Here is a 56,871-nt window from a genome sequence, read left to right as displayed (position 1 = left end):
GACCAGTTCGCGCGATTTCCACTGAGGCCGCCATGCACGCCCTGTCCACGCTGACCGACGATCTGTTCGCACCCGGCATGGTGCCGCTGGTGGACGACGCCGAAGGGGGCATCCGCTACTGGCCCGGCGTGATCGATCCCGTCACGGCCAAACGCTGGTTCGATGTCCTGCACACGCAGGCCGCGTGGACGCATCTTCAGCGCCCGATGTACGACCGTATCGTCGATGTGCCGCGGCTGCTGGCGAATTATCCCGTGGACGCGTTGCCCGACGACCTGCCGCTGGCGGCGCTGCTGGCCTGCGTGCAGGCCAAGGCGCCGGCACCGTATTCGCGCATCGGCATGAACCTCTACCGCAACGGCGACGACAGCGTGGCCATGCACGGCGACAAGCTGCACACCGTGGCGGCCGGCCATCCGATCACCCTGGTCTCGCTGGGTGCGCCGCGGCGCATGCTGATCCGCGCGCGCGAAGGCAGGCGCGAGACGCTGGCGGTGGACCTCGCGCCGGGTAGCGTGCTGTCGATGAGCCATGCGTCGCAGCAAACGCATGAGCACGGCATCCCGAAGACCCGGCGCGTGCAGGGGCCACGGATCAGTGTGGTGTTCCGGGTGAGGCCGGCGAGTTCCCCACTCCCTGCGCAGCGGGGAGAGGGTGCCGAAGGCGGGTGAGGGGCGAACGGAGAAGTGAAGGTGGAGCGTCCGATGGCTTACAGCGCTCGGCCCCTCATCCGCCCTCCGGGCACCTTCTCCCCGCAGGCGGGGAGAAGGGCACCTACAAAAAAAAATCGCCGCGAGGGTTCGCGGCGGGAGGGCAAGGACTGCTTGAAAGGGGGAGGGCGCCGTCGTCAGCCCATCAGCTTGAACAGCGACAGCGACTGCATCTGCATGAAGACCGTCTGTGCGGCCTGCAGGGCGGTGTTTTCCATCTGGTAGCGGCCGATGGCCTCGGCCCAGTCCAGATCGCGCAGGGTGGACAGCGTGCCCTGCAGGGTGACGTTGTTGGCCTCGCGCAGCGCCGCCGCGTCGTCGATGGCGGACAGCTGCGCGCCGCCACTGGCGCGCGCATCGATCATCTTCCCCTGCGCGGTGGCGACGTCGCGCATCGCGGCCTGCAGGTTGTTCTGCATGGCGGCGCGTTGCGCGTCGGTGGTGGGGTTGCTTTCCAGCGTGGTGATCAGGCCCTGCACCGTGGCGAAAATGTCGCGCGCGCCGGCAGGCCCCAGGGTGAAGCTGTCGCCGTTGGCCGGTTGCCCGTCGATCTTCATCTGCACGCCGGCGAACGCGATGCTCTCGCCCTTGGCGTAGGTGCCGGAGGCGACCGGATTGCCGCCGCTGTCCAGTACCTGGTACGTGTCGTTGGCACCGAAGCTGAGCGTGTAGGTGCCGCCGTCCCATGCCGTGGAATCGGTGACGCTGAAGCCCATCAACAGGCCGGTGCCGGTATTGCCCATGGCGGCCTGGCCGTCGATGCGCCCGTCGCCGGTGCGCAGGCGCAGGAACACCTCGCTGCCCGGCAGCGCGTCGGCGACGAACATGTCCGGCGCCACTTCCACCTGCCGCTGGGTCTGGTCGCCGCTGTAGATCACGCCACCGCCGGAGATCGCGAACGGTGCACTGCCGTCGCTGGTACCGCCGAACAGGTAGCGCCCGGCGCCGTCGGTGCTGTTGGCCAGGTCGAGCAGGCCGGCGTAGATCGCCTTCAGTTCCGTGCTGATCGCCTTGCGACTGTCTTCGCCCATCGCCGCGTTGTTGGCCTGGATGACGAGCTCGTTGACGCGCGCCATCGCATCACCGACCTGGGTCAACGCGTTCTCCTGCAGGCCGAGGCGGTTCTGCACCGCATTCGCGTTCATGCCGAAGCGTTCGAGTTCGGCCACGGCGCGGTCCAGGCCGACCGCCGTGCCGGCGGCGACGGGATCGTCCTTCGCGGTGACCAGGCGCTGGCCGCTGGCCAACTGCTGCTGGGTGTGCGCCAGCTTCGCCTGCTTGGCAAGCATCGTCGTGATCGACTGCTGGTACATCATGCCGGTGGAGATGCGGTAGTTCATCGGCGGGTCGCGGCCAGGAGGGATTGGAAGAGCGTGTCGGCGGTGGCGATGATCTGCGACGCCGCCTGGTAGGCCTGCTGCAGGCGCATCAGGTCGGCGGCTTCCTCGTCCAGGTTGACGCCGGAAACCGCATCGCGCGCGGCCTGCGCCTGGTCGTGGATGACCTGCTGCGCCTGTGCGGAATAGTCCGCCTGGCGCGCCGCCGAACCGACCTGCGTGGTCAGCCCGCCGATCGCGCCATTGAGCGTCAGCGTGCCGCCGTTGAGTACGCGTGCATCGTCGAGATTGGACAGCAGCTTGGCGTTGCCGTTGTCGCTGGAATTGGCGCCGGTGGGGCCCACGTTGAAGGTGTCGCCGGCGGCGGGCGCGCCGTCCAGGACCACGCTCCAGCCGTTGTAGGCGATGGTCTGGCCCGGCGTGTAGGCGAACGGACCGGTGCCATTGATCGTGTATTGCGTGGCGTCGATGAACTCGATGTCGACGGGCGTCAGCAGGCCCGCGTTGGCGGCATCGGTGACCTTCAGGCCGCTGAGCTTGCCGCTGCCGGTGTTGGCCAGGTCGGTGGTCGCCTTCACCGGCGTCGCCGCGGCGATGCGGCTGGGGTCGGTGATCGCCACGCTCAGGGCGCCGGCCGCACCGGCGGTGGGCTGCAGCAGGAAGCGGTCGTTCGTCGCCGGCGTGCCGGAGGCGAGGACGACTTCGATGCCGTTGACCACCAGCGGATCGGCGGCGGTACCGGTGCCCGTCATCGGGATGCTGGCGCCCGTGTCCGGATGTGTCGCGACCCAGCCCGTGCCGTCGAAGCGCAGCAGCACGTTTTGCGCATTGAGGCCCGCGGTGCGGCCGACCGAGGTGGTCAGATTGGCGTTGCCGGTGTTGTTGGCGTTGGAAGAGATGCGCGGTGCGGGCAGGGTAAAGAAGTCCGCGCCCATCTGGCCGTACTGGTCCATGCCCGCGCGGTGGCCTTCGTTGAAGGTCTGCGCGAGCGAGGTGGCGATGCGGCCGAGTTCGGCCATCGCCGGATCCAGCACGGTGGTGCGGAATTCGACCAGGCCGCCGATCTGGCCGCCGAGCGCGCGCTTGTCGAGCGTCACGCGCTGGCCGTTGGTTTCCAGCGCGACCTGCAGCCGTTCCGGCCGGTACGGATCGGCGACGGTCACCAGCGTGCTGGCCGAGGTGCCCACCACCAGCGGCTGGCCGCCGGCGCTGAATACGTTGACGAGGCCGCCGTCCTGGGTGATCGCATTGCCGCCGGTGAAGGCGACGAGTTCGCTGATCAGCTGGTCGCGGCGGTCGAGCAGGTCGCCCGACGGGCTGCTGCTGCCGCCGATCTGGCCGTTGAGCTGGGCGATTTCCTTGGCCAGCCGGTTGACTTCGCCGGTGGCGGCGGTGAGGCCGGCGTTGACCTCGGTATCCAGGCCGTCCAGGTGCTGGTCGATCTGGCGGAAACGGGTGACCAGCGCATTGGCCTGCGCGAGCACGCTTTCGCGGTCGGCCGAACCGGCGGCGTTGGACGACAGGGCGTTGACCGAATCGAAGAAGCTCGACCACGGCGCGCTGATGCCGGTGGCTTTCTCCGAGAACAGCTGGTCCAGGCGCGTCGACATCACGGACAACTGCTGCAGGCGCGAGAGTTCGCCGCCGCTGTCGAGCAGGCGCGAGGTCGCCAGCGAATCGGCCATCCGGCGCACGTCGACGATCTGCACGCCGTTGCCCTGGTAGCCGTAGCCGAAGTAGGTGCCATCGCGCGCTTCGAATTCGGTGCGCTGGCGCGAATAGCCCGGCGTGTTGATGTTGGCGACGTTGTGGCCGACGGTGGACAGCGCCCGCTGGAAGGCGATCAGAGCACTGCTGCCGGTGGCGAGTAGGTTCGACATGCGTTATCCCCTGGTCAGCGCCGCAGCGCGTTGCCGATGGCGTTGCCCACGACGTTGCCGACCGGGCCACCCACCGTGGTACCGATCGCCGACAGCACCTTGCCGAGCGTGGGGCCATTGGCGATGGAGGCGATCTTGTTGGCGTAGGTCGGATCGGTGGCGTAGCCGGCGCGCTGCAGGCCACGGGCGAAGCCCACGATGTCCTTGCCGGCCGACAGCGCCTGCTGGTAACGCGGGTTGTTCTTCAGCATCCGCACGTAGTCGGCGAAGCTTTCGGCGGGCGAAGCGTAGGCGCGGAAGTCCGCGGTCTCCGAATGCTTCACGCCGTTGGTGTACTCATGCGTGGCGCTGCGCGCGCGTTCGCCCTTCCAGCCCGTGGCCTTGATGCCGAACAGGTTGTGCGCGCTGCCGCCTTCGCCGGTCTTGATCTGGCGCTTGCCCCAGCCGGTCTCCAGCGCCGCCTGTGCGACCAGCGCGCGCGGATCCACACCCAGTTCCTTGGCGGCCTTCTGCGCGTGGCCCCAGATCTCGGCGACGAAACGCTCCGGCGTGTTGCGGGCGTACTGGGACGGGTCGGCCGAGGCGACCTGTTCGACCTCATCGCACGCCGCATCCGGGCGCACGGTGATGGTGTCGAGGGTGATCGTGTCCGGCATCGACGCGCCGCCCTGCGTATCGCGGCTGCCGATGCCGCGGCCGGCGATCGCGTCGAGCATGGAATCGGCATCGGTGCCCGGCAGCAGACGCTTGTACGCCGACAGCGCGGTTGTGGCGGGTACGGCGGGCGTGGCCGCGTCGGTGGCGCCCAGCTGGCGCGCGATCATCGGGGCCAGGCCCAGGCCGCGGCCCTGCGACATCGCGGTGGCGATCTGCTGGTCGTACATGTCGCGGAAGACCTGATTCTCGCCCGGAAACAGCGAATCGCCGAAGCCCGCCTCGCGCATGCACTTGATCATCATCTGTGCGAACTGGCCCTCGAGCTTGCGCGCGACCTCGTGGATGCGCGCGTTGTCGGCCTTCGCGCCGGCGTCGGCTAGCGGCAGCGAGGGATTGAGGGCGCTGAGCGGAGCACTGGCCATGTCAGATCACCTCGAGCTCCGCGCGCAAGGCGCCGGCCTGCTTCAGGGCTTCCAGGATCGCGATCAGGTCGCCGGGCGCGGCGCCGACTTCGTTCACCGCGCGGACGATCTCGTCCAGCGACGTGCCGCCCTCGAACTTGAACATGCGGTTGCCTTCCTGGCTGACCGAGACGCTGGACTGCGGGGTCACCACGGTGGTGCCGCCGCGGGAGAATTCGTTCGGCTGGCTGACGTTCGCCGATTCGGTGATCGTCACCGTCAACGAACCGTGCGTCACCGCCGCCGGCATCACCTGCACCTGCGCGCCGATCACCACGGTGCCCGTGCGGGCGTTGACGATGACTTTCGCCGGCGCGCTGCCGGGGGTGAGTTCCAGGTTCTCGATCTGGGCGAGGAAATTCACCCGGCGCGAGATGTCCGCCGGTGCGCGCACGGCGACGGTAACGGCATCCAGCGCGTAGGCATTGCCGGCGCCGAAATTCTGTTCCAGCGCCGCGACCATGCGCGACACCGTGGTGAAGTCGGCGCGATGCAGGTTCAGCGTGATGGTGCCTTCGCCGCTATCCAGCGCATTGGGGATCGCGCGCTCGACGGTGGCGCCGTTCGGGATGCGGCCGACGCTGGGCACGTTGACCGACACGCGCGAGCCGTCTTTGCCCTGCGCGCCGAAGCCGCCGACCACCAGGTTGCCCTGGGCGATCGCATAGACCTCGCCATCGGCACCGCGCAGCGGCGCCATCAGCAGACTGCCGCCACGCAGCGAGGTGGCGTTGCCGATCGAGGACACGGTGATGTCGATCGGCTGGCCCGGCTTGGCGAAGGCGGGCAGGTCGGCGTGGATGGCCACGGCGGCGACGTTCTTCAGCTGCGGATTGACGTTGGCCGGGACGTTGACGCCCAGCTCGCCCAGCATGTTCTTCAGGCTCTGCACGGTGAAAGGCGCCTGGCTGGTGCGGTCGCCGGTGCCATCCAGGCCCACGACCAGGCCGTAGCCGACCAGCGGGTTGCTGCGCACGCCGCCGACCTGGGCGAGATCCTTGATGCGCTCGGCGCGCGCGGCCGGCGCCAGGCAGATCAGCACCAGGCCGATCCAAGCCAGCAGGCCCAGCAGCGTGTAGGTGTCGATGCGGCGCGGCTTCTTCGACGGCGCAGCGTTGGAACGTTCGGCGTTCGGCGTGTCCATGGCGCGCGGCTCAGTTCGGGAAGATCGGAGAGTTGAAGAAGCGGCCCAGCCAACCCATCGAGTTGGACTGCGCGATCGCGCCGCGGCCGCCGTAGGCGATGCGCGCGTCGGCGACCTTGCCGGAGGAGATGCTGTTGTCCGGGTTGATGTCGGCCGGACGGACGATGCCCTGGATCTGCACCATCTCGTCGCCCTGGTTCAGGCGCATGTTCTTCTGGCCCTGCACGACCAGGTTGCCGTTGGGCAGGCGCTGGATCACGGTGACCGTCACGCTGCCCTGCAGCTTGTTGCTCTGCGCGCTGTTGCCGGCGCCGCTGAAGCCGCGGTCGCCATTGATCGACGCACTGAGGATGTCGCGGCCGTTGAGGGTGACCGGCGCACCGGCGATGTTCGGTGCGGCCAGGCTGACTTCGCTCTGCTTGTCCACGGAGGTCGTGGCCGAGGTCTGCGCGGTGGTGTTCTCCACCAGGTTGATCGTCAGCAGGTCGCCCACGTCGCGTGCGCGGCGGTCGGCATACAGGTTCAGGCCCGGGCCGGCGCGGTAGATCGAACCCGCGGTGGCCGGCGCCTGCGCGGCGACGACCGGCTGGATGGGCTGCATCGGTGCGTAGGGACGCACGTCGCCGTAATAGCGCGCGCAACCCGGCAACAGGACCAGGGCGCAGGCGAGGGTAGTGGCGGACGTGGAGCGCTTCATGGCGAGCCTCGTGGTGTCTCGTGGGGGCGTCAGGCGGATCAGACGTTGTTGTTGAGGTAACCGAGCATGGAGTCGGTGGTGGAGATGGCCTTGGCGTTCATTTCGTAGGCGCGCTGGGTTTCGATCATGCTCACCAGCTCTTCCACGACGTTGACGTTGGAGCCTTCCAGCGAGCCCTGCACGACGCTGCCCAGGCCGTTCAAGCCGGGCGTGCCGTTCTGCGCAGGACCGGAGGCGGTGGTTTCGACGTAGAGGTTCTCGCCCTTGGCCTGCAGGCCCGACGGATTGACGAAATCGGTCAGCGTCAGCGAGCCGATCTCCAGCGCCTGCGCCTGGCCGGCCATCGTCACGCTGACGGTGCCGTCGGCGCCGATGGTCATCGACTGCGCGCCTTCGGGTACCTGGATGCCGGGCTGCACGGGGTAGCCGCTGTTGGTGACCAGTTCGCCCTGGGCGTTGATCTGGAACGAGCCGTCGCGGGTGTAGGCCGGCGAGCCGTCGGGCAGCAGCACTTCGAAGAAGCCGCGGCCGTTGACCATGACGTCCAGCGAGCGCCCGGTCTGCTGCGGGTTGCCCTGCTGGAAGTCCTTGGAGGTCGACACGACGCGCACGCCGGTGCCGAGCTGCAGGCCGGACGGCAGTTGGGTCTGCGAGGAGGTGGAGCCGCCGGGCTGGCGCACCTGTTGGTAAAGGAGGTCTTCGAAGCTGGCGCGGTCGCGCTTGAAGCCGGTGGTGTTGGTGTTCGCCAGGTTGTTGGAGACCACGGACATGCGCGTCTGTTGCGCGTCCAGTCCGGTCTTGGCGACCCAGAGGGCTTGGTTCATGGCGTGGTTCCTCGCGGGTAAAGGGGTGGAACCGTGCGATACGGTTCCTCGCCCCCTCTCAGGCAAGTCCTGTGCCGAAACGGGTGTCGTAAGTCCGGCGCGGGCGCCGGGCGGGGGATGCGACGGGGGTCACGGTTGCGCGGCGGAAAGATGACGGGCGGCGGAGCCGGAGATGTCTTGGCGTTTCAGACATGGTGCCGCTTGCCGCGGAGGCCCTACTTTTCTTTGCTTGTGCAAAGAAAAGTAGGCAAAAGAAACACCCCCCGGCGGTCCGCCCGCCGCTGCGCGGCGGGTTCGCAGTCCCGGCGGGAATTTTCGTGCGGGGCATCCTGCCCCGTACGAAAACGGCGCACATCCTTGTGCGCCGCCCCTGCGGGGTTTTACCCGCCGTGACTGCCGGACCTCAGGGGCCCCAAGAGCCACGTCTGAGACATCCGAGGCTGCAGCTTTGCTTTTGCTTGCCTTCGGGTCCCCATGAGGCGCGGTGAGTGGGCCGGGTAAAACCCGTAGGGCGCCGTCATGGATGACGGCGTTTCCGTATGGCACATGGATGTGCCTTACGGAAATTCCCGGCCCGCTCGCGGACCCGGAGCGAAGCGCAGGGCGTGCCGCCTGGGGTGTGTTTCTTTGCTTCTTTCTTTGCACAAGCAAAGAAAGAAGGCCCCCGCGGCGAGCGGCACCATCTCCAAAGCGAGGGAGACCCGGCCCGCAAGGCCATCGGAGCGAAACACGTAGCGGGCGCGGCTGCATCTCGAGGCCCGGGAAGACACGGACTCCGTTGCCCCTCACCCCAACCCCTCTCCCGGTGGGAGAGGGGCTCGAGAAGCATCAGCCGCCGAGGCGCAACAGCTGGTTCGACGACTGCGCCATCTCGTCGCCCGTGCGGATGACCTTCACCTGCATCTCGAACTGCCGCTGCAACTGGATCATCTGCACCAGCGCACCGGCAGCGTCCACGTTGCTGCCTTCCAGCACCCCCATCGTCAGGCTGTTGCCGGTGGCCGTGGGAAGTGCAGGGGCTTGCGGATCGGAGGGGCGCATCAGACCGTCGCCGCCGCGAGCAAGCTGCGACTGCGCCGCTTCCACGAGGCGCATGCGGCCCACGACCGCCATCGTCTGCGGACCTTCGCCCTGCGGCACGATCGAGACCGTGCCGTCGGCGCCGATGTCGATGGACTGCGCCGGCGGCACCGCGATCGGATTGCCGTTCTCGTCCAGCACCGCACGACCGCCGGCGGTGACCAGCTGGCCGTTCGGCGTGACGTTCAGCTCGCCGTTGCGCGTGTACGCCGTGCCGCCATCGGCGGCCTGCACGGCCATCCAGCGGTTGGGCTGCAGCGAGACATCGAGCGAACGCCCGGTGACCATCTGCGAACCGGTCCGGCCGTCGAAGCCCGGATCGATCAGCACCGCGTCCACCCGCGACGGGAATCCCGGGCCCTGGATCTTGAACGCCTCGGTGCCGGCCAGTGCGGCCTTGAATCCCTTGGTGTCCACGTTGGCCAGGTTGTGCGACACGGTGCCCTGCGCCTGCAGCGAGGCGCGTGCACCGGTCATCGCGACATAGAGGGCCTTGTCCATGCGTCAGTCTCCGTCGGCGTGTGCCGCGTCAGCGGATGTTGATCACGGCCTGGGTGATCTGGTCCTGGGTGGACAGCGCCTGCGAGTTCGCCTGGAAATTGCGCTGCGCCACGATCATGTTGACCAACTGCTCGGTCAGGTCGACCGTCGAGGACTCGAGCGCGCCCGAGGCCACCTGGCCGAAGTCCGACGTGCCCGGCGCGCCGATGCGCGGATCGCCCGACGCGTAGCTGTGCGTCCAGGTGTTGTTGCCCTGCGAGACCAGGCCCTGCGGGTTGGAGAAGTTGGCCAGCGCGACCTGGCCCAGCGCACGGTCTTCGCCGTTCGAGTAGCGGGCGTAGACGACGCCGGTTTCGGACACGCTGAACTCGTTGAGCTTGCCGGTGGCGTAGCCGTCCTGGTTCTGGATGCGCTTGGAGAACTGTTCGCCGTACTGGGTGGTGCCGCTGATGTTGAGCGTCATGTTCAGCACGCCGGCGCCGGTGCTCGGCGTGAACGGCGCCAGGGCGACCTGGCCATTGGCCGGCGTGGTCAGCGCGCCGTTGTTGTCGAACTGCACCGTGGTCGCCGCGCCCATCGAAGTGCCGTCGACGTAGACGTGCATGTTCCACTCGTTCGGGTTGGGCGTCTTCACGTAGTAGACGGTCTGCTGGTGGGCCACGCCCAGCGAGTCGTACACGGTGACCGAGGTGGTCTCGTTGTAGCTGGCGCTGTCGGCCGGCGAGAACGGCGTGATCGTCGGCTGCGCCGCGTTGCCGGGCAGGGTGACGCCCAGTTCGACGTTGGTGGTCGGCGAAGGCGGGCTGTCGGTGGTCAGCAGGCGCAGATCGGTCATGTTGCCGGTGTCGAAGCCGACGCCGTCGGCGCGCGGCGGGAACACCTGCAGGCGATAGCCTTCCGGCGTGGTCACGTAGCCGTTGGGATCGCGCTGGAAGTTGCCCGCGCGCGTGTAGACGTTGGTGCCGTTGTTGCTGACCGTGAAGAAGCCTTCGCGATCGATCGCCATGTCCAGGTAACGGCCGGTCTGGTTGATGTCGCCCTGGGAGAACTGCTGGGCGACATTGGTCAGGCGCACGCCGGCGCCGATGCTGTTGCGCGTCAGGCCGTAACCGGTGGTGGAGAACACCTCGGCGAACTCCGCGCGCGACTCCTTGAAGCCGGTCGTGTTGACGTTGGCGATGTTGTGCGAGGTGACGTTGAGGTCGGCATTGGCCGCCCTCATGCCGGACAGCGAGCTGTTGAATGCCATGGAAGACTCCTTGCGGGTGCGGTGGGAGCGTGAGGGTCAGGTCGCCGACTTGCCGATGCGCAGCACGTAGTCGAGCGGGGCGGTGCCCAGGCCGGGCAGGTTGAGGTACAGCCCATCGGAGCCGATGGTCACGCTGTCGACGGTGGCGTCGACGTAGGTGTTCAGGGCGGTGGCAGTGCCGTCGGCGGCCGCGTGGGTGGCCTTGATCGAATACTTGCCTTCCGGCGCGCGTTCGCCGTTGGCCTTCAGGCCGTCCCACGCGAACGTGGTCTCGCCCTTGGCGGTGGCCTCGACCTCGATGGTGTCCACCACGACGCCGCTGGCGTCGGTGATCTCGAACTTCACCGTGCCCGCGCTGGGCGACATCACCAGGCCGGTGGCGTTGCCGGTGGCCGGAAGGGCGACCGAGTCGGACGGCACCACGACGGAGTGGCCGACCAGCGAGGCGCCCTTGAGCACCTGGTCGCCGGTCAGCGCGGCGGTGAAGCCGGTGACGGTGCCGTTGAGGTCGCTGATGCCCTGCACGGTGGAGAACTGCGCCAACTGGGCGACGAATTCGCTGTTGGACAGCGGCTTCAGCGGATCCTGGTTGGCCAGCTGCTGCGTCATCAGGCGCATGAAGTCGGCTTGGCCCAGCGTGTCGGCCTTCTTGGCCGTGGTCGCCGCGCCGGTGGTGGCGGTGTTGATGGCGGCGAAGGGATCGCCGTTGACGGTGGTCATGTGCGTGTTCGCTCAGTCGGCGGGGCGTCAGCGGCCCATGGTCAGGGTGGCCAGGGCGAGTTCCTTGGCGGTGTTCAGCACTTCCACGCCGGCCTGGTAGCCGCGTGAGGCAGAGATCAGGTTCACCATCTGCGCGACCGGATCCACGTCCGGCGCATAGACGTAGCCGTCGCCGTCGGCCATCGGGTGGCCGGGCTCGTAGCGCTTGATCGGCGGCGCTTCGCTCTGGGTGATCTCCTTGACCTGCACCGAGGTCAGCGAGCCGTCGGCGTTGAGCGGACGGGCCTGGAAGATCGGTTCCAGCGGCTTGTAGACCGCTTCGGGCGAAGACGCGATGGAATCGGCGTTGGAGAGGTTGCTGGCGATCGTGTTCAGGCGCACGGACTGCGCCTGCAGCGCGGAGCCGGCGACGTCGAAGATGGGCAGGTTGCTCATGGCGCGTCCCCTTACTGGCCGGTGATGGCGGTGAGCATCGTGCGCACCTTGGATTCGATGAAGCTCAGCGAGGCGCGGTACTCCAGCGCGGCGCGGCCGTACGCGGCGCGCTCGGTGTCGGCATCGACGGTGTTGCCGTCCAGGCTGGGCTGCACGCCGGTGCGTTCGAATACGCGGGCGCTGGCGTCGAGCAGGGTGAGGTGCTGCTCGTGGGTGGTCTGCAGCGGCGAGGCCTTGGCGGCAGCCTGCTCCAGGGCGGCCTGGAAATTGAGGTCCTTGGCCTTGAAGTTGGGCGTGTCCGCGTTCGACAGGTTGCTGGCGATCAGCTGCATGCGCTGCTCACGCAGCGGCAGCGCCGCGGCATGGACGCCCAGATAATTGGAGATGGGATTGGACATGGCACCGCTCCGGCAGACCGTTGCCGGGGGTGCTGCAAGGCGTGTGCCAGAACAGGGGCTTCCTTCTCCCTGCGCCGCGGGGAGAAGGTGCCCGGAGGGCGGATGAGGGGCGCTTTACGCGGCCATCTGCGCCGCGGCCACCTGGTTCAGGCGGAACAGCACGTGCTCGGCCAGTTCGTGCGGGCTGTACTTCGCCACGAAGGCGTTGGCCCCCACGCGCTCGACCATGGCGTTGTTGAACACGCCCGACAGCGAGGTGTGCAGCAGCACGTACAGGCCGGACAGGCCCGCGTGGCGCCGGATTTCCGTCGTCAGGGTGTAGCCGTCCATGGCCGGCATCTCGATGTCGGAGATGACCATCGCATACCGCTCGGCCGGGTTCTCGCCGGCGGCGTGCACCTGCAAGAGATGGTCCAAGGCCTGTCGGCCGTCGGACAGCAGGGTGGCGGTGACGCCCAACTGCTCCAGCACGCTGCGGATCTGCGAGCGCGCGACGCGGGAGTCGTCGACCACCAGCACCTGCATCGGCGGGGCATCCGGGGACAGGGCCATCTCGGGGGCGAGGGTGGCGTCCATGCGCGACTGGCAGATGTCGGCCAGCACGCTTTCCACGTCGATCACCTGGATCAGTTCGCCCTGGAAACGCGTCACCGCGGTCAGGAAGCTGTTTTCGGCACCCAACTCCGGCGGCGGATGGATGTCTTCCACGGCGATGTTGACGATGCGCTCCACGCCGCTGACCAGGAAGCCCTGGATGGACCGGTTGAACTCGGTGACGACCAGGTAGTTCGGCGTGTTCTCCGGGCTGGGGTCGCGCTCGGGGTGGCGGATGCTCAGGCCCAGGTCGAGCACGGGCACCGACCGGCCACGGACATCGGCCACGCCGACGAACTCGGGCGGCAGGCCCGGCAACTGGAACAGGTCCGGCCGGCGCAGGACTTCCTGCACCTTGAAGACGTTGACGCCAAAAAGCTGACGCCCGCCCAGGCGGAACAGCAGCAGGGCGAGGCGGTTGTGGCCGGCCAGGCGGGTGCGCTGGTCGATGCGGTTGAGCAGATCCTGGGTCATGTCCAGCATATCGGCCTCCAGGGCAACCGCTTGAGGGCACCGCAACGCCCCTTATCCCCGCAAGCGGGGGGGCGAACTCGATTCCTTCTCCCAGTAAGCGGGGGGGCGCACTCTATTTCTTCTCCCCGCAAGCGGGGAGAAGGTGCCCGGAGGGCGGATGAGGGGCGCGCGCGATCCTTCTTGTTGTCCGCGATCGAACACCCATGCAGCGTGTCTCCGTTCGCCCCTCACCCGCCTTCGGCACCCTCTCCCCGCATGCGGGGAGAGGGGAGTGAACTGGCACACCCCTTGCACCTCCTCCGCCGATGAACCGCCGGAGCCTGCCCATGCTGCGCCTGACCACTGCCCTGATCGGCGGCCTGACCGCGTGCACCGTGATGGCGGCCGACTTCCAGCCGGTCGACACCATCAAGGCCGCGGCCCTCGGTGCGATGCCGGCGGGTGCGGAGGCCGAAGCCACCCTGGATCCCGCGCTGCGACTGCCACGCTGCGGCGCGGCGCTTGTCGCGCGCGTACAGGGCAGCAACAGCGTGGAGGTCAGCTGTCCGAATGGTTGGCGGCTGTTCGTGCCGGTGCGCGTGCGCCGCAGCCAGACCGTGCTGGTGTTGAGTCGCGGCATCGCGCCGGGCGAAACGATCACCGCCGACGCCTTTGTTCCTGAAACCCGCGACGCCTCGCGCATCGTGGGTGCCGCCGTGGCCGATCCCGCGCAGGCCGTCGGACGCGTTGCGCGCCGCACCCTGTCGGCCGGTGCCGTATTGTCGGCCTCCGACCTGGTGGCGCAGCGCCTGATCCGCCGGGGCGACAACGTCGCGCTGGTGTCCCGGCGCGGCGGGGTGGAAGTCCGCGTGGTCGGCAAGGCGCTGGGCGATGCCGGCGAGAACGAACGCGTGACCGTGGAAAACCTGTCGTCCCGCCGGGTCGTGCAGGGCGTGGTGGGGCCGGGCGGCGACGTCTGGGTCAGCCGATGAAAAAAAGTTCGCATCGCCCCTCAAGTTGTCCGAAAGGGGGCCGATACCGACGCTGGGTGGAAGAACCGGCGACAATCCGGCCTTCTGCGGAACTGTGGAATCCGTCACTAAAGTTGGCGCAACCGCGGCCGATAACCTCGATGAACCCTGTTACAGGTGAACCAACATGAGCCAGAAAATCGAAGGCACTCCCCCTGCCGCCGTACGCAGCACCGGCCCCGTGGGCGGCCGCGTTGCCCCGGCGGGTGCTGACCGTTCGCGGCCGGTGGAAGCCAGCACGACGGGCGACAGCCTGCGTCTGACCGGCGAGGCCGCGAGCCTCCAGGCCGTGCAGCGCGAACTGTCGACCGCCCCGGCGATCGACCAGGCCCGCGTGCAGGCGGTGCGTGAAGCCCTGCAGTCGGGCACTTACCAGATCAATGCCGAGGCCATTGCCGACGGCATGCTTGGCCTGGAAGACCAGCTGGGCGGTTGATCCGGATGAGCAACGCGCCCCTCCAGCGACTGTCCGCGGCCCTGGAAGAGGAGCGCCGCGCCATCGTCGAGCACGACGTGGAAGCGCTCGTGCGCTCCACCCAGGAGAAGCTCGACGCACTGCGCGCGCTGGAAGCCGCTGCCGCGGGCTTCGGATTCCCGGCCGAGCTGCAGGCGCGCCTGTCCGAGCTGGCCGAACTGAACCACGCCAACGGCATCCTGCTGGCGCGCCGCCGCCGCGAGGTGAACTGGGCGTTGCGTCACCTGGGCCGCAGCGAAAGCACCGGCGCCTACGACGCACAGGGCCAGACCACGGCGGTTTCCGCGGTCCGTCCATTGGCTGTCGCCTGAGCGTCGCGCCTCCGGCGTCGCGAACTGCGACGCCGCAACTTGCCGGCTCCGCGGCACCGCACGATACTGACCGCCCATCGCCGCCGCCGACCGCGACCGTGGCCACCGCACCAACCCCGCATTCCTCCGATGATGCCTTCCCGCACGAGCGGGCGCCGCGCTTCGCCGATCTGATGGCGTTGGGCGAGTTGATGGACGACGGTTACCTGCTGTGCCGGGGCGATGGCCGGCCCATGCATGCCAATGCGGCGGCGCGCGCGCTGGTGCCCGAACAGGGCGATGCGCTCGACGCGCTCGTGGCCCTGCTGCCACCCGACGCGATCCGCGTCGCCCGCGAAGAAGGACGCTGGAACGGCGACCTCACCCTCGCCGACGGCCTGGTGCTGCAGGTGCGCGCCTACTGCCACGACACCGGCGACGGCGGCTACTGCCTGATCGTCTTCCACGATGTCAGCGAAGCGCATGCGCGCCAGCAGGAACTGCAGCGCCGCCACGCGCAGCTGCGGCAGACCCTGGTGCGGCTGGCGGGCGCGCAGGAACAGCTGGTGCAGTCCGAGAAGATGGCGTCCATCGGCCAGCTGGCCGCCGGCGTGGCGCACGAGATCAACAACCCGATCGGCTACGTGCACTCCAACCTCGGCTCGCTGCAGGAGTACCTGCACAGCCTGTTCTCGCTGATCGAAGTCTACGAGCGCGCCCTGCGCCTGCCGGACCCGAAGGTGATGCTGCCCGAGATCCAGGAGATGCGGGACCGCTACGACATCGACTTCATCACCGGCGACCTGCCGCAGCTGATGTCGGAGTCGCGCGAGGGCATCGAGCGGGTCACCGCGATCGTGCGCAACCTCAAGGATTTCTCCTACTCCGGCCGCGACGACAGCTGGAAATCCGCCGACCTGCACGCCGGTCTCGACTCCACGATCAACATCATCTGGAACGAGCTGAAGTACAAGGTCACGCTGGAGAAGCACTACGGCAAGCTGCCGCTGGTGCAGTGCCGGCCCTCGGAGTTGAACCAGGTGTTCATGAACATCCTGCTCAACGCCAGCCACGCGATCGACGAGCGCGGCACGATCACCGTCAGCACCGGCGTGGAAGGCAACGAGGTGTGGGTGGACGTGCAGGACAGCGGCCACGGCATTCCGGATGAGATCCTGCAGCGCATCTTCGACCCCTTCTTCACCACCAAGCCGGTCGGCAGCGGCACCGGCCTGGGCCTGTCGATCTCCTACGGCATCGTGAAGAAGCACAACGGCCGCATCGAAGCGCGCAACATTCCGGGCGCGGGCGCCTGCTTCCGCATCAGCCTGCCGATCCGCCAGCCGACCGCCGACGCGGCGTGATTTTTCTCCCGCGGGGTCAGACTCCTTCTCCCTGCGAGGCGGGGAGAAGGTGCCCGAAGGGCGGATGAGGGGCGTCCGCGACCTCGAACCTTGCAGGACCAGCGGCGCGCGCAGCGTGCTGCCTTCGTTTGCCCCTCACCCGCCTTCGGCACCCTCTCCCCGCTGCGCAGGGAGAGGGGTGTCAGCGTCAGGTCGCGAAAAACGCGAGCTTCTCCGCCCGCGGCAACCGCTTGAGCTGCGCTTCCGCGCGCGACGCCGCGCTGCGGTCGGGGTAGTCGCGCTGCGCCAGCAGGCGCACCGGCGGGTTCGCCCGCGTGTACTTGGCGCCGGTACCGGCCACATGCGCGGCGTAGCGCGCGTCCAGCCGATTGGTGATGCCCGCGTAGTACGCGCCGTTGCGGCACTCCAGCAGGTACAGGCACCAAGATGCCGCTTCAGGCATGCGCGCGATGGTGCGGCTGGTTCTCGTGGGTGGTGAAGGCCTGGCGAATGTGCTCGCGCAGGTCGTCGTCGTTCCACGGCTTGGTGAGGAAGCGGTAGATCTCGCCGCGGTTGATCGCCTCGGTGACGGTAGCCAGGTCGGTGTATCCCGACAGGACCAGGCGTACGGTGTCCGGGTAGAGCATGCGCACGCGGCCAAGGAATTCGGTGCCGCTCATGTCGGACATGCGCTGGTCGGACAGGATGACCTGCACGTCGTTGGTGGCCAGCAGCTCGAAGGCGTCGGTGACGTTGCTCGCGGCCAGGATGCGGTAGCCATCGCGGCGGAACAGGCGCACCAGCGAACGCAGGATGTTCTCTTCGTCGTCCAGCAGCAGCAGGGTGCGGTCGGGCTTGGTGGCGGCGAAGGCGTCGGCGCGCAGATAGCGCCGGCGCAGCACGGCGCCGGCGTCCTCGGCCGTCATCGGTTCGCCGAACAGGTGGCCCTGGAACATGTCGCACTGGTTGCGGCGCAGGAAGCCCAGCTGCATGTCCGTTTCCACGCCGTGCGCGATCACCTTCATGCCCAGCTGGTGGCCCATCGCGATGATGGCGCAGGTGATCGCCACTTCGCGGTTGCCCGACGGCACGCCCTTTACGAAGTTGCGGTCGATCTTGATCTTGTCCACCGAGAAGCGGACCAGCGAATCCAGGTTGGAGTCGCCCATGCCGAAATCGTCCAGCGTCAGTCGCACGCCTTCGCGGTGCAGCTGGGCCAGGGTGCGGTGGACCAGGTTCATGTCCTTTGCCAGCGCGTTCTGGCGCACTTCCAGCACCACCATCTGCGCCGGGATGCCAGCTTCCTGCAGGGCCTCCAGCACTTCGGAGACGAAGCTGGGCCGCAGTAGCTGCAGGGTGGAGACGTTGACCGCGATCTCGAAGTCGTCGAAGCCCCAGTCGCGCCACACGCGTGCCTGCTTGAACGCATTGCGCAGCACCCAGTCGCCGATCTGGACGATGACGCCGAGCTTCTCGGCCACGTGCATGAAGCGCTCCGGCACCAGCAGGCCCAGCGCGGGCGAGTACCAGCGCAGCAGGGTTTCCATGCCGACCACACGGCCGTCGTGGGCGTTGATCTGCGGCTGGTAGAACAGCCGCAGTTCGTTGTGCTGGATGGCGTTGACGATCTGGCGCGCGATGATGCTGTCGCTGCGCGCGGTGATCGCGGCGCCGCGGCGGTACAGGCGCACGAGGTTCATGCCTTCGTGCTTGGCCTGCTCCATCGCGCTTTCGGCGCACTGCAGCAGGCTGGAGGCGTTGTCGGCGTGTTCGGGGCACAGGGCCACGCCCAGCGTGCCGGTCAGGAACAGCGTGTACGGCAGCACGGTCATCGGCAGTTCGATCTGCTCGCGCAGGAAATCGCCGAAGGCTTCCGGGGCCAGCGTGCCGGGCTGTCGCGGCACGGCCACGATGAACTCGTCGCTGCCATGGCGCCATGCGCGCGATTCGGGACCCAATGCGCGCTGCAGGCGGTCGCTGAGGATGGCGAGCGCCTCGTCGCCGACCTCGACGCCCATGTTCTCGTTGATCGAGCGGAAGTGGTCGATGTCGAGGTACAGCAGCATCAACGGCGTGCCGCCGGCGTTCGCGGCCTCGATCATCCGCTGCAGGTCGGGCTCACCGGCGCCGAGGCGCGGCAGGCGGGGCAGGTGGGCGTGCTCGGTGTTCACGCGGGATCGACAGGGCTCGCGGGGGCGGATCCATAGGGTAGGCGAAGTCGCCAGCGCGTGCCGTGCGCGCCGTCATCCCGACCCAGGCATCCGCCCACGGTCTCGGCCAGTGCGCTCCACATGGCGGCGTCCGGAAGATCCTCGGCGACCTCCTCGATCGCCAGCTCGAATCCGTCGTCGTCGGCGGCCAGGGCGATACGCGCCCCGGGTACGACACGTTGCAGCAGCGCCTGGCCGATGCGGAAGGCGACCAGGGCGATGTCGGCGTGCGGTGGGTGCGGCAGGGGCGCCAGCGAGCACGCGAGGGTGCCGGGTTCGAGCGTGCGCTCGATTTCCGCGCGCAGCGCGGCGTCCAGTCCGATGGCGTCCAGTTGCGGTGGATGCAGGGAGGCGTGCAGGTCGCGCAGGAGGGCCACGGTCTCGTCGCTGGCGCGGATGATCTCGCGCAGATCCTCGGCGCGGAGCTCGGCGTCGTCCTCGGACTGCACCAGGTGCGCCCCCATCTTGATCGCCGACAGCGCTTGGCCTACGTGGTTGTGCAGGGCGCGGCCGACGCGCGCACGCTCGTCTTCCTGCAGGCGGAAGAGCTGGAGCAGCAGCGCGGCGGGCGGAGGCGTGGACATCGGCGTCGTCGATGGTTCGGACGTCTCAGTATGCCAGCCGTCGCGCAGGCGGCCGAGCGGCGCCGGGCCCCAACGCGAACGGGGCGACCGCATCGCGATCGCCCCGTGGAGGATTCAACCGATCCGGGCGGGCAGGATCAGAACAGCTCGACCGTGCCCGCGCCCATGTTCTGCTGCGCCACCGGCTTGTGCGGCGGACGCTCCCACTCCGTGCGCTGGTCGCGCAGGCGGTTGCCGATCAGGCGCAGCGCACTGAGCAGCTCGTTGTCCGTCGCGCCGCCGGAGCGGTGCAGCAGCTCCTGAAGGGCCAGGGCTTCCTTATTGATCGCGGTCAGGCGATCCAGGTGGGTCACCGCGCTGCCCAGCGACTGGGTGGCGATGTCCTCGAACTGCAGCGAGCGGACCGCATCGGCGACGCTGGCGTCGATGGCGTGACCGCACATCGAGACTTCGCGCATGCCGTCGCCCAGCGAGGCGTTGATCGCAGCCACCTGGTTCAGCATGCCCGCGGCTTCCGAACGCGCTTCACGGGAGCGGTCCAGGTCGCGCGAGGCCATGTTGGACACGGTATCGCGCACCTTGGCGATGGATTCCTTCGAACTGTGCGCCAGCTTGCGGATCTGCTCGTTGAAGGCAGTGGAGCGCTCGGACAGGTTGCGCACTTCGTCGGCGACCACCGCGAAGCCGCGGCCGGCCTCGCCGGCACGGGCCGCTTCGATGGCGGCGTTCAGCGCCAGCAGGTTGGTCTGGTCCGCGATCGACTTGACGTCTTCCAGCAGCGAGAAGATGCCGTCCAGGTGCTGCGCCATGTCGTCGATGTGGTGCACGGTGGTGCCGCTCTGGCCGGCCACCTGTTCCAGCGCCTCGACCAGCTGTTCCATGCGCTGGCTTGCGTTCTGGGCGAAGCGCGCCACGTCCACACCGGCACGGTCGCCGTCGCCGTTGCGGTCGATGATGCGCGAGATCGCCGTGCTCTGTTCGCGCGACTTGCGGTTCATCGCGTCGAAGCTGCCGCCGAGGCTGTTGACGGCCTCGCGGATCAGTTCGCGGGCGCGGTCGATCTCGTGGCGCGAGCCTTCGATCTCGTTGTTGACGAAACGGCGCAGCTCGGTGAGCAGCGCGTCCTGTTCGCGGATGACGGTGGCGTGCTCCGGCGAGACGACATGGCTGTTCACCGCCGTCAGCCAGGCAAAGATCAACCAGGCCAGGGTCAGCGAGGTCAACAGCGCCCACTGCAGGGCATTGGGCCAGTCGAAACCGACCGACAACGGGAACAGCAGGGTCAGGATGAGGGGTGCCGCCAGACGAACCAGGATGCGCGAGTACATGGATGCTCTCTGATGAAGCTCACTGTGGAGTATCGGCCGTGGGCAACGGCTCTTTAGGCGGAAAACCCGGCGTTTTCGGACGGATCGAGGAACTGTGATGGAGGTTGGCGCGTCCTTCGCCCGCGCTGTGGGAGCGACGTCAGGCGCGATGCTCTTCGTTCAGGCAACCTTGTCCCGTCATCGCGACTGACGTCGCTCCCACAGGAAGCTTTCTGAGGCTCAAGCGATCGCTGCGGCAAGGTCCAGCAGGCGCTGGGCGACGCGTTCCAGCGGCACGGCTTCCTTGGCGGCGCCCAGGCGCATCGCGGCGCCGGGCATGCCCCAGACCACGCTGCTGGCCTCGTCCTGGACCAGGGTCGGCGCACCTGCCTGGCTCATTTCGAGCAGGCCGCGCGCGCCGTCGTCGCCCATGCCGGTGAGGATCGCGCCGACCGCGTTCCCACCCGCACTCTGGGCGACGGATCGGAACAGCACGTCGACGGCAGGTTTGTGGCGGTTGACCGCCGGACCGTCGTCGATGCGGCAGCGCCATCGGGCGCCGTCGCGGATGACCCGCATGTGCTGGCCACCGGGCGGCAGGTAGGCATGGCCGGGCAGGATGGCCTCGCCGTCGCTGGCTTCGCGCACGGCCATCGCCGAATGGCGGTCCAGGCGCTCGGCGAAGGCGCGGCTGAAGCCGGCCGGGATGTGCTGGGTCAGGACGATGGCGGGTGCGTCGGCGGGCATCTGTTCCAGCACCACGCGCAGCGCTTCGGTGCCGCCCGCGGAGGCGCCGATCGCGATCAGCCGGTCGGTGGTGCGGAAGCGCAGGGCGGGCGGCGCCGGCAGCGCGGCGTCCAGGCCCACGCGCGGGGCGCTGGTGCGGGCCAGCGGACGCACGCGCGCCTTCGACGCGGCCTTGACCTTGGCGATGATCTCTTCGCCGTAGGCCTGCAGGCCACTGGCGACGTCGAGCTTGGGCTTGGACACGAAATCCACCGCGCCCAGGGCGAGCGCCTGCAATGTCGTGTCGGCGCCGCGCTCGGTCAGCGAGGAGATCATCACCACCGGCATCGGACGCAGGCGCATGACGTTCTCGAGGAACGCCAGACCGTCCATGCGCGGCATTTCCACGTCCAGCGTCATCACGTCGGGATTGAGACGCTTGATCTTGTCGCGGGCTAGCAGGGGATCGGCGGCGGAGCCGACGACCTCGATGCCGGGGTCGCGCGACAGGATTTCGGTCAGGATCTGGCGCACGACCGCCGAGTCGTCGACGATCAGCACGCGGCAAGGAGAGGCACTACTCATCAGAACAGCTCCACGCCTCCGGTGACGGGGGCCCTGGACAGGCGGGCGCGGGCGGCCGACTCGGCCGCCAGCACCTCGGCGTCGTGGGCGTGCGGCAACCGCTGCACGACCGCGCGACCGGTGTTGGGGAAGTACCAGACCTTGCGCGGGTGGATCCCGCGCAGGTCTTCGGCGATGACGGGGATGCGTTCGGCTTCCAGGTAGCGGCGCACGAACTCCGCGTTGCGCGTCCCCACCGGGTTGCTGGTGAAGCCCTTCAGCACGTTGGCGCCGCCGAAGACCTTGGCTTCCAGGCGGCTGCGCGCGGCGCCGCGCTTGAGCAGGTCGTTGATCAGCAGTTCCATCGCATAGCTGCCGTAGCGCGCGGGGGCGCCATCGCCGACGTTGCCGTCGGGCAGCAGGAAGTGGTTCATGCCGCCGAGCTTGAGCAGCGGGTCGCGGATGCAGGCGGCCACGCACGAGCCGAGCACGGTGACCAGTGCGGTGTCGTTGTCGATCACCAGGTACTGGGTGGGCAGCAGCTTGGCGGCTTCGGTCTTGAAGCGCGCATCGTGATAGCGCATCACGCTGCCTTCGGCGATCGCGGCGGCGGCGGCGCTCATGCCGACCTCGTCGCGCGCCGGTACAGCGTGCGCCCGCAGGGCTGGATGATGTCCGCCGCGTGCAGGTAGTTCTCCGAATGGCCGGTGTACAGCATGCCGTCGTCGGCCAGGTGCGGTACCAGGCGCGTCAGGATCGCGCGCTGGGTCGGCTTGTCGAAATAGATCATCACGTTGCGGCAGAACACCGCCGTGAACGGCCCGGCCACCTCGTAGCGCGAAGCGAGCAGGTTCAGCGGACGGAAGTCGATCAGCTGGCGCAGTGCCGGATGTACGCGGCAGAAGCCTTCGTTCGGACCGGTGCCGCGCTGGAAATAGCGTTTTTTCAGGGCGGCATCGAGGCTGGCGATGCGTTCGACGGGATAGACCCCGCGTTCGCCGGTGGCCAGCACCTGGGTGTCGACGTCGGTGGCGAGGATGCGGACCGGCGGTGTCAGTGTGCCGTAGGCTTCGCAGGCGGTGATCGCCATCGAGTACGGCTCTTCGCCGGTGGACGAGGCGCAGGACCACAGCTTGATCGGGCCATCGTGCGCGCGTCGCCGCAGTTCGTCGTGCAGGCGTTCGAAGTGGTGCGGTTCGCGATAGAACGAGGTGAGGTTGGTGGTCAGGGCGTTGGTGAACGCCTGCCATTCGTCGCCGCCGTCGCGCTCCAGCTGGTCCAGGTAGTCCTTGAACGACCGCAGGCCCAGGGCGCGCAGGCGCCGCGAAAGCCGGCCGTAGACCATGTCGCGCTTGCCGTCGGCGAGGGCGATGCCGGCGCGCTGGCGGATCAGCTCGACGACGCGACGGAAATCGCGATCGTCGAACTCGAAATCGCGCGCGGCGTTGGGCGCTTCACCTTCACGAGGGGGAAGGGTGGTCGTCCGTCGGGTCGTGGCAGCCGGGGCAGGGAGGCGGGTACTGACGGACATCGGGGTCTCGTGACGAGGGGGCTAGGGCCGATCCATGGCCGATCCCCTGCCGCGCGGGCAGGGAACCGGGGGTGCTGCTGACCACGGGTGATGCAAACGCTGTGCCTCAGAATTCCTGCCAGTCGTCGCCGTCGGCCAAGGCCGGCTCCAGCGTCGCCGGGGCGGCCTTCGCGGCAGGCTTGACGGCGGCGACCACCGGTCGGGCGGCCGCAGCGGGCTTGCCGGCGGCCGGCGCGACCGCATGGTGCAGCTTGAAGACCGACACGGACTCGGACAGCACCAGTGCCTGCTCTTCCATCGAGCGGGCGGCGGCGGAGGCTTCTTCCACCAGCGCGGCGTTCTGCTGGGTCGTCTCGTCCATCTGGGTGATGGTCTGGTTGACCTGTTCGATGCCGGCCGACTGCTCCTGCGAGGCCGCGGAGATCTCGGCCATGATGTCGGTCACGCGCTGCACGCTGGCGACGATCTCGCCCATCGTGGCGCCGGCCTGGTTCACCAGCTTGGAACCGTCGGCGACCTTGTCCACCGAGGTCTCGATCAGGCCCTTGATCTCCTTGGCCGCATTGGCCGAACGCTGGGCCAGGGTGCGCACTTCCGAGGCGACCACGGCGAAGCCGCGACCCTGCTCACCGGCACGGGCGGCTTCCACCGCGGCGTTCAGCGCCAGGATGTTGGTCTGGAAGGCGATGCCGTCGATGACCGAGATGATGTCGGAAATCTTCTTCGACGAATGCTCGATGTCGCGCATCGTCGTGACGACCTTGCCGACCACTTCACCGCCCTGCGAGGCGACACCGGCGGCACCGATGGCCAGCTGATTGGCCTGGCGGGCCGATTCGGCGTTCTGGCGCACGGTGGAGGTGAGTTCCTCCATCGAGGCGGCGGTTTCTTCCAGGTTGGCGGCCTGCTGCTCGGTGCGACGCGACAGGTCGGAGTTGCCGGAGGCGATCTCGCCGGCGGCGGTGTTGATGGAGGTCGAGGCGTCCTGGATACGGCCGACGATGTCGGTCAGCTGGGCGACGGTGGCGTTGGCGTCGTCGCGCATGGTGGCGAATACGCCGTGGAAGTCGCCTTCCATCCGCGCGGTCAGGTCGCCACGGGCGATGGCCTGCAGCAGTTCGGACACTTCGCCCAGGTTCTCGTCGGTGGTCTCCATCAGCTGGTTCAGGCCGTCGATCATGTCGCGGAAGTCGAACTGGTACTTGTCCACGTCGCCGCGCTGGGTGAAGTCGCCCGAGGCGGCCGCCATCGCCAGGCGCTTGATCTCGGCGTTGATGGCCGACAGGTTGGCCTTGGTGGCGTCCATCGTCTCGGTGAGGTTGGCCTTCTCGCCGGGCAGCTTCGGCATGTCCTGGCTCAGGTCGCCGACGGAGTAGCGCTGCATGATCTTCAGCGCATCGCCGATGGCCTGCAGGTGCGAGGCGACCAGCGCGTTGGTGTCGCGCACCATGCGGCCGTATTCGCCCGGGAAGGCGCTGTCGTCCATGCGGTAGCTGATCTGGCCTTCGTCGTGGCGCGTGGCCATCTCGCTCTGCGCGGCGATGACCGACTGCACCTGGCCCTGCATGCGCTGCATGGCGGTGAGCAGCTGGCCGACTTCGTCCTGACGGCTGGTATCGATCTTGCCGTCCAGCTTGCCGGCGGACACATCGTTGGCCACGCGCACGGCTTCGCCGACGGCGCTGGCGATCGCACGGGCGAAGAACCAGGCCAGGGCCAGGCCGCCCACGATGCCGACCAGCAGCATGACGATCATCAGCGTGCTGGAGGCGGTAAAGGTGCTGTCGGCGTCGGCGCTGGCCGCCTTGGCCTGCTGGTCGACCACGTTGATGAGGGTGGTCAGTGCGCCGGTGGCCTTGCGGTGCTGGTCGCGCGTGGCGCCGATGAAGGTGTCGACGGCATCATCGGGCAGGCCGAGGTCGAGCATTTCCTGCACGTCGGCATAGGACTGCTGCGCCGCCTTCCATTCCTTGACGAACGTGTCGTAGGCGGCCTTTTCCTGCGGGCTCTCGATCAGCTTCGTGTAGTCCTTGATGGCCTGGCCGATCTTCTTTTCCGTCGTGGCCGCGAGTGCTTTCGCTTCGGCCTTCACGGCGTCGCTGGCGCGCACATGCTGCCGGTACGAGTTGGTCCGGTACTCACCCAGCATGCTCTGCAGGTCGCCCGCCGCCTTCACGCTGGGCAGGACGTTGCCGGTCACTTCGGTGGTGACGTGGTTCAAAGAGTTCAGGCCGACGAACGCCGTCACGCCCTGGACCAGCATCAGCGCCAGCACGACGCCGAACGCCAGCATCATCTTCGTCGTCAGTTTGAGGTTCTTGATCCGCTGCATGGGATTCTTTTCCTTTACCGGGGCGCGCGCCGCGCCGCCATCAGATGCGACCAGGTCAGGGCGGGGCTGCGTGCCCCGCCCGCGAAGCGGATCAGCGGATCGTGGCCAGCTTCAGGTTGGACGGCGAATTGACGACGATTTCAGCGCGCGAGCTGTCGCGCTCGATCGTGCCGATCACGCACACGTCCTTGCCCTCGAGCTCTTCCGGCGCCGGCTTGAACTTGGCGCGGGCGTCGCCCGGGATGCGCGCGGTGAAGGTGTGGCGCGGGAAGCTGCCGCCCATGTACAGGAAGGTCGGGGTGCCTTCGGTGTTCTCGGCGAAGCGCGCCTTGCCGACCTTGCCGCAGACGGTGCCGCTCTTGCCGGTGAAGCGGGTGGCCATGTCCGCCGGGATCGCATTGTCGATCTGCGACTGGCTGTTGGCCGGAGAGGCCGGCATCAACAGGGCGGCACCGACGACGACGATGGACACGGTGAGGGCGGATGCGATTTTCATTTCGATGTCTCCGGAGGGACAGAAGGGAGGTAAGAGCTCACGGCTTGAGATCGGCACGGCCGGCGCGAACTTGAGACGGCTTTTCGCGAGGGGGGGGCAGCGGAGGGTGCGACTGCGAAGCCCGTCACACTTCCGCTGGCGCGGCGGGCGCGCCGGCTCAGGCGGCCGCGATGGCGTCGGCGGTCCCTTCGCGCACGGCGGTGTACTGCTGCGCCAGCAGCCATTCCTCGAGCGGTGCCGGCGGGAGCGGCGGCGAGAACAGGTATCCCTGCAGCACGGGGAAGCGCTGCTCGGTCAGGAAGCGGTGCTGGGACTCGGTTTCCACGCCTTCGGCGACGACCTTCATGCCCAGGCTCTCACCGATCCGCAGCACGGAGGTGGTCAGCGTGCGTGCAATGGCGCTCGTGTCGATGTCGCGAACGAAGCTCTGGTCGAGCTTGAGTTCGCTGATCGGCAGGCGATGCAGGTGGCTGAGACTCGAGTAGCCGGTGCCGAAATCATCCAGCGACAGGCGCACGCCCAGCACGTAGATCGCTTCGATGTTCTCGAGCACGTCCGGGTCGGGATCCAGCATGACGCTTTCGGTGATCTCCAGCGTCAGGTGATGCGGTTCCAGTCCGTGCTCGTCGAGCAGCCCGGAAATCTGCAGCGACAGCTGCGGGTCGCGGAAGTTGATCGCGGAGACGTTGATCGACACGCGCGGGATGTCCACGCCGCGCCGGCGCCACTCCGCCATCTGCGCGCACGCCTGGCGCAGCACCCAGAGGCTGAGGTCGGCGATCAGGCCGCATTCCTCGGCCACGGGCACGAAACGCGACGGCGGGATCACGCCCAGGTCCGGGTGATGCCAGCGGAGCAGGGCTTCGACGCCGTAGAGCTGGCGGCCGTCGCAGCCGCCGACCTGCGGCTGGTACTGCAACTGCAGCTGGTCCAGGCGCAGGGCCTCGCGCAAGGCGGTTTCCAGCGACACGCGCTCCTGCGCGATGCGGTTCATGTCCACGCTGAAGAAGCGGAAGCCGCCGCCACCGTCGCTCTTCGCGCGGTACATCGCCATGTCGGCGTGGCGGACCAGCAGGTCGATGTCGCGGCCATCGTCGGGGAACATTGCCACGCCGATGCTGGCGCTGGGATGCAGGGTCATCAGGCCGGCCGCGGTCGGCGCGGCCACGGCGCCGAGCAGGCGTTCGGCCACGCTGCCGGCCTGCTCCGCGCTGCACATGGGCAGTACGGCGACGAACTCGTCGCCCGCCTGGCGACCGACGATGTTCACCCCGCCGAGCTCCTCGCTCAGGCGCGCGGCGACATCGCGCAGCAGGCCGTCGCCGGCGGAATGGCCCTGGGCATCGTTCACCCGCTTGAAGCGGTCAAGATCGATGAAGAGCACCGCCGCCGTACCGTTGGCCTGGGCGACGTTGGCCAGCGCCTGTTCCGCCTTGGCGCTGAACATGATGCGGTTCGGCAGGCCGGTCAGGGTGTCGTAGAACGCGAGCTGGTGGACGCGTTCGTTGGTCTGTTCGCGTTCCAGCGTCAGCGAGCACAGGTGCAGGCAGGTATCGGCCAGGCGCTCGTGGAGTTCGTCCGGTCCCCGGTTCTCGCGGTAGTAGAACGACAGCGTGCCGAGCACGCGCCCGCTGCTCGACTTGATCGGGTGCGTCCAGCACGCGCGCAGGCCGAGCGGAGTGGTCAGGTGGCGCGTGTTGGCGCACAGCGGATCGCTGGCGATGTCCTTCACCAGCACCGTGCGTCCGCGCCAGGCGGCGGCGCCGCAGATGCCCGCGCGCGGGCCGATCGCCATGCCGTCGATCTTGCGCGCCCAGGCCTCGGGCAGGCTGGGCGAGGCGAGGGCGTGCATCAGCCCTTCGTTGTCGACGGTGATGATGGAGACTACCAGCTCGGGAGCGATGTGCTCCACCTCGCGGCAGATCAGCGTCATCACGTCGGCGACGCTCCATTCGTGCACCAGCGCGTCCAGCACCTTGTTGTGCAGCACCTGGTGCATCTTGGTCTGGGTGATGTCGCTGAGCACGCTCACCAGGCCGAGCAGGGATCCGTCCTCGTCGTGGACGGGATTGATCGCCGCCGAGAGCCACAACGGCCGGCCTGCCTTGGTGTACAGCAGCACTTCGGTCTGGAGGCCCTCGCCGGCGGACATCGCGCGGCTGATGCGCTCGTCCAGCGTGCCGTCCGTATGCGGCCCGGACAGCAGCTCCGCGGGCCGGATGCCGCGCAGCTCTTCCAGCCGGTAGCCGAGCATGCGGGTAAAGCCGCTGTTGACGTAGACGACCTCGCGGTCGGGCGAGCTGACGAAGATCGCGTTGTCGCTCTTGTCCACCACGATGGACAGCTGGCGCAGGCGCTCGAGCTGGCGTTGCTGGTCGCTGGTGTCGCGCACGAAGGCGGTATGGAAGACCTGCTGGTCGACCACCATCTTCGACATCGAGACCGAGCACGCGCTTTCGCTGCCGTCGGGACGGCGGATCATCGCGTCGCGGTGGCTGCCCATCAGCTGGGCCAGCGTAGCCTCCGGTGCCGCGCTGGCATCCACCTGCGGGCTGGACAGCAGGCGCGTGAACGAGGTGCCGTGGACGTCTTCGCGCCGGCAGCGCCAGAGCGCCTCGGCCGCCGGATTGAACAGGACCACCCGATGGCGCCCGTCGATGACGAACGCGGCGTCCACCGACTGCTCGAGCACCTGCCACAGGCTGCCCTGCGGTGCTTCCGCAGGGGGCGTGGGCGCCTCGCGCAACGATGTCAGCGACGTCAGCGTGCGACGGAGCATGGCATGTCCTTGCGGGTGGGGCTGGCGTCGGCGGTAGTGGGGACTGCGACGATCATCGGGGGCCAGGGAAGAGTGCCTTCTGGTGACATATCGGCCGGGGATGGCGTTACTTGAAGGCGGTCACAGGACGCGGCGTGGCCACGGGATGCCGTGGCCACGCCGACGGGCTCAGAACTCCTGCCAGTCGCCCTCGGCGAAGGCCGGTTCGGGCTTGCGCGGGGCCGGCTTGCGGACCACGGCCTTGGGCGCGGCCGGCTTCGGTGCCGCCGCCTGGGCGATGGCCTGGCGCACCGGGGCGCTGACCGAGGCCTGCAGCTTGAACACCGACACCGACTCGGTCAGGGCCTGGGCCTGTTCTTCCATGCTGCGGGCGGCCGCGGTGGCTTCTTCCACCAGCGCCGCGTTCTGCTGGGTGGCTTCGTCCATCTGGGTGATGGTCTGGTTGACCTGTTCGATGCCGGCTGACTGCTCCTGCGACGCGGCGGAGATCTCGGCCATGATGTCGGTCACGCGCTGCACCGAGGCGACAATCTCGCCCATGGTGGCGCCGGCCTGGTTCACCAGGGCCGAACCATCGGCCACCTTCTCCACCGAGGTCTCGATCAGGCCCTTGATCTCCTTGGCCGCACTGGCCGAGCGCTGGGCCAGCGTCCGCACTTCCGAGGCGACCACGGCGAAGCCGCGGCCCTGCTCACCGGCACGCGCGGCTTCGACCGCGGCGTTCAGCGCCAGGATGTTGGTCTGGAAGGCGATGCCGTCGATGACCGAGATGATCTCGGCGATCTTCTTGGAGGACTGTTCGATGTCGGTCATGGTGGAGACCACCTTGCCGACGACCTCGCCACCTTGCGAAGCGACCGACGCCGCGCCGATGGCCAGCTGATTGGCCTGGCGGGCCGACTCGGCGTTCTGGCGCACGGTGGAGGTCAGTTCCTCCATCGAGGCAGCGGTCTCTTCCAGGTTGGCGGCCTGCTGTTCGGTGCGGCGCGAGAGGTCGTTGTTGCCGGCGGCGATTTCGCCGGCGGCGGTGTTGATGCTCAGCGACGCCATCTGGATGCCGCCCACGATCTCGGTCAGCTGGCCGACGGTGGCGTTGGCGTCGTCGCGCATGGTGGCGAACACGCCGTGGAAGTCGCCTTCCATCCGCGCGGTCAGGTCGCCGCGGGCGATGGCCTGCAGCAACTCGGACACTTCGGCGAGGTTCTTGTCGGTCGTTTCCATCAGATGGTTCAGGCCGGCGACCATGTCGCGGAAGTCGTACTGGTACTTGTCCACGTCGCCGCGCTGGCTGAAGTCGCCGGAGGAGGCTGCATGCGCCAGGCGCTTGATCTCGGCGTTGATCGCCGACAGGCTGGCCTTGGTCGCGTCCATCGTTTCGGTCAGCACCGCCTTCTCGCCGGGCAGTCGGTCCATGTCCACCGACAGGTCGCCGATCGAGTAGCGCTGCATGACCTCCGCCAGGCGCATCTTCACCGCGATGTGCGACGCGACCAGCGCATTGGTATCGCGGACCATGCGGCCGTAGTCGCCGGGGAACGTGCTGTCGTCGATGCGGAAGCTGATCTGGCCTTCGTCATGGCGGCGGCTCATCTCGGCGAGCGCGGCGATGACCGACTTGACCTGCGTCTGCATGCGTTGCATGGAGCCCAGCAGTTTGCCGGTCTCGCTGCGGTCATCGATGATGATCTCGCGATCAAGCTGGCCACGCGCCACGGCGTCTGCGACGCTCGTGACCTCGGCCATCGGCCGCACGATCGAACGCGTGATGAGGACCGCGGCCGCGATGGCCAACAGCATCGCCACCACCACCAGCACGCCGATGGCCTTGATGTTGGTGCTGTAGCCGGCCTCTTGGGCGGCGACCGCTTCGTCAAGCACCTTCATTTTCGTGTCCAGCATCCGCGCGACGGCATCGGCTGTGGCCTGACGCAGGTCGCCGGCGGCACTGGCGGGCGTCAGGTCGCCGACCTTGACCGACTCGATCAGCCGGCGGCTGTTATCGAAGTACAGCGCGGATTTCGCCATCATCTCCTGGTGCAGTGCCTGGTCCTGCTTGTCGGCAAGGCCGGCGCCATACGCCTTGGCAAGCTCGTCGAAGGCCTTGCCGCCCGCGATCAGTTCGCCCGTGTATTCGGCGACCTTCTCCGGGTCTTCGTAGCCGGCGACCAGGCCGCGCTCGCTGACGCGGTACTCGGCCAGCATCGTGGCCATGCGACCCAGGTCGCGGATGGCCGGGACTTCCTTCTTCGTGATGTCCAGCACCACGTCCTGCGCCGCGCCCATCCGCAGCGCGGAAAAAACGCCGGTGGCCACGATGAGCAGGACGAGGACGGCGAAGCCGATGGCCAAGCGTTTGCCGATGTTGAGGTGCTTGAACATGAAGAGGGTCTCGATAGGGTTCAGCGGTTAGGGCGGGCGCATCAGGGCGAGGGCAAGTGCTGCCCGCAACTTCTTGGTGCGGCGTCTGCTTTGGAGTAGCGGCGCTGGCGACCGCTTCTTTACAGCGGTCCGGACGAAAGGTAAGCGGGCTTACGAAACTGTCGCCGGCGCCCCGCGCGAACCGTGACCAGCAGCGCGGGGCAGGGCGGAGAGGCGATCAGAAGTGCAGCTGCGCGCGCAGTTCGAACACGGACGGGTCGGCGGAGAAGGCCCCGCGGGTAGCATCCGCCTTCACGTAGTTCGCCTGGAACTTGAAGTACTGCGTCAGGTACCAGTTCGCGCCCAGCGTCCAGTCGGACTGGCGTCCACCCGCGATACCCTCGCTGTCCAGGTCGATGCGGCTGTAGCGCGCCAGCAGTTCCACGGCGCCGTGGGCGGCCTTGGGTTTCGGATTGGCGACGTTGCCGCCGCTGTAGCCGCGCGATTCGCCGGTGACGAACCAGCTGCCGAACACGTACGCGCCATCCGCCGAGTACGACGGCAGGCCGAGGTCGCGCGACGTGGACTGGTGCAGGTACTCGCCCTGCACGGACCACGGACCGCGGATCCACAGGACTTCCAGGCCGGTGCGGTCGATGTGGTCCACGCGGGTCAGCGTGCCGGAATCCACCAGCCGCACCGCCGTCAGGGCGGCTTCCGGCTTGGCGCGCCAGCGCACGCTCGGATGCACCGTCACGCCGAGCCCGTTGACCTCGCTGTCCGGCTGTTCGCGGGACGCGGCGATACCCAGGTGCAGTACGTCGCCTGCGGCCTTGCGCGGCGTCCACGCCACGCGCACGGCGCTGGTATCGCCCTTGTTGTTGCCCAGCAGGTCGGACTCGAAGAAGTAGCCGGCGTTGACCAGGTAGCGCTCGCGCTCGAAGGCCCAGTCGATGCCGCTGCGGCGGTTCTCGTAGAACGCCTGCGTGGGCAGCGAGGCTTCCAGGAAGCTCACCGCGCGCGTGGCGGTGTTGCCTTCGAAGCCCAGCGGGACCTTCATTTGGCCGATCCGCAGCTTGCCCAGGTCGTGGCCGAACAGGGCTTTGGTTTCCACGCGCAGCGCCACGTCGTTCCAGCTCTTGGCCTGGAAATCGTAGGTCACGCCGAGGTCGTACACGCCCTTGCGGCGCAGGGTGACGCCGAGTTCCTGGCGGCGCCAGGCATCGTCGTCTTCCAGCGCGGCCCCGTTGTAGCCATCGCCCGAGAACGCGTTGGCGTCGTACTGGAGGTTGCCGCCGAGGCTGAGTTCGGTGCCGTCGGCGAAAGCGATCTTCGGCGGCCAGGCGGTGGCCTTCGTCGTGCCTTCCGCAGCATGCGCGGGCGTGTGGGCGGCCGCGAGGGCCAGGGCGAGCAGGGAGAGTGCGTACTTCATGCGGATACCGGGAGTGTAGGGGCGTGCGCGGTCCACGTCGCCGGGCTGCGGCGACGAAAGGGCACGCGGAAGGAAGGGATCAGGCGGCCTGCTGCATCCGGCGCGAGCGGACCAGGCCGCCTACGTCGACGATCAGGGCGACGCGACCGTCGCCGAGGATCGTGGCGCCGGAGATGCCGTCGATGCGGCGATAGTTGTTCTCGAGGTTCTTGACCACCACCTGCTGCTGGCCGATGAGTTCATCGACTTCCAGTGCAAGTTTCTGGCCATCGGCCTCGACCACGACGACGAGCGGCTCGTCGGCGCGTGCGTCGCCGTACCGGTAGTAGTCGTTCAGCGCGACCATCGGCAGGTATTCGCCGCGCACGCGCAGCACGCGGCCGTCGCCGGCGACGGTACGCACGTCCTCGGCCACCGGCTGCAGGGCCTCGAGCACGTAGGTCAGGGGCAGGATCAGGGTTTCGTCGCCCACCGACACCGCCATGCCGTCGAGGATGGCCAGCGTCAGCGGCAGGCGTATCACCACGCGGGTGCCCTGGCCGGCAGCGCTTTCGAGCTGCACTTCGCCGCCCAGCGCCTGGATGTTGCGGCGGACCACGTCCATGCCCACGCCGCGGCCCGACAGGTCGGTGACCGCGTCGGCAGTGGAGAAGCCGGGCTGGAAGATCAGGTCCCAGACATGGGCATCGGTCGGATTCTCGGGCACGGCGAGGCCGCGTTCGGCCGCCTTGGCGAGAATGCGTTCGCGATTGAGTCCACGGCCGTCGTCGCTGACTTCGATGACGATGTGGCCGCCCTGGTGCGACGCCGCCAGGGTGATCGTGCCGGTCTCGTCCTTGCCCGCCTGCGCGCGCACGTCGGGCATTTCCAGGCCGTGATCGATCGAGTTGCGGACCAGGTGGACCAGCGGATCGGCGATGCGCTCGATCAGGCCCTTGTCGAGTTCGGTGCCCTCGCCGACGGTGCGCAGGCGCACCTGCTTGCCGAGGCGGGCAGAGAGGTCGCGGACCAGGCGCGGGAACCGGCGGAACACCGCATCGACAGGCAGCATGCGCACGCCGATGACGGCTTCCTGCAGGTCGCGCGTGTTGCGCTCCAGCAGGTCCAGGCCGGCGAACAGGCGTTCGCACTGCGCGGGATCGAGCACGCCCGACACCTGCTTGAGCATGGCCTGGGTGATGACCAGTTCGCCGACCAGGTTGATCAGGCCGTCGATCTTGTCGACGCTGACGCGGATCGAGGTTTCGGCGGTGTCGTTGGCGGCGGCCTGCGCTGGTGCAGCGGCGGGCAGGGCGGATGCGGTCGCGCCGACGACGGCCAGGGGTGCGGCCGTCGCGGCTTCGACGGCGGCGACCGGGATGGCATCGCGCTGCATCGGCTGGATATCGAGTTCGCAGTCGTCGACGACCCAGGCGAAGACATCGTCCACCGCGCTGCGCGGCACCTTGCCGATCAGGCCGAGGTCCCACGCGAGGTAGGCTTCGAGCGGATCGAGCTGGTCGAAGCCGGGCAGGCGCTCCAGCCGGCAGGCGACTTCCAGCGGACCGAGGTGTTCCAGTTCGCGGATGATGCGCAGCGGATCGTTGCCGCTCATGAACAACGAAGGCGCCGGCGTGAAGCCGATCTTCCAGCCCTCGGGCGTTTCGTCGGCCTTCGGTGCGGCGGCGACCGCGACGGGTGCATCCTGTCCGGTCAGCACGGCGTTGAGGCGGTCCTTGATCGCCTGCACGGCGGCGGGATCGGCCGGCGTGCCGTGCTCGGCTTCGGCAAGCAACGCGCGCAGCACATCGACCGAGGCGAGCATCGCGTCCACGGCCGGCGGGCTGACGGCGCGCTGGCCGGCGCGCAGTTCGTCCAGCAGCGTCTCCAGCACGTGGGTCAGGCCGGCGATGGCGTCGAAACCGAACGTGGCGGAGCCGCCCTTGATCGAGTGGGCGGCGCGGAAGATGGAGTTGATCAGGTCGCCGTCGCGGCTGCCCTGTTCCAGCGACAGCAGGCCCGCTTCCATGGCCTCGAGCCCTTCGCGGCTTTCCTCGAAGAACGTGGCGTGGAAGCGCTGCATGTCCATGTTCATTGCGACGGAGACCTGTGGCGGATGGCGGTTGTGCGGGAGAGGGGCGATCAGCCCAGGACTTTCTGGACGGTGGCGACCAGCTGTTCGGGATTGAACGGCTTCACCAGCCAGCCGGTGGCGCCGGCGGCCTTGCCCTCGGCCTTCTTGTCGGCGGCCGACTCGGTGGTCAGCATCAGCATCGGAATGAACTTGTAGTCCGGCAGTCCGCGCAGCGCGCGGATCAGCGAGATGCCGTCCATGTTCGGCATGTTGACGTCGGTGACGACGGCATTGAAGCGCTGCCCCTGCGCGCGGCCGAGCGCGACCTGGCCATCTTCCGCTTCGTCCACGGAGAAGCCCGCCGAGCTGAGGGCGAAAGCGACCATCTGTCGCATCGAGGCCGAATCGTCCACTACCAGAATGCGTGCGCTCATGCGGCGTTCTCCACTTGTTGCGTATTGATGTTGTTGTCGGTGGCCGGCAGGCCCAGCTCGCGTCCCACGCCCAGCAGGCGTGCGGCGTCGCGGAAGCTCTGGCTGACGGCGCCGAAGTCGGTGGCCAGGCCCGCCTGCTGTCGCTGCCGCACGAAGCTGCAGAGCACCTGCAGGCTGGCCGTGTGGATGCGCTGCACGGTGCCGGCATCCAGCACCAGCGGCGCCGCATCGGCGACGTGCAGGGCGAGATGCTGCTTGAGGTCGGTGGCGGCCTCGATGCCGAGGTCGTCACCCAGGGGCACTGCGCTCATCGTGTCTCCGGAAGGGCGGCTCTAGAGGAGGTATCGGCGCGGGCCGACGGCTCTTGAGGGGCGCGCGTGAATGTGTGACGCAGGTCGGACTGTCGCAGGCGGCGGTGCATGGAATCAGGTCAGCAGCTGCGAGGCGTCCAGCAGGATCACCGCGCGTTCGTTGAGGCGCGCCACACCGCGGAACAGCGGATTGGCGATGCGGCCCACGCGGGCGTTGTCCGGGGATTCGATCTGGTTGTCGCTCAGGCTGGCCACGTCCTCCACCGCGCTGACGCGCAGGCCGAGGATCTCGCCATGTTCTTCCAGCACCACGATGCGGGTGGTCGCGTCGGGTTCGATCGCGCGGCGCCCCAGGTACAGGCCGAGGTCGAGGACCGGCACCACCTGGCCGCGCAGGTTCATCACGCCGAGCATGTGCGAAGCCGCGCCACGCAGCGGCAGCAGCGTGGCCGGCCGCACGACTTCCTGCACCTTCAGCAGCTCCAGGGCGTAGTGCTGCTGGTCGCAGCGCAGGCGCAACCAGCGCGTCTTGCGCTCGGTGGCGCGGCGACGCTCGCCGGTGTCGACGGGCGTCTGCAGGTAGGGATGGGTGGGCAGGGGCGGCAGGGCGCGCGGTACGGCGGGGCGAGCCGGCGCGACCGGCGCGGGCGCCGGGTCCGGCGTCGGCGCACGCGCGGTCGGTGCGGCGCCGCCATGCAGTTCGTCGAGCAGTGCTTCGAATTCGTCGTCGGAGATGACGTCGCCCGCAGGCGTGCGCGTCGGTGCGATGGCGAGCGCAGGCGTGGACACAGGGGCAGGCGTTTCCGCGAGCGGCGTGGCCTCGGTCATGGCTTGCGGTACGCCGTCGCCATGCAACTGGTCCAGCAGCGCCTCGAACTCGTCGTCGGTGATCAGGTCGGCGTCCGCGCGTACCGGCGCAACCGCCAAGGTCGGCGCGGCCACGACGGGTGGTTCCGCAACAAGCGCTTCCACGACGGGGGCTTCGACGACCGGGGCTTCGGCGACAGGCGCAGGCTCGACGACGACCGCTGCCGGCGTATCGGCCAGGGCGATCGCGGGGGCGGCGGCAGGCGCGAGGGCGACGTCGCCCAGCAGGTCCTGCAGGTAGTCGTCGAGAACGGCGGGCGTGGTCATGCGGCCTGCTCCGTGGCGCGGGCCTCGGTCAGCAACAACCAGTCCAGCGCACGACGGTAGGCCGACAGGCCGCGACCGGGGTACTGCGCGGCGGGCGCGGAATGCGTCAGCGCTTCGACACTGCAGATGCGGGTGTCGTTGGGGATAGCGTCGTTCCACACAGCGTCGCCGTGCGCGTCCTGCATCGCCTTCAGCGTATCGGCGCCGGTGCGCGTGCGCTTGTCGTGCAGGGTGGGCAGGATCGACACGGGCAGCGCGCGGCGGCGCGAGCGCTCGATCATCTCGCTGGTGCGGCACATGCCCTTCAGGCCGTGCAGGGCCAGCGGTTCGGTCTGGGTGGGAATGATCACGTGGTCGGCGGCGGCCAGCGCATTGACCATCAGCAGGCCGAGCGTGGGCGGGCAGTCGAACAGCACGTAGTCGTAGGCCGCGCCGGCGCGCGCGAGCGCGTTCGACAGCGCCAGGCCGAGGCCGGGCTGGGTGGCGCTGCGGCGCTCCAGCGTGGCCAGCGGCGTCTGCGCGGCGACGAAGGCCAGGTTCTCGATCTCGGTGGCCCGCGCCAGGCGCGGAAGTTCCGCCGGGTTCTCGTCGAACAGATCCAGCACGCCCGCCGGCTGCGGTTCGGCCGGCACGCCGAAGGCGCGCGTCAGCGACGCATGCGGGTCCAGGTCCACCAGCAGCACGCGGAAACCGCGCATGGCCAGCCCGCGCCCGAGGGCGAGGGTGGTGGTGGTCTTGCCAACACCGCCTTTCTGGTTGGCGATCGCCCACACGCGCATCATTGGACTCCTTCATGGACCTGGGGCGCCGGCGGCGCTCCGGGCATGGGCGTCGCGGCGTGGGCCGGCAGCGGCGGCAGCGAGATCACTGACGGCGCGCCGACGGGTTCCTGTTGCGCATGCAATTCCGGTGCCGGACCGCCCGGGCTGGCCAGGATGATCAGCAGCACGCGGCGGTTGGCGTTGCGGCCTTCGAGGGTGCCGTTGTCGGCGATCGGGCGGAACTCGCCGTAGCCGATCATCGCCAGCCGCTCCGGCGGGATGCCGTCGCGGACGAACAGGTGGACCACGCTGGCCGCGCGCGAGGACGACAGCTCCCAGTTGGAGGGGAACTGGGCGGTCCGGATCGGACGGTCGTCGGTGTAGCCCTCCACGCGGACGGAGTTCGGCACGCCGGCCAGCACCGCGCCCAGCTTGCCGACCGTCTCCTGCGCCTGGGGGTCCAGGGTGGCCGAGCCGGTGGCGAACAGGATGTCGCTGTTGATCTGCACTTCCAGCCACAGGGTGGAACGCTTGATGGTGACCAGCTTCTCGTCGATCAGCGGCGCCAGCGCGCGCTCGAGGTCGTCGGCGATGCGCTTGAGCTCGCCCTGGGCGCTCTGCAGGCCCTTGGCGTCCAGCGACATGTTCATCTGCGAGGCCATCGCCGCCAGCAGGGTGACGTTGGGCGACGGCGACGGGGCCGACGGTCCTTCCTTGGCGCCGGACTTGATCGGCGAGGGACGGTCGAAGTCCGCGCCCTGCAACTGGTGGTTGCCGACCTGCACGGGGTTGATCGTGCGCGGCGCGCCACCGAATGCCGCGGTCAATGCATCGGCCATCACCCGGTACTTGCCTTCGTTGATCGTGGAAATGGCGTACATCACCACGAAGAAGGCGAGCAGCAGGGTCATGAGGTCGGCGTAGGGGATCGCCCAGGCCTCATGGTTGGCGTGTTCCTCGTGCTTGTGCCGGCGTGCCATTCGTCGCGCCGGCTCAGTGCAGGAAGCCGGCCAGCTTGGCCTCGATGTTGCGCGGGTTCTCGCCCTGCGCGATGGCGATGAGGCCTTCGATGATCATTTCCTGCTCGCGGCTGCGGCCGCCGATCACGCTCTTGAGCTTGCTGGCGATGGGCAGGAAGAACAGGTTGGCCGAGGCGATGCCGTAGATCGTCGCGGTGAACGCGGCGGCGATGCCGTGGCCCAGCTTGCTGGGGTCGGCGAGGTTCTTCATCACCGCGATCAGGCCGAACACGGCGCCGATGATGCCCAGCGTGGGCGCGTAGATGCCCATCGCCTCGAACACCTTCGCGGCCGCCAGGTCCTGGTGCTCCTGGCCGTTGAGGTCGATCTCCATCATGTGCCGGATCGATTCCGGCTCCACGCCGTCGACCAGCATCTGCAGGCCTTTCCTGAGGAAGGGGTCGTCCTGCTGGTTGACCAGCGGCTCCAGCCCCAGCAGGCCCTGCTTGCGGGCGATGTTGCTCCAGTCGACGATCTCGGCGATCAGCGCCTCGCCGTCGTTGCCCGGCGGACGGATCACCCAGCGGACGATGGCCAGCGCACGCTTGAAGACCGGAGGCGGCGTATGCACCAGGATCGCGGCGATGGTGCCCAGGATCACGATCACGAACGCCGCCGAGGACCACAGCGACGACAGGCCGGCACCTTTGAGGATGCTGCCACCGACCAGCGCGACCAGCGCGAGCAGGAGTCCGATGAGGCTGAAGATGTCCATGTGCTGATCTATCGGCCCGGTTCAGGTCTACTTGAGGCGCGATCCCTGCAGGAGCGATGCAAGTCGCGACCGGGATCACACCTGGATCTCTCTTGTAGTAGCGACGTAAGTCGCGATGACCGCGAGACGGGATGGAACAAGGGCTGGATGTCTGAAGGGAACAACTCGCGACTTACGTCGCTCCCACAACAGCCCGGCTCCGACGACAGCTCACCGCGTCACGCCGTCGCGCGCAGGCCGTCCACGTCGAGGATCAGGGCCATGCGGCCGTCGCCGATCAGGGTGGCGCCCGCGTAGCCGGGCAGGCCGCGCACGGCGCGCGGTAGCGGTTTGATGACGACTTCCTCGCGGCCGCGGACCTGGTCGACGACCAGGCCGAACCGTTGGTCGCCCATCTGCAGCACCACGATGGTGAGCAACGGTGCCGCCGCGGGTTCCACCTGCAACCAGTCGCGCAGGTCCACCAGCGGCAAGGTATGCGACTGGCGATCCAGCACGGCGCGGCCGTCGAACCAGCGCAGGCTGGCGGCGGGCGCATGCAGGACTTCCATCACCCGCGCCAATGGCAGCGCGTAGACCGGCTCGCCGGCCTGCACGAGCAGGGTGGGGAGGATGGCCAGTGTCAGCGGCACGCGGATGACGAAGCGGCTGCCGCGGCCCACGTCGGAATGGATGGTGATCTGGCCGCTGAGTTCGCGGATGCGGGACTGGACCACGTCCATGCCCACGCCACGGCCGGAGATGTCGGTGACTTCGGCCTTGGTCGAGAAGCCCGGCAGGAAGATCAGCTGCAGGCATTCGTCGTGGGTGAGGCGCGCGGCGGCTTCCGGATCGATCAGGCCCTTCTCCAGCGCCTTGGCACGCAGGCGCTCGGGGTCGATGCCGGCGCCGTCGTCGCGGATCTCGATGGTGACGAAGTCGCCTTCCTGCTGCGCGGACAGGCGCACGTGGCCCTGGCGCAGCTTGCCGCTGCCTTCGCGCAGCGACGGCACTTCGATGCCGTGGTCGATGGCGTTGCGGACCAGGTGCACCAGTGGATCGGCCAGGGCCTCGACCAGGTTGCGGTCCAGTTCGGTGTCGGCGCCGACCAGCTCCAGGTCGACTTCTTTCTGCAGCTGGCGGGCGACGTCGCGCGCGACCTTGGGGAAGCGCGAGAACACCTTGCCGACCGGCTGCATGCGCGTGCGCATGACCGCGTTCTGCAGGCGTGCGGTGGCGATGTCCAGGCTGCTCACCGCGCGATCGAGCTCTTCGTCGCGGATCCGGGCGCGCAGGGTCTTCAGGCGATTGCGCGACAGCACCAGTTCGCCGACCAGGTTGACGATGGCGTCGAGCCGCTTGGTGTCCACGCGGATGGTCTGTTCGGCCTCGCCGCCGGCCTTCGCGGCAGGCTTCGCCGCCGGCATCGGCTTGGGCGCGGCCGGCGCGGGACGCGGCGCCGCGACGGGCGCCGGCGCGACGACCTGGGTCGGTGCGGCGTCACCGTGTAACTGGTCGAGCAAGGCTTCGAACTCGTCGTCACTGATCAGATCGCCGGCGGCGGGCGCCACGGCCACTGCGGCGGCAGGCGTCGCGACGGGTGCGCCGCCATTCACGTCGAACTGGTCGATCAGCGCCTGCGGTGCGTGCGGCGGTTCTTCGCCGGCGCCGATCGCGTCCAGCATCTGCTGCAGGTAGTCCAGCGACTGCTGGGCGGCGTCGAAGTGGTGCGATTCCAGCGTCGCCCGGCCGGCACGCACCAGGCCGAGGGTCTCCTCCGCCGCGTGGCAGAGATTGACCATCGCCTGGATGCCGAGGAAGCCGGCGCCGCCCTTGAGCGTGTGGAAGCCACGGAAGACCGCGTTGAGCTGTTCGCTGTCGGTCGGGTCCTGCTCGAGCGTGACCAGCTGTTCGCCCAGGCGGTCGAGGATTTCCTGGGCTTCGATCAGGAAGTCGGCGGCGATTTCGGGCGTGACGGCGGACATGGACAGGCGGTTACCGGAAGCGGTCGATCAGCGGGCGGGGTGGACCAGGTGTGGCGCGGCGGCGCGGCGCGCGGTCAGGCGCCGCGCGATCGCATCGCAGGCCAGCAGCAGCCCGACGAACAGCAGGAGGAGGGGATGGCGATGGACGGAACGGTGGCGCATGGCAGGTCTCCGGTTCCGCAGCGCCCGGCCGTGGGCTACAGGCCCAGGCCGGAGAGCAGGTCGTCGGCGTCGTCCTGCGAGAACGCGTTGCGGTCAAGACCAGCAACGGCCGGACCGGCGAGTTCTGAAGTCTCTTTCTTCTCCGGCGGCGGCAGCCCGAGCGCACCGAAGCCCTCGTGCACGCGACGGACGATGCCGGCGACCCGGCGGATGATCTGGCCGGTAAGGTCCTGGTAGCTCTGGGCGAGCGCCATTTCCGACAGGCCCTTGCCGATGCTGTCCACCAGCGCGGCCTGTTCGGCCGACAGCGCGGTGCCCTTGAGCTGGGTGGCGTAGCCCCGGCACTGTTCGGCCAGGTCCAGCGTCTTGTGGCTGGCCTGTTCGGTCATCTCGACGACGTGGTCGAGGCGCGAGCAGGCATCGTCGAGTTCGCCGGCGTCGGTCGGCGGCAGTTCGCCCAGGGTCTGCGCCAGTTCGCGGGCGAGGCGACCCAGGCCCTGCATCATCGGCTGCGTGCGCCAGGCGGCGATGGTGTCCAGCTCGCGGCGCCAGCCGGCCTCGTCGCCCTGTTCCAGGGCATCGAGCGCGTGCTGCAGCCTTTCCACCAGCGCGGCGCGCGCCCCGGTGATGTCGGCGACGGCGTTCATCAGGCAGCGGCTCCCAGGCGTTCGAAGATCTTGCCCAGCTTCTCTTCCAGCGTCTGCGCGGTGAACGGCTTGATGATGTAGCCGTTCACGCCGTTCTGTGCGGCTTCGATGATCTGCTCGCGCTTGGCCTCGGCGGTGACCATCAGCACGGGCAGGGTCTTGAAGCGTTCGTCGGCGCGGATCGCTTTCAGCAGCTCGATGCCGGTCATGCCGGGCATGTTCCAGTCGGTGACCACGAAGTCGAAGCTGCCCTGCGCCAAGGCCGTCAGCGCGCTGTTGCCGTCTTCGGCTTCGGCGGTGTTGGTGTAGCCCAGGTCGTTGAGCAGGTTCTTGATGATGCGGCGCATGGTGGAAAAATCGTCCACGATCAGGATGCGCATGTTCTTGTTGGCGGTCACTTCGAACTCCAGTAAAGCGTGCCCGGTCAGGGGCGAGGGCAGGGCAGGGGCTGCACGCGGCGGCCTACCGGAGCCTTATCGGCAGGCCGCGGGAAATCTTCAGTCTTGGTCTTCCAGGCCGGCGTCGGCCTTCTCGAACACCTGCAGGCGGCCGCGCAGGCGGACCATGGCCTGGCCGTGGATCTGGCAGACGCGGGACTCGCTGACGCCGAGCACCGCACCGATTTCCTTCAGGTTGAGTTCTTTCTCGTAGTACATCGACAGCACCAGCTGTTCGCGCTCCGGCAGGTGGCCGATGGCCTTGACCAGCTGCTGGCGGAACTCGCTGCGCTCCAGGTTCTGCTGCGGCGACGGGCCACCGGTGCGGGCGGTGTTCGGTTCGCCGTGGTCGTCGATGTGCGATTCCAGGCTGAGCACCTGCCCGCGCGCGGCGTCCTCCATCAGACGCAGGTATTCGGGCAACGGCATCTCCATCGCCGAGGCGACTTCGGTGGCGATGGCGGCGCGGCCGGTGCGCTGTTCGATCTCGCGCACGGTGGCGGCAGCCTGGCGCGCGCGGCGGTGCACCGAGCGCGGCACCCAGTCGCCGCGGCGGATTTCGTCGATCATCGAACCGCGGATACGGATCGAGGCGTAGGTTTCGAACGAAGCGCCCTGTTCGGCGTCGTAACTGCGCGAGGCTTCGATCAGGCCGATCATGCCGGCCTGGATCAGGTCGTCGATCTCCACGCTGGCCGGCAGGCGCGCCGCGAGGTGGTGGGCGATGCGGCGGACGAGGTCGGCGTGCTGGGTGACGGAGTCCGTAGCGGCGCTGCGCTGCACGGCGCGGTAGTGGGCGGCGGCGGTGTTCATGCGGCCACCCCCCGCTGGATCAGGCGTTCGACGAAGAACTCCACGTTGCCGCGCGCGCCCTGCGGCGGCTGCCAGCGGGCGGCCACGCGGGCGATGTCGGTGATGGCGCGCGCCGACGGGCTGCCCGGGTAGGCCTTCACGACGGCCTGCTGGCGCTGCACCGCGCGGCGCAGCCAATCGTCCTGCGGCACGGCGCCCAGGTAGTGCAGGGCGACGTCGCCGAGGAAGCGCTCGCAGACGCGGGCCAGCTTCTCGTACAGCTTCCGGCCCTCGTTGGGGTCGCGGACCATGTTGGCGATGACGTGCACGCGGTCCAGGCCGCGTTCGCGCGCCAGCACCTTGATCAGGGCGTAGGCGTCGGTGATCGAAGCCGGCTCGTCGCAGACCACGACGACCGTGTCCTGCGCGGCCTGGCAGAAGGTCAGCACGCTGTCGGTGATGCCGGCGGCGGTGTCGACGACCATGACGTCGAGCGCACGCTGCAGTTCGGAGAACACATTGACCAGGCCGACATGCTCGGCCGGCGTCAGTTCGGCCATGTGGCGGAAACCCGACGAGGCCGGCACCACCATCAGGCCTTCGGGGCCTTCCAGCAGTACGTCTTCGAGCTGGCAGCGGCCGGCGACGAGGTCGGCGAGGGTGAACTTCGGCGACAGGCCGAGCAGCACGTCGACGTTGGCCAGGCCGAGGTCGGCGTCCATCAGCAAGGTGCGCTTGCCCATTTCGGCGAGCGAAATCGCGAGGTTCACGGAGACGTTGGTCTTGCCCACGCCGCCCTTGCCGCCGGTGATGGCGATGACGCGCACCGGATGGAACGCGGCGGGGATCGGCGGGGTGCTGCGCGGATTGGTCTGCAGCAGGTGGTCAGGCGACATGGGTGGCCTCGGTCGAGCAGGGTTCGTCGGCTTCGCGGCGCAGCTGGTCCAGCCGCAGCACGAGGTGGGCGCTGTTGGCGCGGTGGAGGTCGTCGGGCACGCGCTGGCCATCGGTCACCCAGGCCATCGGCAACTGGTGGTCGACGACCACCGAAAGCGCGCTGCCCAGGCGGCCGGTCTCGTCCAGCTTGGTCAGCACCACGCCTTGCGGCTGCACGGTGCTGAAGCGGCGGACGACTTCGTCCAGGTCGGAGAAATGGGAGTTGGCCGGCAGGCAGAGCAGCGTCTGCACCTGGCCGGAGGCGCGCAGCCAGTTGAGCTGGCCCACCAGGTTGCGGTCGCGCTGGCCCAGGCCGGCGGTGTCGATCAGCACCAGCTTGTAGTCGCGCAGGCGCTCCAGCACCAGCGCCAGGCTCTGCGCGCTGTCGGCCTCGTGCACCGCGATGCCGAGCTGGCGGCCGTAGCCGTGCAGCTGTTCGCGGCCGCCGACGCGCACGGTGTCGGTGGTGACCAGGGCCACGTCGCGCGCGTTGTGGCGCTGCGCGAAGCACGCCGCCAGCTTGGCGATGGTGGTGGTCTTGCCGGCGCCGGTGGGGCCGACCAGGGCGATCACGCCACCGGCTTCCAGCGGGTCGATCTCGGTGACCGGCAGCTTCTTCGACAGCAGGCCCAGCATCAGGCCGCGGCCGCGATGGGCTTCGGTATCGGCGGGAATCTGCAGGGCGATGTCGCGGGTGATGCCGGCGTCGAAGCCGTAGTCCTCCATCAGCTCCATCGCCTGCATGCGCACCGGCGAGCCGCGCAGGCGTTCGTCGGTGAGGCGATGCATCTCGCGTTCGATCATTTCGCGCATCGCGGCCAGCTCGCCGCGCATGTGCACCAGCTGCTCGTCGCTCTCGCGGGCGTCGGCGACGTTGTCGGCCACCACGGTCAGCGTGGGCACGGTGACGGCGGCAGGTGCAGGAAGGGATGCGGCAATGGGTGCGCGCGCCACCGGCAGGGCAGCGACCTTCGGTGCGGGCGCCGGCTCCGGCAGTGCGACCGGCGGCGCGATCGACGGCAGCAGCGCGTCGAGGTCCAGGCTCTCGTCGGCCTCGGCACGCACGGCGGTCCGGGCGCGCGCCGGTGCCACCGGTTCGGCGATCGGCGCGAGGGCCGGCGCCGGTTCGTTGGCAGGCAGTTCCGGCAGGCAGGCGGCCAGCTTGGCGGCGAAGGATTCGGGTTCGATCAGCTGCGGCGCGATCTCGCGGACCGGCAGGCTGGGAGCGAAGCGCGGCGGCGCTTCATTGGCGGCGGCCACCGGTGCAGTGATGGCGGGCGCCACCGGTGCGATGGGGGCTTCGGCGCGGACGGGCGCTGGCGTGGCCGGGGCGGCGGGCGTCTGGCGGCGCGCGAAGTAGCTCGCGGCGGCTTCGGCCGGCGACAGCGTGGGGGCGGCCGGTGCGGGTGCAGCGGTGTTCGTATGCGTGGCGCGGGCGGGCGCGGCGGCCTGCTGTGCCGGATCGAGCAACGGGTGCAGCGGGGCGTTGCCGGTCGCGGGGCGCATGGCGTCCAGCGTGTGCTTGACCAGCGCTTCGTCGTAGTTGCTGGCGGCGACGATCTCGACGCCGTCCTCGGTGACGCGGTTGGACAGGATCACCGCATCCGGGCCGTGTTCCTGGCGGACCATGGCGAAGGCGGTGCGCATGTCGGGAGCGACGAAGCGTTTGATTTTCATGGCGTGCTATCCGGTTCTATATCGCGTCGGGTTCTGCTGCTCCCGGTCTCAGCTGATCGTGCCGACCAGCTTCAACCGCTTGTCCTCGGGAACCTCGCTGTAGGCCAGCACCGACAGCGTGGGGACGCTGTGGCGGACCAGGCGGGCGAGGGCGGCGCGGACCGAACCCGGTACCAGCACCACCGCAGGCTCGCTGCGGGCTTCCTGCTTGGTCACCACGTCGGCGAGGCTCTGGTGCAGGCGTTCCGCCAGTCCCGGTTCCAGCGCCGCGCCGGTTCCCTGGGTGCTGTCCTGCAAGACGCGTTCCAGATTCGGCGCCAAGGTGTAGACGGGCAGTTCCGGGGTCATGCCGGAGATCTCCTGCACGATGAAACGGCCCAGCGACGTGCGCACGGCGGCGGTGAGCGCGGCCGGATCGGTGTTTTGCGGGGCGAACTCGACCAGCGCCTCGACGATGCGGCGTAGCTGGCGGATCGGCACGCGTTCGACCAGCAGGTTCTGCAGCACGCGCACCACGGTGGCCAGCGGCAGCGCCTTGGGCGTGAGGTCCTCGACCAGCTTGGGCGCGCTGCGTCCGAGCTGCGACAGCAGCTGCTGCACTTCCTCGTGGCCGAGCAGTTCCGGGGCGTGTTCGCGCACCAGGTGCGACAGGTGGGTGGCCATGACCGTGGCCGGATCGACGACGGTGTAGCCCAGCGACTCGGCGGTGGCCTTCTGGTGGGCCTGGATCCAGACCGCGTCCAGGCCGAACGCCGGATCCTTGCCGGGGATGCCGTCGATGGCGCCGAAGGCGCCGCCCGGGTCCAGGGCCAGTTCGCGGTCCGGGTGGATCTCGGCCGTGGCCACCGGCACGCCGTGCACCAGCAGGCGGTAGCCGTTGGATGGCAGTTCCAGGTTGTCGCGGATATGGACCGGCGGGATCAGGAAACCCAGGTCCTGGGTGAGCTTGCGGCGCACCGCCTTGATGCGCGACATCAGTTCGCCGCCCTGGTTCTTGTCCACCAGCGGGATCAGCCGGTAGCCCACTTCCAGGCCCAGCGGATCGACCGGGCGCAGTTCGTCCCAGGTCAGTTCGGCGTTGCGGTCCGGGGCGCCGGGGGCAGGCAGAGCGGCGATATCGCCGCCGGCGGCCTCCGGGCCTTCCTGGGTGCGCTTCCACATCTTCCAGGACACGTAGCCGAGGATCGCGGCCAGCGTCAAAAAGGCGACGTTGGGCATGCCGGGCACCAGGCCGACCAGGCCCAGTACGCCGGCGGCCACCGCCAGCGCCTTGTGCTGGCCGAAGGCCTGGCCCATCACGGCCTGGCCCATGTCTTCCGAGCGCGAGGCGCGGGTGACCAGCATGGCCACCGCGGAGGAGACCAGCAGGGCCGGCAGCTGCGCCACCAGGCCGTCGCCGATCGACAGCAGGGTATAGGTGGAGGCCGCGTCGGCCGCCGGCATGCCGTGCTGGAACATGCCCACGGCGAAGCCGCCGATGAGGTTGATGAACAGGATCAGGATGCCGGCGATGGCGTCGCCGCGGATGAACTTGTTGGCACCGTCCATCGAACCGTAGAAGTCGGCTTCCGCGCGGACTTCCTCGCGCCGGGCCTTGGCTTCCTCGCGGGTCAGGATGCCGGCGTTGAGGTCGGCGTCGATCGCCATCTGCTTGCCGGGCATCGCGTCCAGGATGAAGCGCGCCGACACCTCGGCGATGCGCCCGGCGCCCTTGGTGATGACGACGAAGTTGATGATGGTCAGGATCGCGAAGACCACGATGCCGACCGCGTAGTTGCCGCCCACGACGAACTCGCCGAAGGCCGCGATGACCTTGCCGGCGGCCTCGTGGCCGTCCTGGCCGTTGAGCAGGATCACGCGGGTGGACGCCACGTTCAGCGCCAGGCGCAGCATCGTGGTCATCAGCAGGACGATCGGGAAGATCGTGAAATCCAGCGGCCGCTTCACGTAGATCACGGCCAGCAGCACCACCAGCGAAATGGCGATGTTGAAGCTGAAAAGCGCGTCCAGCACCGCCGGGGCCAACGGCACGACCACCATCGCCAGCAGCGCCAGCACGACCAGGGGCGCGCCCAGGCCGTTCTTCAGCATGTCCATCCAGCGCAGGCCGCCGGTCGCCGGTTGCGCGCTCATGCCTTGCCTCCGTGCTCATCCACGTCCACGGCCGGCATGTCCGGGTGCGGGGCATCGCCCACGCGCCAGGCGCGCAGCTGGTACACGTAGGAGAGGATCTGGGCAACGGCGGCGTACAGTCTCACGGGGATTTCTCGGCCAAGCTGACCCTCGCGATACAAGGCGCGTGCCAAAGGCGGCGCGGAGACGATGGCGATGCGGTGGGCGTCGGCCACTTCGCGGATGCGCAGGGCCAGTTCGTCCACGCCCTTGGCCACGACGCGGGGGGCGCCCATCTGGCCGGCCTCGTACTTCAGGGCGACGGCGTAGTGGGTCGGGTTGACGACGATCACGTCGGCGGTTGGGACGTCTTCCATCATCCGGCGCTGCGACAGCTGGTGCTGCATCTGCCGGATGCGGCCCTTCACCTCCGGGCTGCCCTCGCTTTCCTTCATCTCCTGGCGCAGCTCTTCGCGGGTCATCTTCAGCTTCCGCAGCCAGTTCCACTTCTGGTACGGCGCGTCCAGGGCGGCCAGCAGGATCAGGCCGCCGGTAGTGGCCAGCAGCAGGGTGCTGGTGAAGCCCAGGCCGCTGCGCACGGCCTGCTCCAGCGGCATCGTCAGCAGTTCGCGCAGGGGATTCAGGCCCAGCTTCAGGCAGATCGCCGCGGCACCGCCGATCAGGGTCACGCGCAGCAGCGACTTCAGCAGCTCGGCCACGCTCTCGGCGCCGTACAGGCGCTTGAGGCCGGCGGCCGGGCTGAGCCGCTTGAAATCGGGCATCAGCGCCTTCTGCGAAAACTGGAAACCGCTCATGGCGATCGGCGCGGCCAGGCCGGCCAGCACGCAGATGCCGGCCACCGGCGCGACCACCGCCAGCAGCTTCAGCAGCAGCAGGCCGACGTAGCCGAACAACTGGTCCGGCTGGCGCATCAGGGCCGGGTCCGGCGTCAGCGCGATCTTCATCCAGCCCAGCGTGTTCCGTGCCAGGGAAGGCCCCATGGCGGTGATCGCCAGCACGCCCGCGCCGAAGACGGCCGCCGTCGCCAGCTCGCGCGAGCGCGGGATGTTGCCCTGTTCGCGGGCTTCGCGGCGGCGTTTTTCGGTAGGTAGTTCTGTGCGTTCGCCGCTTTCGTCCTGCTCAGACATGGCGCGTTTCCGACGGGGTCGGGCGGGTCGCTGCAAGACCCGTTCCAGCCGGTGGGCGCCGGGCGCCGTGGAATTGTCTAACGCCACCGCAGGCGGCTAGCATGTCCGCCGATGCTCCGCTTCCTGCACCGCCGCCGCTTCGCCTTGCTCCGCCTGCCTGCGCTGGCGCTGCTGCTGTTGGCGGTGTTGGCCAACCCTGTGCTGGCCTCGCTGGGCGACCTGCACGAGCTGGGCAACGGCAGCGACCACCTGCATGCGGTCAGCGAGCATGGCGACGCCGCCGCAGCCCATGGCCATGCCGACGGCGACGCAGGCGAGGGCGACCTGCTGCACGCTCTGATGCATGCCAGCCACTGCTGCGGCCACCTGACCGCCATCGTGCCGGCCGTGTTCGCTATGCCCGGCATGCCGCCGGCGTCTGCGGCGCCGCTGGCCGATCCCGTCCCCGTGCCGCCCTCGCGGCCGGCTTCGCTGCTGCGTCCTCCGATCGTCGCGTGATGTCCGTGCCGGGCTGAGTTCCGTCGCCCGGCGTTCCATCACCGACTTCCCGGAGATTTCCCCATGTGGTTGCGACTGGCGGCGTTGGCCGCCTTCGCGATCGCGCCGTGCGTGCACGCGCAGGCGCCATCGCCCGCTGTTTCATCTGATTCACTGACGCTCGACGACGCCATCGCCCGGGTCGCCCGCGTCCATCCCGACTTGCGCCTGATCGACGCCCGCCGCGGCGTGTTGCAGGCGGAGTACGACGTCGCCTCGCTGCGGCCGGCCCTGCGTGCCGGGCTGGAGATCGAGAACGCCCTCGGCAGCGGCGAGGCGCGTGCTTTCCGCCAAGCCGAAGCGACGCTGACGCTGGCCGGCGTGCTGGAGCGCGGCGGCAAGCTGGACGCACGGCGAACGCTGGCCCAGGCCCGCATCGATGCGCTCGCCCTGCAGCGCGAGACGCAGCGCCTGGACCTGCTGGCCGATGTCGCGCGCCGATACCTCGCTGTCGCCGCGGCACGCGCCCAGAAGGCGATCGCCGAACAGGACATCGCCCAGCGCCGGCGCACCGTCGCTGCCGCGCGCCAGCGCCTGCAGGCGGGCGCATCGCCCGAGTCGGTCGTGCTCACCGCGCAGGCGGCCCTGGCGCGCGCCGAACTGGCGCTCGCCCGCGCCGAGCAGCAGGACGCCGCCGCGCGTCAGCATCTGGCCGCACTGTGGGGCGAACGTGCGCCGCGGTTCGACATCGCCCCGGCGGATCCCTTGGCGCTGCCGGCCATCGCCGATGCGACGGAACTGGCCGCGCTGCTGGACGGCACGCCGGAACTGGCCCAGTTCGCCGACGAGCGCCGCCTCCGTGAGGCGCGTGTCCGATTGGCGCGCAGTGCGTCTTCGCCGGACCTCGACTGGCAGGTCGGCGTGCGTCGCATGCAGGACAGCGGCGACATGGCCCTGGTCGGCGGCGTCTCGTTGCCGCTGGGAAGCGCGCGTCGCGCCGGTCCCGAGATCCGTGCGGCGGAGGCCGAGCTCGCGGCGCTGGAGATCGAGCGCGAAGCGCGTGACGTGGCGTTGTACTCCACGCTGGCCGACGCGCACGGCCGCTACCGCGTGGCGCAGCTCGATGTCGCGCGCACCCGCACCGACGTGTTGCCGCGCCTGCTGCGCGCCGAACAGGCCGCCGAACGTGCCTACCGCGGCGGCGCCATCAGCTACCTCGAATGGGCGCAGTTGCAGTCGGAGACGACCGCGACCCGCCGCCAGCAACTCGACGCCGCGCTCGACGCGCAGGCGGCCCTGATCGAAATCCAGCGGCTTACCGGCCAGGCGTTCGTCGCCGCCCCTGCCGCCTCACCGGAAGGAACGACCCCATGATGCTGCGTCCCCTGATGAGCGCGCTTGCGCTGTCCCTGCTGCTCGCCGCCTGCGATGCCGGCCAGGACGATCACGCCGAAGACGGCCACGGCCACGAAGGCGACGCGCACGGCGCGGAAGAGTCCGCGCGTGGCGAACACGGTGGGCGCCTGTTGGCCCAGGACGGTGTGACCGTCGAACTGGCCATCGCCGAAAGCGGCACGCCGCCGACCTACCAGGCCTGGCTCTACCGCGAAGGCAAGCCGCTGCCGGCGACCGCGGGTACGGTCGAGGTGCGCCTCGTCCGCCTGGGCGGCGTCCGCGAGAGCCACGCGCTCGTGCCTCAGGCCGATGGCAGCCTGCTCGCCAAGACCGTGGTCGGCGAACCGCATTCGTTCGATGTCGAAGTGCTCGCCCGCGTGGAAGGCAAGGCCCTGCGCTGGACCTACGCCAGTTATGAAGGCCGCACCACGATCGCGGCGAAGATCGCCGAAGACTCCGGCATCCGCGTCGCGCCCGCGCAAGCCGGCGTGATCGCCGACGAACACGAGGTGCAGGGGCTGCTGACGCCGGTAGAAGGCCGGGTCGCCAACATCGCCGCGCGCTTCCCGGGGCCTATCCGCCGCCTCACCGCCAACGTGGGCGATCGCGTGCGGGCCGGCCAGGCGCTGGCGACGGTGGAAAGCAATCTCAGCCTGACCACGTACCCGGTGACCACGCCGATCAGCGGCGTCGTGCTGGCACGCAACGCGAGCGTGGGCAGCGTGGCGACCGAAGGCGCGACGCTGTTCGAGGTCGCCGACCTGTCCTCGCTGTGGGTGGACCTGCACGTGTTCGGCGCCGATGCGCAGCACATCGTGCCGGGCGTGCCGGTGACGGTGACGCGCCTGAGCGATGGGGCTACCGCGCAGACCACGCTCGAGCGCGTCCTGCCCGGCACCGCAACCGCGAGCCAAAGCACGGTCGCACGCGCCACACTGGCGAACGCCGACGGCCTCTGGCGGCCCGGCTCCGCGGTGAAGGCACGGATCACGGTGGAACAGCAGCCGGCCGCGCTGGTGGTGCCGGTGGCGGCGCTGCAGACGTTCCGCGACTGGAACGTGGTGTTCGTGCGCGTCGGCGAGACGTACGAGATCCGCCCGATCGAACTGGGCAAGCGCGATGCCGAACGCGTCGAGGTGCTGTCGGGCCTCAAGGCCGGCGACCAGGTGGTGGTGGAACAGAGCTACCTGGTGAAGGCCGACATCGAGAAGTCGGGGGCCTCGCATGACCATTGATGCCACGATCCCGACGCCGCAGGGCCCGCTCGAACGCATCCTGCGCTTCGCCATCGCCCATCGCTGGCTGATGCTGGCGCTGACGCTGGCGCTCATCGCGGTCGGTAGCTGGAGCTTCTCGCGGCTGCCCATCGATGTCACGCCGGACATCACCAACGTCCAGGTGCAGGTGAACACGCAGGTCGACGGCTATTCGCCGCTGGAGGCCGAACAGCGGGTGACCTTCCCGATCGAGACCGTGTTGGCCGGCCTGCCGGACCTGGACTACACGCGGTCGATCTCGCGCTACGGGCTGTCGCAGGTGACCGTGGTGTTCGAGGACGGCACCGACCTGTATTTCGCGCGCCAGCAGGTGGCCGAACGGATCCAGCAGGTGAAGTCGCAGCTGCCAGACGGCCTGGAGCCGGAGATGGGTCCCATCGCCACCGGCATGGGCGAGATCTTCATGTACACGGTGGAGGCCGACGACAAGGCCCGCAAGCAGGACGGCACGCCGTACACGGCCACTGACCTGCGCACACTGCAGGATTGGGTGGTACGGCCGCAGCTGCGCAACGTGCCGGGCGTGACCGAGGTGAACACCATCGGCGGTTTCGCGCGCCAGATCCACATCACGCCCGATCCCGCGCGCCTCGTCGCGTTGGGCTTCACCCTGCACGACGTGGTCACCGCGGTGGCGACCAACAACCAGAACGTCGGCGCCGGCTACATCGAGCGCAACGGCCAGCAGTTCCTCGTCCGTGCACCGGGGCAGGTGGCCGACCTGGACGGCATCCGCGACATCGTGCTCGACCGCCGCGATGGCGTGCCGATCCGCGTGCGCGATGTGGCGCAGGTGGGCGAGGGCCCGGAACTGCGCACCGGCGCGGCCACGATGGACGGGCGCGAAGTCGTGCTGGGCACCACCTTCATGCTGATCGGCGCCAACAGCCGCGAGGTCGCGCAGGCAACCGCGGCCCGCCTGGCCGACGCGAACCGCAGCCTGCCCGCCGGCGTGCGCGCGGTGCCGGTGTACGACCGCACCTCGCTGGTCGACCGCACCATCCGCACCGTGGCGAAGAACCTGGTGGAAGGCGCGTTGCTGGTCGTCGCGGTGCTGTTCCTGTTGCTGGGCAACGTGCGCGCCGCGCTCATCACCGCGGCGGTGATCCCGCTGGCGATGCTGTTCACGCTGACCGGCATGGTCCGTGGCGGCGTGTCCGGCAACCTGATGAGCCTGGGTGCGCTGGACTTCGGCCTGATCGTCGACGGCGCGGTGATCATCATCGAGAACTGCCTGCGCCGCTTTGGCGAATTGCAGCATGCCCTGGGACGCACGCTGACCGAAGAGGAACGCCTGGATGCCACCGCATCCGCGACGGCCGAGGTCATCCGGCCCAGCCTGTTCGGCCTGGGCATCATCACCGCGGTCTACCTGCCGATCTTCGCGCTCACCGGCGTGGAGGGAAAGATGTTCCACCCGATGGCGATCACGGTGGTGCTGGCGCTGACCGGCGCGATGGTGCTGTCGTTGACCTTCGTGCCCGCCGCCATCGCGCTGTTCCTGCGCGGCAAGGTGCAGGAGAAGGACACGCGCCTGATGCAGTGGGCACGTCGCGCCTATGCGCCGGCGCTCGCGTGGGCCCTGCGTCGCCGGGTGCCGGTGGTCGCCGGCGCGCTGGCGACGGTGGTGCTGTGCGGCGTGCTGGCCACGCGGCTGGGGTCGGAGTTCGTGCCCAGCCTGGACGAGGGCGACATCGCGATGCATGCCATGCGCATTCCGGGCACCAGCCTGGACCAGGCCGTGCACATGCAGTCCACGCTGGAGGCGCGGATCAAGCAGTTCCCCGAAGTGCAGCGCGTGTTCGGCAAGCTGGGCACCGCCGAGGTGGCGACGGACCCGATGCCGCCGTCGGTCGCCGATACGTTCATCATGCTCAAGCCGCGCGACCAGTGGCCCGATCCGCGCAAGACGAAGGCGGCGCTGGTGGCCGAGATCGAGACCGCGGTAAAGCAGATCCCCGGCAACAACTACGAGTTCACCCAGCCGATCCAGATGCGCATGAACGAGTTGATCTCTGGCGTGCGCGCGGACGTCGCCATCAAGGTCTACGGCGACGACCTCGACACACTGGTGAAGCTCGGTGAACAGGTGGAAGCCGTGGCGAAGGCGGTGGACGGTGCGGCCGACGTGCGCCTGGAACAGGCCACGGGGCTGCCGCTGCTGACCATCACGCCGGACCGGCAGGCGCTGATCCGATACGGACTGAACCCGGGCGATGTGCAGCACACCGTCGCTACCGCTGTCGGCGGCGAGGTCGCCGGCCAGTTGTTCGAGGGCGATCGCCGCTTCGACATCGTCGTGCGTTTGCCGGAAGCGCTGCGCCAGGATCCTGCGGCGCTGCACGACCTGCCCATTCCGCTGGGTGGCGACGGCAACCTGGACGAATCCACGCGCACGCCGGGCTGGGATTCCGGCGCGCCCGGTACCGTGCCGCTGCGCGAGGTCGCCACGATCGCGACGACGCTCGGCCCCAACCAGGTGAACCGCGAGAACGGCAAGCGCCGCGTCGTGGTCACGGCCAATGTGCGCGGCCGTGACCTGGGTGGCTTCGTGAGCGAGCTGCGGCAGAAGATCGATGCGGAGGTCGAGGTGCCCGCCGGCTACTGGGTGGACTATGGCGGTACGTTCGAGCAGTTGATCTCCGCCGGCCAGCGCCTGGGCGTGGTGGTGCCGGTCACGCTGGTGCTGATCTTCGCACTGCTGTTCTGGGCGTTCGGTTCGGCGAAGGACGCGGCCATCGTGTTCACCGGCGTGCCCTTGGCGCTGACCGGCGGCGTGGTGGCGTTGGCGCTGCGCGGCATCCCGCTGTCGATCTCGGCCGGCGTGGGATTCATCGCATTGTCGGGCGTGGCCGTACTCAACGGCCTGGTGATGATCGCCTTCATCCGCAAGCTGCGCGAGCAGGGCGGAAACCTCGACACGGCCGTGGTCGACGGCGCGCTGGGGCGGTTGCGTCCGGTGCTGATGACGGCGCTGGTCGCGTCGCTGGGCTTCCTGCCGATGGCGCTCAACGTGGGCGCCGGTTCCGAGGTGCAGCGCCCGCTGGCCACGGTGGTGATCGGCGGCATCGTGTCGTCGACGCTGCTGACAATGCTGGTGCTGCCGGTGCTGTACCGCTGGTGGCATCGCCGCGACGACGCACGCGGATGACGGATGGCTAGAACAGGTCGTCCGCGATGACGTAATTGTCGCGGCCGGCCGACTTGGCGCGGTAAAGCGCGGCGTCCGCGCGCGAGAACCAGTCGTGCCACGTCTTTTCCTGATCGCGCAGCAGCGCCGCGCCCAGCGAGATCGTGATCCGCCCGCCCGGTCCGCGCAGGCCACCACGTACGGCCTTGCGCAGGCGTTCGGTGGCGGCTTCGAGGTCGGCACTGGAGTCGACTTCCAGCAGGACGACGAATTCCTCGCCGCCGAACCGGAACACCTGATCGTTGCGCCGCATCTCGAAGCGCAGGATCGATGCCAGGTCCGCGATGGCGGCGTCGCCGGCGGCGTGGCCGTAGAGGTCGTTGACTTCCTTGAACCTGTCCAGGTCGAGCACCACCAGGCCGAATCCGCGCGCGGTGCGCTGGAAGGCGTCGACGGCCTCGGCCAGCACGCGTTCCATGGTGCGCCGGTTCGGCAGTCCGGTCAGTGCATCGAGCGCCGCCAGCCGCTCCAGACGCGCGCGGTCGTCCTGCGTCCTCGAGGCGAAGATATGCGAGAAGCCGGTGACGAGCAGGGCGCTGATCAATACCGACGCGGCGTGGATGCCGTCATGGAAGAAACCGGGTATCGCCTGCATGCCCGCGATCAGCGCGAGATTGCAGGCGACCGCCAACCACCGGTGCGCGATGAAGAAGTTCGTCAGCAGCACCAGATAGGTCCAGCTGAGCGCAGTGTGTCCGCTCAGCACGCAGGCGGCGAAGGTGGCGAGGGAGTTGAGCACGGCCAGCACGCTGCCCGCGCGTCGGCTGTCGCCGGTACGCCAAGCATAGACCACCGGCACGCACACCACGGCGACGATGCCCATGTCGAGCCATGCCATGAGCCGGTGCCCGGTGGACCAGCGATAGACGCCGAACAGCGCGATGGTCACCGCCGTGATGGAGCCCAGCAGGACGATGATGTCCAGGCGGAAATCGCGGCGTTTCGGCTTCATCTCGAGGGCGGGATGCGGGCGGTGGAGGTCGTTGGGTTCGTCGCTCAAGGGAACGGGATCAGGCGGCTGCGCCACCCCGGCGCCCGCGCAGTGTAGGCGTTGGCCGGAAGGCGGGAGTGATGACGGTCACGCTTGCCGGAGGCGCGTCCTCGCGCGGTCCCCGCCACATCTCACGTAATGCCGGCGGCCTCATTGAGGATTCAGGCCGTCGCGCCAAGACTCTCGCCACCGCAACGAAGGAGGCTCCGACATGAAGACATTGAAGACCGCTGTGATGGTGGCGTCGCTGGGGTTCGCCATGGCCTCCGCCATGCCTGCGCACGCGCAGACCGTGGGCTACAACATCCGCACCGGCGATGTCTGGGTCGACACGCGCCTGGGCGAGATCAACGATTACGGCCGGCGCTACCGCGATCCGTTCGTGTCGGAGATGACCGGCTACTACGGTGCGCCGCGCTCGCTGGTGCTCGAGCTGCTCGATCGCCGCGGTTGGGCCCCGGGCGACGTGTACTTCGCCTGCTCCATCGCACGCGCGCTGGGCATCCCGTGCCTGGACGTGGTGCAGCGCTACGACCGTAATCCCGGCATCGGTTGGGGCAACCTCGCCAAGCAGATGGGCATCAAGCCCGGCTCGCGCGAGTTCCATGCGTTGAAGAACGGCGCGGTCGGCACCTACGACC

The 56,871-nt window shown here is 68.9% G+C and carries 51 protein-coding genes and 1 pseudogene (2 of these 52 only partly in view); 11 read left to right on the top strand and 41 right to left on the bottom strand.

The features are described from left to right. Together BLT45_RS16465 and BLT45_RS16460 are read left to right on the top strand one after the other, a co-directional pair. Positions 1-25, top strand: the 3' portion of a protein-coding gene (locus BLT45_RS16465; RefSeq protein WP_305775346.1) for an error-prone DNA polymerase. 3,218 nt of this gene lie to the left of the window's left edge; only the last 25 of its 3,243 coding nucleotides appear in the window; its start codon lies beyond the left edge, outside the window; its stop codon occupies positions 23-25. A gap of 7 nt (positions 26-32) precedes the next feature. Beyond that, positions 33-671 carry an alpha-ketoglutarate-dependent dioxygenase AlkB gene (locus tag BLT45_RS16460; protein WP_093303084.1) on the top strand — a complete coding sequence of 213 codons (639 nt, stop codon included), beginning with the start codon at positions 33-35 and terminating at the stop codon, positions 669-671. Between the two features lie 176 nt (positions 672-847). Here BLT45_RS16460 and flgL read toward each other — a convergent pair whose 3' ends face one another. From flgL to BLT45_RS16400, 12 genes are all read right to left on the bottom strand, one after another. Continuing rightward, entirely contained in the window at positions 848-2,050 is a 1,203-nt protein-coding gene (flgL, locus tag BLT45_RS16455) for a flagellar hook-associated protein FlgL (RefSeq protein ID WP_093303078.1), read from the bottom strand. Continuing rightward, a complete protein-coding gene (flgK, locus tag BLT45_RS16450; RefSeq protein ID WP_093303072.1) occupies positions 2,047-3,927 on the bottom strand; it encodes a flagellar hook-associated protein FlgK in 1,881 nt (626 codons plus the stop codon). The genes flgL and flgK overlap by 4 nt, the downstream gene beginning before the upstream one ends. Positions 3,928-3,941: 14 nt before the next feature. Next, on the bottom strand, positions 3,942-5,006 hold the full coding sequence (gene flgJ / locus BLT45_RS16445; RefSeq protein WP_093303068.1) for a flagellar assembly peptidoglycan hydrolase FlgJ: 1,065 nt from the start codon (positions 5,004-5,006) through the stop codon (positions 3,942-3,944). 1 nt (position 5,007) lies between these two features. After that, positions 5,008-6,117, bottom strand: coding sequence for a flagellar basal body P-ring protein FlgI (locus BLT45_RS16440; protein WP_343123879.1), 1,110 nt, complete (start codon positions 6,115-6,117; stop codon positions 5,008-5,010). An 82-nt stretch (positions 6,118-6,199) separates the two neighbouring features. Then, positions 6,200-6,886 carry a flagellar basal body L-ring protein FlgH gene (gene flgH, locus BLT45_RS16435; RefSeq protein WP_093303060.1) on the bottom strand — a complete coding sequence of 229 codons (687 nt, stop codon included), beginning with the start codon at positions 6,884-6,886 and terminating at the stop codon, positions 6,200-6,202. A 38-nt stretch (positions 6,887-6,924) separates the two neighbouring features. Further along, a complete protein-coding gene (gene flgG / locus BLT45_RS16430) occupies positions 6,925-7,710 on the bottom strand; it encodes a flagellar basal-body rod protein FlgG (protein WP_093303054.1) in 786 nt (261 codons plus the stop codon). An 828-nt stretch (positions 7,711-8,538) separates the two neighbouring features. Then, positions 8,539-9,291, bottom strand: a complete 753-nt coding sequence (locus BLT45_RS16425) for a flagellar basal body rod protein FlgF (RefSeq protein ID WP_093303049.1) — start codon at positions 9,289-9,291, stop codon at positions 8,539-8,541. A gap of 28 nt (positions 9,292-9,319) precedes the next feature. Further along, positions 9,320-10,540: a flagellar hook protein FlgE gene (flgE, locus tag BLT45_RS16420; RefSeq protein ID WP_093303044.1), complete on the bottom strand. Its 1,221-nt coding sequence runs from the start codon at positions 10,538-10,540 to the stop codon at positions 9,320-9,322. A 36-nt stretch (positions 10,541-10,576) separates the two neighbouring features. Next, complete coding sequence (locus tag BLT45_RS16415; RefSeq protein WP_093303039.1) at positions 10,577-11,260, bottom strand: flagellar hook capping FlgD N-terminal domain-containing protein; 684 nt, start codon at positions 11,258-11,260, stop codon at positions 10,577-10,579. 27 nt (positions 11,261-11,287) lie between these two features. Next, on the bottom strand, positions 11,288-11,695 hold the full coding sequence (flgC, locus tag BLT45_RS16410) for a flagellar basal body rod protein FlgC (protein WP_093303034.1): 408 nt from the start codon (positions 11,693-11,695) through the stop codon (positions 11,288-11,290). Positions 11,696-11,706: 11 nt separating this feature from the next. Then, positions 11,707-12,093, bottom strand: coding sequence for a flagellar basal body rod protein FlgB (gene flgB / locus BLT45_RS16405; protein ID WP_093303029.1), 387 nt, complete (start codon positions 12,091-12,093; stop codon positions 11,707-11,709). A gap of 114 nt (positions 12,094-12,207) precedes the next feature. Beyond that, a complete protein-coding gene (locus BLT45_RS16400) occupies positions 12,208-13,161 on the bottom strand; it encodes a chemotaxis protein (protein WP_093303508.1) in 954 nt (317 codons plus the stop codon). A gap of 326 nt (positions 13,162-13,487) precedes the next feature. On the opposite strand from BLT45_RS16400, the gene flgA reads away from it, so the two are divergent. From flgA to BLT45_RS16380, 4 genes are all read left to right on the top strand, one after another. Beyond that, positions 13,488-14,132 (top strand): flagellar basal body P-ring formation chaperone FlgA, encoded by a 645-nt coding sequence (gene flgA / locus BLT45_RS16395; protein WP_093303502.1) that lies wholly within the window; start codon positions 13,488-13,490, stop codon positions 14,130-14,132. 166 nt (positions 14,133-14,298) lie between these two features. After that, the gene (gene flgM, locus BLT45_RS16390; RefSeq protein ID WP_093303023.1) at positions 14,299-14,607 is read left to right on the top strand and encodes a flagellar biosynthesis anti-sigma factor FlgM; all 309 of its coding nucleotides are present in this window, start codon (positions 14,299-14,301) and stop codon (positions 14,605-14,607) included. 5 nt (positions 14,608-14,612) lie between these two features. Beyond that, positions 14,613-14,957: a flagellar protein FlgN gene (locus BLT45_RS16385; protein WP_093303019.1), complete on the top strand. Its 345-nt coding sequence runs from the start codon at positions 14,613-14,615 to the stop codon at positions 14,955-14,957. A gap of 173 nt (positions 14,958-15,130) precedes the next feature. Next, positions 15,131-16,300, top strand: a complete 1,170-nt coding sequence (locus BLT45_RS16380; RefSeq protein ID WP_093303494.1) for an ATP-binding protein — start codon at positions 15,131-15,133, stop codon at positions 16,298-16,300. Positions 16,301-16,487: 187 nt separating this feature from the next. Here BLT45_RS16380 and BLT45_RS16375 read toward each other — a convergent pair whose 3' ends face one another. From BLT45_RS16375 to flhB, 28 genes and pseudogenes are all read right to left on the bottom strand, one after another. Next, positions 16,488-16,742, bottom strand: a complete 255-nt coding sequence (locus BLT45_RS16375; protein WP_093303013.1) for a GIY-YIG nuclease family protein — start codon at positions 16,740-16,742, stop codon at positions 16,488-16,490. After that, entirely contained in the window at positions 16,735-18,381 is a 1,647-nt protein-coding gene (locus BLT45_RS16370) for an EAL domain-containing protein (protein ID WP_093303490.1), read from the bottom strand. The genes BLT45_RS16375 and BLT45_RS16370 overlap by 8 nt, the downstream gene beginning before the upstream one ends. Positions 18,382-18,446: 65 nt before the next feature. Continuing rightward, positions 18,447-19,073 carry a sensor histidine kinase gene (locus tag BLT45_RS16365; RefSeq protein ID WP_175455891.1) on the bottom strand — a complete coding sequence of 209 codons (627 nt, stop codon included), beginning with the start codon at positions 19,071-19,073 and terminating at the stop codon, positions 18,447-18,449. A 137-nt stretch (positions 19,074-19,210) separates the two neighbouring features. Continuing rightward, complete coding sequence (locus tag BLT45_RS16360) at positions 19,211-20,401, bottom strand: methyl-accepting chemotaxis protein (protein ID WP_093303005.1); 1,191 nt, start codon at positions 20,399-20,401, stop codon at positions 19,211-19,213. 219 nt (positions 20,402-20,620) lie between these two features. Beyond that, positions 20,621-21,691 (bottom strand): protein-glutamate methylesterase/protein-glutamine glutaminase, encoded by a 1,071-nt coding sequence (locus BLT45_RS16355; protein ID WP_093303002.1) that lies wholly within the window; start codon positions 21,689-21,691, stop codon positions 20,621-20,623. Next, entirely contained in the window at positions 21,691-22,293 is a 603-nt protein-coding gene (gene cheD / locus BLT45_RS16350; protein WP_093302998.1) for a chemoreceptor glutamine deamidase CheD, read from the bottom strand. Before cheD ends, BLT45_RS16355 begins: the two co-directional genes overlap by 1 nt. After that, complete coding sequence (locus BLT45_RS16345; protein WP_093302993.1) at positions 22,290-23,201, bottom strand: CheR family methyltransferase; 912 nt, start codon at positions 23,199-23,201, stop codon at positions 22,290-22,292. Before BLT45_RS16345 ends, cheD begins: the two co-directional genes overlap by 4 nt. 106 nt (positions 23,202-23,307) lie before the next feature. After that, entirely contained in the window at positions 23,308-25,533 is a 2,226-nt protein-coding gene (locus tag BLT45_RS18660) for a methyl-accepting chemotaxis protein (RefSeq protein WP_093302990.1), read from the bottom strand. 91 nt (positions 25,534-25,624) lie between these two features. Next, positions 25,625-26,029 carry a hypothetical protein gene (locus tag BLT45_RS16335; protein ID WP_175455890.1) on the bottom strand — a complete coding sequence of 135 codons (405 nt, stop codon included), beginning with the start codon at positions 26,027-26,029 and terminating at the stop codon, positions 25,625-25,627. A 157-nt stretch (positions 26,030-26,186) separates the two neighbouring features. Then, on the bottom strand, positions 26,187-28,808 hold the full coding sequence (locus tag BLT45_RS16330) for an EAL domain-containing protein (protein ID WP_093302987.1): 2,622 nt from the start codon (positions 28,806-28,808) through the stop codon (positions 26,187-26,189). A gap of 168 nt (positions 28,809-28,976) precedes the next feature. Further along, complete coding sequence (locus BLT45_RS16325; RefSeq protein ID WP_093302984.1) at positions 28,977-31,187, bottom strand: methyl-accepting chemotaxis protein; 2,211 nt, start codon at positions 31,185-31,187, stop codon at positions 28,977-28,979. A 217-nt stretch (positions 31,188-31,404) separates the two neighbouring features. Beyond that, positions 31,405-32,598 (bottom strand): OprO/OprP family phosphate-selective porin, encoded by a 1,194-nt coding sequence (locus BLT45_RS16320; RefSeq protein ID WP_093302981.1) that lies wholly within the window; start codon positions 32,596-32,598, stop codon positions 31,405-31,407. Positions 32,599-32,677: 79 nt separating this feature from the next. Then, positions 32,678-34,672: a chemotaxis protein CheA gene (locus tag BLT45_RS16315; RefSeq protein WP_093302978.1), complete on the bottom strand. Its 1,995-nt coding sequence runs from the start codon at positions 34,670-34,672 to the stop codon at positions 32,678-32,680. Between the two features lie 47 nt (positions 34,673-34,719). Further along, positions 34,720-35,085 (bottom strand): response regulator, encoded by a 366-nt coding sequence (locus BLT45_RS16310; RefSeq protein ID WP_093302975.1) that lies wholly within the window; start codon positions 35,083-35,085, stop codon positions 34,720-34,722. After that, the gene (locus tag BLT45_RS16305) at positions 35,082-35,396 is read right to left on the bottom strand and encodes an STAS domain-containing protein (RefSeq protein ID WP_093302972.1); all 315 of its coding nucleotides are present in this window, start codon (positions 35,394-35,396) and stop codon (positions 35,082-35,084) included. Before BLT45_RS16305 ends, BLT45_RS16310 begins: the two co-directional genes overlap by 4 nt. 114 nt (positions 35,397-35,510) lie before the next feature. Continuing rightward, positions 35,511-36,530 carry a chemotaxis protein CheW gene (locus BLT45_RS16300; RefSeq protein ID WP_093302968.1) on the bottom strand — a complete coding sequence of 340 codons (1,020 nt, stop codon included), beginning with the start codon at positions 36,528-36,530 and terminating at the stop codon, positions 35,511-35,513. Beyond that, complete coding sequence (locus tag BLT45_RS16295; protein WP_093302964.1) at positions 36,527-37,309, bottom strand: ParA family protein; 783 nt, start codon at positions 37,307-37,309, stop codon at positions 36,527-36,529. Before BLT45_RS16295 ends, BLT45_RS16300 begins: the two co-directional genes overlap by 4 nt. Continuing rightward, positions 37,309-38,271 (bottom strand): flagellar motor protein MotD, encoded by a 963-nt coding sequence (gene motD, locus BLT45_RS16290; RefSeq protein ID WP_093302961.1) that lies wholly within the window; start codon positions 38,269-38,271, stop codon positions 37,309-37,311. Before motD ends, BLT45_RS16295 begins: the two co-directional genes overlap by 1 nt. Before the next feature lie 13 nt (positions 38,272-38,284). Further along, complete coding sequence (locus tag BLT45_RS16285; protein ID WP_093302956.1) at positions 38,285-39,025, bottom strand: flagellar motor protein; 741 nt, start codon at positions 39,023-39,025, stop codon at positions 38,285-38,287. 218 nt (positions 39,026-39,243) lie between these two features. Next, positions 39,244-40,989, bottom strand: a complete 1,746-nt coding sequence (locus BLT45_RS16280; protein ID WP_093302953.1) for a chemotaxis protein CheA — start codon at positions 40,987-40,989, stop codon at positions 39,244-39,246. 27 nt (positions 40,990-41,016) lie between these two features. Beyond that, entirely contained in the window at positions 41,017-41,151 is a 135-nt protein-coding gene (locus BLT45_RS18635) for a hypothetical protein (protein WP_256385851.1), read from the bottom strand. A gap of 35 nt (positions 41,152-41,186) precedes the next feature. Next, complete coding sequence (locus BLT45_RS16275) at positions 41,187-41,798, bottom strand: protein phosphatase CheZ (RefSeq protein ID WP_093302948.1); 612 nt, start codon at positions 41,796-41,798, stop codon at positions 41,187-41,189. Further along, a complete protein-coding gene (cheY, locus tag BLT45_RS16270; RefSeq protein WP_093303480.1) occupies positions 41,798-42,178 on the bottom strand; it encodes a chemotaxis response regulator CheY in 381 nt (126 codons plus the stop codon). Before cheY ends, BLT45_RS16275 begins: the two co-directional genes overlap by 1 nt. A 117-nt stretch (positions 42,179-42,295) precedes the next feature. Then, the gene (locus tag BLT45_RS16265; RefSeq protein ID WP_093302945.1) at positions 42,296-43,048 is read right to left on the bottom strand and encodes an RNA polymerase sigma factor FliA; all 753 of its coding nucleotides are present in this window, start codon (positions 43,046-43,048) and stop codon (positions 42,296-42,298) included. Further along, positions 43,045-43,857 (bottom strand): annotated as a pseudogene (locus BLT45_RS16260) (MinD/ParA family protein); the annotation flags it as partial. The gene BLT45_RS16265 and the pseudogene BLT45_RS16260, both read right to left, overlap by 4 nt. A 55-nt stretch (positions 43,858-43,912) precedes the next feature. Further along, positions 43,913-45,640 (bottom strand): flagellar biosynthesis protein FlhF, encoded by a 1,728-nt coding sequence (gene flhF / locus BLT45_RS16255; protein WP_093302937.1) that lies wholly within the window; start codon positions 45,638-45,640, stop codon positions 43,913-43,915. A gap of 48 nt (positions 45,641-45,688) precedes the next feature. Further along, entirely contained in the window at positions 45,689-47,773 is a 2,085-nt protein-coding gene (flhA, locus tag BLT45_RS16250) for a flagellar biosynthesis protein FlhA (RefSeq protein ID WP_093302932.1), read from the bottom strand. Then, on the bottom strand, positions 47,770-48,900 hold the full coding sequence (gene flhB / locus BLT45_RS16245; RefSeq protein ID WP_093302927.1) for a flagellar biosynthesis protein FlhB: 1,131 nt from the start codon (positions 48,898-48,900) through the stop codon (positions 47,770-47,772). The genes flhA and flhB overlap by 4 nt, the downstream gene beginning before the upstream one ends. Before the next feature lie 111 nt (positions 48,901-49,011). Here flhB and BLT45_RS16240 point away from each other — a divergent pair, with 111 nt between their 5' ends. The 4 genes from BLT45_RS16240 (at position 49,012) to BLT45_RS16225 (ending at position 55,200) form a co-directional block, all read left to right on the top strand. Continuing rightward, positions 49,012-49,398 (top strand): hypothetical protein, encoded by a 387-nt coding sequence (locus BLT45_RS16240; protein ID WP_093302923.1) that lies wholly within the window; start codon positions 49,012-49,014, stop codon positions 49,396-49,398. Positions 49,399-49,461: 63 nt separating this feature from the next. Further along, entirely contained in the window at positions 49,462-50,751 is a 1,290-nt protein-coding gene (locus tag BLT45_RS16235) for a TolC family protein (RefSeq protein WP_093302919.1), read from the top strand. Then, complete coding sequence (locus BLT45_RS16230; protein ID WP_093302915.1) at positions 50,751-52,007, top strand: efflux RND transporter periplasmic adaptor subunit; 1,257 nt, start codon at positions 50,751-50,753, stop codon at positions 52,005-52,007. Before BLT45_RS16235 ends, BLT45_RS16230 begins: the two co-directional genes overlap by 1 nt. Beyond that, on the top strand, positions 51,997-55,200 hold the full coding sequence (locus BLT45_RS16225; protein WP_093302911.1) for an efflux RND transporter permease subunit: 3,204 nt from the start codon (positions 51,997-51,999) through the stop codon (positions 55,198-55,200). The genes BLT45_RS16230 and BLT45_RS16225 overlap by 11 nt, the downstream gene beginning before the upstream one ends. 7 nt (positions 55,201-55,207) lie before the next feature. Here the strand turns inward: BLT45_RS16225 and BLT45_RS16220 are convergent, their stop codons facing one another. Then, complete coding sequence (locus BLT45_RS16220; protein ID WP_093303477.1) at positions 55,208-56,191, bottom strand: GGDEF domain-containing protein; 984 nt, start codon at positions 56,189-56,191, stop codon at positions 55,208-55,210. A gap of 250 nt (positions 56,192-56,441) precedes the next feature. Here BLT45_RS16220 and BLT45_RS18565 point away from each other — a divergent pair, with 250 nt between their 5' ends. Continuing rightward, positions 56,442-56,871: the 5' portion of a hypothetical protein gene (locus tag BLT45_RS18565; RefSeq protein ID WP_254771928.1), read on the top strand. 218 nt of this gene lie beyond the right edge of the window; the window shows 430 of its 648 coding nt (coding positions 1-430); it begins with the start codon at positions 56,442-56,444; its stop codon lies off the right edge, out of view.

It is taken from the genome of Pseudoxanthomonas sp. CF385 (assembly GCF_900104255.1).
Classification (GTDB): domain Bacteria; phylum Pseudomonadota; class Gammaproteobacteria; order Xanthomonadales; family Xanthomonadaceae; genus Pseudoxanthomonas_A.
This window is presented reverse-complemented; position numbering and strand designations above follow the sequence as displayed.

Coding starts and splice junctions, on each gene's coding strand:
- BLT45_RS16275 (WP_093302948.1), bottom strand. CDS start 41,798: ATGAACGCCGTCGCCGACATCACCGGGGCGCGCGCCGCGCTGGTGGAA.
- flgA (WP_093303502.1), top strand. CDS start 13,488: ATGCTGCGCCTGACCACTGCCCTGATCGGCGGCCTGACCGCGTGCACC.
- motD (WP_093302961.1), bottom strand. CDS start 38,271: ATGGCACGCCGGCACAAGCACGAGGAACACGCCAACCATGAGGCCTGG.
- BLT45_RS16460 (WP_093303084.1), top strand. CDS start 33: ATGCACGCCCTGTCCACGCTGACCGACGATCTGTTCGCACCCGGCATG.
- flgK (WP_093303072.1), bottom strand. CDS start 3,927: ATGTCGAACCTACTCGCCACCGGCAGCAGTGCTCTGATCGCCTTCCAG.
- BLT45_RS16335 (WP_175455890.1), bottom strand. CDS start 26,029: ATGAAAATCGCATCCGCCCTCACCGTGTCCATCGTCGTCGTCGGTGCC.
- BLT45_RS16235 (WP_093302919.1), top strand. CDS start 49,462: ATGTGGTTGCGACTGGCGGCGTTGGCCGCCTTCGCGATCGCGCCGTGC.
- flgM (WP_093303023.1), top strand. CDS start 14,299: ATGAGCCAGAAAATCGAAGGCACTCCCCCTGCCGCCGTACGCAGCACC.
- BLT45_RS16265 (WP_093302945.1), bottom strand. CDS start 43,048: ATGAACACCGCCGCCGCCCACTACCGCGCCGTGCAGCGCAGCGCCGCT.
- BLT45_RS16220 (WP_093303477.1), bottom strand. CDS start 56,191: ATGAAGCCGAAACGCCGCGATTTCCGCCTGGACATCATCGTCCTGCTG.
- BLT45_RS16295 (WP_093302964.1), bottom strand. CDS start 37,309: ATGCGCGTGTGGGCGATCGCCAACCAGAAAGGCGGTGTTGGCAAGACC.
- BLT45_RS18660 (WP_093302990.1), bottom strand. CDS start 25,533: ATGCAGCGGATCAAGAACCTCAAACTGACGACGAAGATGATGCTGGCG.
- flgJ (WP_093303068.1), bottom strand. CDS start 5,006: ATGGCCAGTGCTCCGCTCAGCGCCCTCAATCCCTCGCTGCCGCTAGCC.
- BLT45_RS16400 (WP_093303508.1), bottom strand. CDS start 13,161: ATGACCCAGGATCTGCTCAACCGCATCGACCAGCGCACCCGCCTGGCC.
- cheY (WP_093303480.1), bottom strand. CDS start 42,178: ATGCGCATCCTGATCGTGGACGATTTTTCCACCATGCGCCGCATCATC.
- cheD (WP_093302998.1), bottom strand. CDS start 22,293: ATGAGCGCCGCCGCCGCCGCGATCGCCGAAGGCAGCGTGATGCGCTAT.
- BLT45_RS16320 (WP_093302981.1), bottom strand. CDS start 32,598: ATGAAGTACGCACTCTCCCTGCTCGCCCTGGCCCTCGCGGCCGCCCAC.
- BLT45_RS16370 (WP_093303490.1), bottom strand. CDS start 18,381: ATGATCGAGGCCGCGAACGCCGGCGGCACGCCGTTGATGCTGCTGTAC.
- BLT45_RS16305 (WP_093302972.1), bottom strand. CDS start 35,396: ATGAGCGCAGTGCCCCTGGGTGACGACCTCGGCATCGAGGCCGCCACC.
- BLT45_RS18635 (WP_256385851.1), bottom strand. CDS start 41,151: ATGCGCCACCGTTCCGTCCATCGCCATCCCCTCCTCCTGCTGTTCGTC.
- flhA (WP_093302932.1), bottom strand. CDS start 47,773: ATGAGCGCGCAACCGGCGACCGGCGGCCTGCGCTGGATGGACATGCTG.
- BLT45_RS16385 (WP_093303019.1), top strand. CDS start 14,613: ATGAGCAACGCGCCCCTCCAGCGACTGTCCGCGGCCCTGGAAGAGGAG.
- flhF (WP_093302937.1), bottom strand. CDS start 45,640: ATGAAAATCAAACGCTTCGTCGCTCCCGACATGCGCACCGCCTTCGCC.
- flgH (WP_093303060.1), bottom strand. CDS start 6,886: ATGAAGCGCTCCACGTCCGCCACTACCCTCGCCTGCGCCCTGGTCCTG.
- flgL (WP_093303078.1), bottom strand. CDS start 2,050: ATGAACTACCGCATCTCCACCGGCATGATGTACCAGCAGTCGATCACG.
- BLT45_RS16280 (WP_093302953.1), bottom strand. CDS start 40,989: ATGTCCGCCGTCACGCCCGAAATCGCCGCCGACTTCCTGATCGAAGCC.
- flhB (WP_093302927.1), bottom strand. CDS start 48,900: ATGTCTGAGCAGGACGAAAGCGGCGAACGCACAGAACTACCTACCGAA.
- flgE (WP_093303044.1), bottom strand. CDS start 10,540: ATGGCATTCAACAGCTCGCTGTCCGGCATGAGGGCGGCCAATGCCGAC.
- BLT45_RS16225 (WP_093302911.1), top strand. CDS start 51,997: ATGACCATTGATGCCACGATCCCGACGCCGCAGGGCCCGCTCGAACGC.
- BLT45_RS16230 (WP_093302915.1), top strand. CDS start 50,751: ATGCTGCGTCCCCTGATGAGCGCGCTTGCGCTGTCCCTGCTGCTCGCC.
- BLT45_RS16365 (WP_175455891.1), bottom strand. CDS start 19,073: ATGTCCACGCCTCCGCCCGCCGCGCTGCTGCTCCAGCTCTTCCGCCTG.
- BLT45_RS16240 (WP_093302923.1), top strand. CDS start 49,012: ATGCTCCGCTTCCTGCACCGCCGCCGCTTCGCCTTGCTCCGCCTGCCT.
- BLT45_RS16345 (WP_093302993.1), bottom strand. CDS start 23,201: ATGTCCGTCAGTACCCGCCTCCCTGCCCCGGCTGCCACGACCCGACGG.
- BLT45_RS16315 (WP_093302978.1), bottom strand. CDS start 34,672: ATGAACATGGACATGCAGCGCTTCCACGCCACGTTCTTCGAGGAAAGC.
- BLT45_RS16380 (WP_093303494.1), top strand. CDS start 15,131: ATGGCGTTGGGCGAGTTGATGGACGACGGTTACCTGCTGTGCCGGGGC.
- BLT45_RS16360 (WP_093303005.1), bottom strand. CDS start 20,401: ATGTACTCGCGCATCCTGGTTCGTCTGGCGGCACCCCTCATCCTGACC.
- flgB (WP_093303029.1), bottom strand. CDS start 12,093: ATGTCCAATCCCATCTCCAATTATCTGGGCGTCCATGCCGCGGCGCTG.
- BLT45_RS16325 (WP_093302984.1), bottom strand. CDS start 31,187: ATGTTCAAGCACCTCAACATCGGCAAACGCTTGGCCATCGGCTTCGCC.
- BLT45_RS16375 (WP_093303013.1), bottom strand. CDS start 16,742: ATGCCTGAAGCGGCATCTTGGTGCCTGTACCTGCTGGAGTGCCGCAAC.
- BLT45_RS16415 (WP_093303039.1), bottom strand. CDS start 11,260: ATGACCACCGTCAACGGCGATCCCTTCGCCGCCATCAACACCGCCACC.
- BLT45_RS16330 (WP_093302987.1), bottom strand. CDS start 28,808: ATGCTCCGTCGCACGCTGACGTCGCTGACATCGTTGCGCGAGGCGCCC.
- flgC (WP_093303034.1), bottom strand. CDS start 11,695: ATGAGCAACCTGCCCATCTTCGACGTCGCCGGCTCCGCGCTGCAGGCG.
- BLT45_RS16300 (WP_093302968.1), bottom strand. CDS start 36,530: ATGACCACGCCCGCCGTTCTCGACGACTACCTGCAGGACCTGCTGGGC.
- BLT45_RS16285 (WP_093302956.1), bottom strand. CDS start 39,025: ATGGACATCTTCAGCCTCATCGGACTCCTGCTCGCGCTGGTCGCGCTG.
- flgG (WP_093303054.1), bottom strand. CDS start 7,710: ATGAACCAAGCCCTCTGGGTCGCCAAGACCGGACTGGACGCGCAACAG.
- BLT45_RS16425 (WP_093303049.1), bottom strand. CDS start 9,291: ATGGACAAGGCCCTCTATGTCGCGATGACCGGTGCACGCGCCTCGCTG.
- BLT45_RS16355 (WP_093303002.1), bottom strand. CDS start 21,691: ATGAGTAGTGCCTCTCCTTGCCGCGTGCTGATCGTCGACGACTCGGCG.
- BLT45_RS16310 (WP_093302975.1), bottom strand. CDS start 35,085: ATGAGCGCACGCATTCTGGTAGTGGACGATTCGGCCTCGATGCGACAG.